Below are 57,671 nucleotides of genomic sequence, written 5' to 3'. Positions count from 1 at the left end.
GAGAGGAGGTTTCCAGATTAAGTAATTTACATAGAAATTCTTTAAAAAAATTGAATGTAATTGTTTTTGAGGGCTTAGGAAGATTTACTACTCAAAATGAATTAGAAATTATTTGTCCAAAAACGAAGAAAATTAAAAATAAAATAAGTTCAAAAAAGATTCTTATTTCAGTTGGAGGTAAACCAAAGAAATTAAATATACCTGGGGTAGATTTGGCATGGACTAGTGATGATATCTTTGAATTAGAAAAGTTTCCCAAATCAATATTAATAGTGGGAGGAGGTTATATTGCTTGTGAATTTGCTTCTATTTTCAGAAATTTAGGAACTGAAGTAAATCAATTAATTAGAGGTCAACATTTACTTAATGGTTTTGATGAGGATCTTTCTTCATGCCTAGAGAAATCATCCACTTTTAATGAAATCAATATAATCTCCAATACTCAATTAAAGTCTATCAAAAGAGTAAATGGAAATCTGGAATCTACCCTAGACTCGGGGGATAAACTCCTTACTAATAATATCCTTATTGCTACAGGAAGAGAACCAAATCTTTTGCCTTTAAATTTAGATTTTTTAAATCTAAAGATGGATGGCCAATATTTAGATGTGGATGAACTTAATCAAACAAGCAACGCAAATATTTTTGCAGTTGGCGATATCATAAATAAACCAAACTTAACTCCAGTAGCAATAGAACAAGGGAGAGTTTTTTCGGATAATTTTTTTAATGATCAAAAAAGAAAAGTAAATTATGAATATATCCCTAAGGCCGTTTTTACTATTCCAGAAATTTCAACAGTTGGCTTAAGTGAGAAAAGAGCTAAAGAGATTTATTCTGAAAAAAATATAAAAATTTTCAAATGCAAATTTACCCCTATGTCTAATACCTTTAATAAGAATAAATCAAAATGTATGTTGAAGATTGTCGTTCATAAGCTAACTGACAAAGTCCTAGGATGTCATATGTTTGGAGAAACATCGTCTGAGATTATTCAAATGGTATCAATTTCATTAAATGCAGGGATAACAAAAAAAGACTTTGATATTACTATGGCTTTGCACCCAACTATCTCAGAAGAATTTGTGACTATGTATGGATAAAATTATGAATTAGAAAATTTAAATTTTTCTTGAACAATCAGAAACATTATAAGTAACGCAAAGTAAATAAATAAACCTATCCTTAATTCAGAAAGGAAGTTAAATCCATTCAGGAAAAGTATCTTATCGAGAATGTAGAAAATATAAAGATTAAGCAAAATAAATCCTTCAATTCTTGTGATTGTCCCTTTGCTCCAGAAAATTGGTAAGCAAGCAAAGGTAGTTAAAACCATAAATGGTAAGTCAACTTTTATTAGACTTTGTTCAATTACTAAACCTTTAAATCCTGAAAAAATACTGCAACTTCCAAGGATTAGAAGTTGATTGAGCAAATTGCTTCCTATTACATTGCCAATCGCAAGATCTGTTTTGCCTTTAAATGCAGCAATTATTGAAGTTACTAATTCTGGTAAAGATGTCCCAGTTGCAACGATAGTTAAACCAATAAAAATTTCATTTACACCCAAAAGAGTAGCAAGCGTTCGAGAACCATTTACTAAAATATTTGAACCAAAGCTTAAAAGAAATATTCCCAGTATTAACTTTAGTAAAATATTTATCTTCCCTTTATAGTTATCTTTTAATTCTTCTATCTCTGGTTCAGCATCTTTTGTCTCCTCTCCTTTCTCATTGATGGTATTGATTTCCCATATTGTATTTAGGACTAGACAAAATATTAGAAATACCCCTGCTTGCAATGTTAATAAGCCTGTTGATGACATAGCCCAAACTGCACAAGAAATTGCCATTAAAAGAGGCACATCTCTTCTGACTATTCTGCTTTTTACCTTAAGAGGTGTTATCAATGAGCTTATGCCCAAAACAACTAGAACATTAAAAATATTGCTTCCAATTACATTGCTTGCCGCAAGCGAATCACTTCCTTTTAAAATTGAACTCAAACTTACCAACAACTCGGGAGCGCTTGTTCCAAGAGAAACAACTGTCAAACCAATTACTATTTGAGGTATTCCTAAAATTAAAGATAAAAATATGGCTCCTTGAATAAAGAACTCTCCTCCAGCAAAAAGTAGAACTACGCCTAAAACTATTTCTATTATTGGAAATAAAAAATAACTCATATTTAGGCTTTTATATAGATAATAAAAATTTTCATAATTGGTTAATAACTATCCTCGATTATCTATAATTTATTGTCAATTTTAATTTGCTGTTAAAATTGATTAAATACAAAAAATTTTGAAGACTTTAACCATAATAAAACCTGATGATTGGCATTTACATTTAAGAGAAGGTCTTGTATTAAAAAATATTATTCATTTTACTTCAGAATATTTTGGAAGAGCGATTGTCATGCCAAATACTAAAAGTCCCATAACATCAATCAATAGCGCTATCTCTTACAAGAAATCTATTGTTGAAGCGTTACCAGAAAGTTCTAAGTTTGAACCACTAATGACAATTTATCTTACAGATGAGACTGATAAAGGGGAACTAATAAATGGTTTTAAAAATAATGTCTTTTTCGCAGCAAAATTATATCCTGCTAATGCCACAACAAATTCCAGTCATGGAGTTAGGAAAATAGAAAATCTTTATAAGATCTTTGAATTAATGCAAGATTCTGGAATGCCTCTTTTAATTCATGGGGAAGTGACTGATTCTGAAGTAGATGTATTCGATAGAGAAGAAGTATTTATAGATAAAGAACTCTCTCAAATAACTAAAAGATTTCCAAAATTAAAAATCGTTTTAGAACATATAACTACCTCTTATGCAGTGAATTTTGTTCAAGAAAATAATATTGGAGCTACTATCACTCCGCATCATTTACATATAAATAGAAATGCAATGTTTTTTGGAGGCTTAAATAGCGATTTTTACTGCTTACCAGTTGCTAAGAGGGAAAATAATAGACTCGCTTTAAGGAAAGCTGCTACAAGTGGGGAAAAATCTTTTTTCTTGGGAACCGACTCTGCTCCACATCTTAGGAAGTGGAAGGCTTTTTGTGGATGTGCAGGTATTTTTAATTCGCCAGTAGCAATTGAGAGCTATTTAACGGTATTCGAAGAGGAGGATGCACTAGATAATTTTGAAAAGTTTGCAAGTTTGAATGGCCCTAATTTTTATAATTTGCCCCCGAATAAAGAAAAATTAAAATTAGTCTCTGGACCTAATAAAATTAAAGAATTTATTGATGTTGTTGAAGAAAAAAATATTATCGGACAAATAAAACCATTTCATGCAGGTGAAACTTTACAATGGCAAGTAGAAGGTTATGTAAATTAAAAAATTACATTTAATCTGACAATTAAAAGTGTAAATATTCCAATTTTTCTTGGTTAAATGGGTTACTTTCAGCTACGATTAGAAAGCGCAAATTCCTTTGGGAGTGTGGCGGAATTGGTAGACGCGCCGGACTTAAAATCCGTCGAGCGCTTTAGCTCGTGGGGGTTCAAGTCCCCCCACTCCCATTAATTAATAATTTATTTTTAGTTCTTACGATAGCTTCCAATAATTGTTATGTTTTAATTAAGAAATAATAAACCAAAATGGAAAATATTTTTAATAATTCATTCGCCACTTTAATTGCTTATATTGGAGTTATTTCTGTTTATCTACTGGTTGTTCCATTATTCCTATTTTACTGGATGAATAATAGATGGAATGTTATGGGCAAATTTGAAAGATTAGGAATTTATGGACTTGTATTTCTTTTTTTTCCAGGTTTGATTTTATTTTCTCCATTTTTAAATCTCAGATTAAAAGGAAATGGTAAAGGGTAAATAATTGACTAAAGGTAAAGTTGTACAAATAGGGATATTTATATCATTAATAGGATTAATTAGTTATAAATTTGCACCGCAAATTGGGATCGATAATTTTACAGCCAGTACTATTTCAAGTTGTATCTTAATTCTGATCGTTATTACCTGGGTGACATCTTATGTTTATAGAGTTGTAAATGGAAAGATGACTTTTATGGAACAAAGGAAGCGTTATAGAAAAGAGTATGAAAAAGTTGTTAATGATAAACTAGAAACTAAGTTCAACGCATTATCAAAGGAAGAACAGGAAAAACTAATGGAAGATTTGGAAAATAATCCATAAATTTTTTAGAAAAAAATTCTAAAATTTATGAAAGATAACAAAATGCAAATGACTAAAAATGAATCTTTATCAAAGGTAGATGAGAAGTTTATTGAGTTAAAAAATAATAAAAAATTAGCTTTGATGCCTTTCATAATGGCTGGGGATCCCAATATTGAAATAACCTCTGATATTTTATTGAAGTTAGAAGAAAATGGAGCGGACCTTATTGAATTGGGCATCCCATACAGTGATCCACTTGCCGACGGACCTATTATTCAAATTGCTGCCTCTCGTGCCTTAAAGTCAGGTACTACTCCAAGAAAAGTAATTACACTTTTAGAGTCTTTAAAAGGTAAATTAAATATTCCCGTTATACTTTTTTCTTACTTAAATCCTTTATTATGTTACGGCTTTGAAAAGTTTTGTGAGAATGCATCTAATGCTGGAATCTCTGGACTAATAATTCCTGACCTCCCTTTAGAGGAAGCTTATAAATTTTCTAAAATAGTTAGTAACCATTCTATGGACTTGATTTTATTAGTGGCTCCAACTACTCCTTTTGAGAGAATGAAGAAAATATCCAATCATACAAAAGGCTTTACTTATTTAGTAAGTGTTACAGGTGTCACTGGTGAGAGAAATAAAATGGAAAATAGAGTAGAAAATCTTATTGCGAAATTAAAAGAAGTGAATACTAATCCAATTGCTGTTGGCTTTGGGATATCCACCCCTGAACATGTTAAGAAAGTTCGTGAATGGGGAGCAGATGGAGTAATTATTGGAAGCGCATTTGTAAAACGAATTTCTAGTTCAATTGACAAAGATGTAGTTAATCATGTTGGTAACTTTTGCAAAGATATGCGTTTAGCTGCGGATCAAAAAAATGAATATGAGGAGAATGTGGATAAATAAAATTTACTTAATAGGGAGTTTATAAATTTAGCCTCAAATTTTATTTTTTATTCTTAAGTTTCTTGCGTAGGTAGTAATCTTATATTTTTTTGATTCTTTCCGATCTTAATTTCGAACTCATCACCTGCTTTTAAATCTAGAAGTGCTGTATATGCTTTCCCAATCAAAAGATTTCCGTTTCCTTGTACTTTAGCTATGTAACTTAGTTTTCTTCCCCCTTTACCTATCCCAGAAACTTTGCCTCCACCCATTTTCATTCCTTTAGCTTCAAGAAGAGCTTTGTAATAAGCGGTATAGTTCAATCTTGATTCTCCATTTCGTTTTGTGGAAACATATCCACAAGCACGACATTGCTCTTCTACACTTAACCCCTCAACTTCTTTGTATTTAGCAAGAAGATAGCTACCAGTGAGCATAATTAATTAAAAGAAAGTTCTTCTTAAATAAGATAGCAATTTGTGTGTAATATATGCAATTATTTAGTATGTATTTATTCTATTAGTTATCTTTGAAAATGGAAAAGTTTGTAGTTTTCGGAAAGTACTGTGAAGATGCAATTATTAAAAGGGAACCATTTCGAGAACAGCATCTCAATAGACTTAAAAACTTAAAAGATCGCAATATTTTAGTTACTTTAGGACCAACAAAATGTACTAAATATTTGTTTGGTATTTTTAATGCTAATGATGAAAACGAATTAAAAAATTTGATTGAGGAAGATATATATTGGAAAAAAGGTATATGGATTAATTATGAAATTTATCCCTGGGTAAAGGCTTTTTAAATATTATTTACGAATATTTTAGTAATTATTAACTATTAAATAAAATAAACTTAATTTCAAAGAATATATATATATATAATTTTTCCTTATTTTAAGGAATTAATTTAATATTTATGTATTATAAATTGAATTTTTTAGAGGGTTATTTTTTCATTAATCTCTTTTTAAAGAGAGAAGATGATTTTAAATGAAAAATTATATTTTAAGACGATAACTATACATTAGTATCTTGATTTATTTGGTTTACTAAGGAGTCGATATCTAATTGATTATATGGTGCGGATACGATTGTCTCTCGATAATCATTTTTGATATTGTTTAACCAATTTTGTTCAATCTTTATGAGTTTTTTTGCAATGTTGAACATACCTCCTTTTTTATATAATTCTTTGAATTTCTGAATAATTTCAGAGGTTCTACTCGATTTAATATTTAGTTCACACGCTAAATCTTTTTGATTAAATCCATGAGACTTCAACCAATCCTTAATAAAAGAGATCAGTTCTTTCTCTTCCTGTTGAGATAGTTTATCCATTTAATAAAAAGGGAACAATTTATTAAGCTTTCTTTCTGCTCTTGCTCTTATTGAAGGAGTCATATATTTGCTCCAAATACTTAGTACTGCCGTAAGAGCTACAAAATCATCACTAAAACCAACTAAGGGCATGAAATCAGGAAAAAGATCAAATGGCATAATTAAATAGGCTAGCGCCGCCATTAAGGAAACCCTTACTTGTGCTGGAGTATAAGGATCTATAGCCATCTCTAAAACTTCTATGGCAGGCTTAGCAATTGTTCTTCCTGCTTTAATAAGAATCTTGATAATGATATTTTCATCAATTGTTGAACTTTGCAAAACTTCAGCTTCATAAACTTTTTCTTGGTTTTTGTAATTCTCTTTCATCTCTATAAATGAAATTGTAATTGTTTTTAATTGATTTTTTTTTAGTTAATGCTATCAACTAATCCATTCTGTATCCCAGCCTTTCTTAGTTTTCTTAAGGCGCGTTGAACAACTTGTCGGCAATATTCCCTACTACAACTCATATATGTTGCTACTTCAGCTAAAGTTCTCCACTCATTTGAACCGTCTAAGCCAAATCTCAGGCTTACTATCTTTCTTTCTTTTTCAGTTAAATTTGCTTTGTCCAATAACTTCCAAGCAGAGGCTGTCCTTTCGTCTAATTCTGCTAACTCCATTGGGGGCGTTTGATCACTAGGAAGAATATCAACTAATTCAGAGGGGTCTGACTTTGATTTAACAGTACCTTGAAGACTAACAGTAATACTTCTTAATTCACAAGAAAGAAGTTCATCAATCTCCTCCTTAGTTATTTTCATTTCTTCAGCTAACTCAATACTAGTAGGTGCAATACCCTTAAGCTGCATGAGTTTTGACTTCGCGGATCTTAATTTTGTAAGTTTTTCATTAATGTTGACAGGTATTCTAATGGTTCTACTTTGAGTTGATAATGCTCTATTTAACCCTTGCCTAATCCACCAATAAGCATAGGTCGAGAATCTGTGCCCCCTAGAAGGATCATATTTCTCTACAGCCCTCGTGAGGCCTAATGTTCCCTCTTGAATTAAGTCGAGCAATTCAAGTCCTTTTCCTTGATATCTCTTGGCAAGGTTCACAACCAATCTTAGATTCGCTGTTATCATTTCATTTTTAGCTTTCTCACCGATCTTGATTTTTTTCTTTTCTGAATCAGAATATTCGCAAGCCGGACCTTTACCCCCAGCACTTTGACATCTATTAATAAGTACAACCATTTCTTGGACTTTTCTGCCCATAGTGAGTTCTTTTTCAGGAGTCAAAAGTTGATGACGACCTATTTCACCAAGAAAATCGCTTAATGAACTCACGATTTACCTCTTAATTAATATATTTAACTTAGGGTTTATTCTTGAATTATCCATACATGTAATAATTAATTAATAATTAATTAATAATTATTAATTAGTTTATTTAATAACTTTTTCTTTAAATTTATTAGTTAAATTTTCTTAAATTGTGATTTATTATTTATTTCTTTCTTGATTCTAAGACGGCAAGAACATCTCTCCAATCAACGTCTTTATGCATAAGGGCTACTTGAAGATGATAAATTAAATCAGCCGCTTCATTTGAGATTGATTTTTTGTCATTATCTTTGCAAGCCATTATAAATTCAGCAGATTCCTCTCCTATTTTTTTTAAAATAGTATTACTTCCCTTAGTAAATAAATAATTTGTGTAACTTTTCTCTGAAGGATTCACTGACCTTTTTTTTATCGTATTAAATAATTCTGAGCAAATATTTGAAAAAGGAGTTGTTTTTTTCTTTTTTTTATTATTTTGATTAATTTGGATTTGGTTGAAGAAACAACTTTTTTCACCAGTGTGACAAGCCCCTGAACCTTTTTGTTCAATCAAAAGAATTAGTGCATCATTATCACAATCGAATCTTATCTCTTTAAGTAATTGAGTACTTCCACTTGTGGCTCCCTTTCTCCAAATTTCGGATCTTGATCTACTCCAGTAATGGACGTTTTTGGTCTCAAGAGTTTTTGTCAATGATTCACTATTCATCCAAGCAAGCATAAGAATTGATCCGTCTAGCCAATCTTGTGCTATTGCTGGGATTAATCCATAATTATCAAAGCGTAGATCTTCTATCGAAAAATTTGTTGTATAAGTCATTATGTTCGGTATGTTGAATGCTACTCAATGTGTTTTATTAAAAATTATCCTAACAGTTAATTGATGTGTATTCATTCTTTTAAATTTTCATGCAGTAAAAGTTATGAAGATTTTCCTTGCTCTCATAGGCAATGGCGCCATGAAGGCCACTGTAGATTTGTGCATGGATATTCAAGATCATTTACCTTTTGTTTTACTTCAAAAAAATTAGATCAAAATGGATTTGTCGTTGATTTCTCAAGTCTAAAGCCTCTTGAAAATAAACTTAAGGAGCAATTTGACCATACTTTTTTGATAAATAAAGATGATCCCTTATTGAATTACTGGGAAAAATTACATGACTTAGGTGCTTTAGATTTGAGAATTATGGATAATGTGGGAATGGAATTTACTTCTGAATTGATTTGGAGATGGGCTAATGAATTCTTGCAGGATAAAGATAAAGGCAGAACATGTTGTTGGAAAACAGAATCAAAAGAAAATAAATTTAATAAATCAAGTTATGAGAAAATTCCTGAATGGTTCAAATCCTAGATTAAGGTTATTTCATTTAAAAATACTTGATTCTTTTAAATTCAGATCTTTAATCAACAATTATCTCTCCATTAGAGAGGTAAATATTAACCTCATGTTTATTACTGTAATTATTGTTAAGGATATTGTTTGAAATTTTCGTCTCAATTTGTTTTTGAATAACTCTTTTTAAAGGCCTTGCACCGTAGACATTGTCAAAACTATTTTTGACCAATTGGTCTATTGCTTCATCAGTGATTTTAAATTTTAAATTTTTTTTGATAAGTCTATTTTCTAAAATTTTGAGCTGGATTTTTGCAATTTCTTTTATATCATTTAACTCTAAATTTTTAAAAATCACTATTTCATCAAGTCTATTTAAAAACTCAGGCTTGAAAAATTTTTTAAGTTCAGAATCTACAATTTTTTTAATTTCATTTGTATCTTCTTTTCTAGCTGACAAATCATTTATTGATTGACTTCCTAAATTACTTGTGAGAACAATGATTGAATTTTTGAAATTAATTGTACGTCCCTGACCATCTGTAATGATTCCATCATCAAGAACCTGTAAAAGAATATCTAAGATATCTTTGTGTGCTTTTTCTATTTCATCTAGAAGTATTAATGAATAAGGATTTTTCCTTACAGCTTCAGTTAATTGACCTCCTGATTCGAAACCTAAATATCCAGGGGGCGCACCTATTATCTTACTAACTGAATGCTTTTCCATATATTCAGACATATCAAGTCTAGTAATTGAAGAGTTTGAGTCGAATATGATTTTTGCGGTTACTTTACTAAGCTCTGTTTTCCCAACCCCAGTTGGACCTAAAAAAAGGAAACTTGCTAGAGGCTTGCTAGGGTCGTTTAGACCTGTCCTTGATCTCTTTATAGAGTCTGCAACTGCACTAATTGCATTATCTTGACCAATAATTTTTTCTTTAAGGATTGACTCGAGGCTTAAAAGTTTATCTTTTTCTGATTGGTTTAAGTTTTGTACTGGAATTGAGGTCCACTTAGAGACAACTTCTGCAATATCATCAAAAGTTACCTCTTGCCTTAAAAGACTAGATTCTCCATTTTTTTGTGAATTAACTAAGGACTCACTTTTTTCTTCTAATTTTTTTTGTAAGGAATTTAAAGTTCCGAATTCCAATTCTGCTGCTTTGTTAAGATCAAAATTCCTTTTTGCTTGATCTATTTTTAATTGAATAGCTTCAATTTCTTCTTTTATGATGCTAATTTCATCAATTTCATCTTTTTCTTTTTTCCATTGAGCATTTAATTCGGCCTGTTTCTCTTTAAAAGAAATAAGTTCGATATTGATTTTTTTTAATCTTTCTATAGAAAAATCATCTGTCTCTCTTTTTAAAGATAATTTCTCCATCTCTAGTTGTAGAACTTTTCGATCAATTTCATCAATGTCTTCAGGTTTGGAAGTTATAACCATATTTAATCTTGACGCTGCTTCATCGATTAGGTCTATTGCCTTATCAGGAAGAAATCGATCATTAATATATCTTTCGCTGAGTGTGGCAGCAGCAACCAAAGCGTTATCAGAAATTCTTACACTATGATGAACTTCGTATCTTTCTCTTAATCCTCTTAATATTGAGACAGTATCATCAACTGAAGGAGCATCAATTTTTATTTTCTGAAATCTTCTTTCTAGAGCAGGATCTTTTTCTATATTTTGTTTGTGTTCATTTATTGTTGTAGCACCGATACATCTAAGTTCTCCTCTTGCAAGCATAGGTTTTAATAGGTTGCTTGCATCTAAGGATCCCCCACTGGCGCCTGCACCCACTACAGTATGAATTTCATCAATAAAAAGAATGATCTTGCCATCTGATTCTTTGACTTTTTTTAGAACATTTTTTATTCTTTCTTCAAACTCTCCTCGATATTTTGCTCCAGCCAAAAGCGAACCCATATCTAATGAAATTAGTTGCCTATTTTGTAGTAATGAGGGTACATCGCCGTTAATTATTCTTTGAGCCAGACCCTCAACTATGGCTGTTTTCCCAACTCCAGGATCTCCAATAAGAACCGGATTATTTTTTGTTCTTCTACTTAATATTTGAATTGTTCTTCTAATCTCTTCATCTCTACCAATAACGGGATCTAAAAATCCATCCCTTGCTGATTGGGTTAGATCAGTACTATATTTATCTAAAGAATCATTGGAATTATCAAATTCGTTTTGAACTGCTGGATCTGATCTCATTTTCTTTATAGTTTCAAAAAATTCTGGAATGCCCTTTTGATTTAAAATTTGAAATCCATATTTAACATCATAAGTTAAACCGTATAGTAAGTGTTCTGTTGATATCACTACATCATTTAAAGTATTTTTAAATTCATTTGCTCTTAGAAATATTTTATGAAGTGAATCACCAATATATAAATTATCTTGTCTCGTTTTCATTTTTGCTTTCGTATTTAATGAAAATATTATTTGCTTCTCTATCTCTAAAGTATTTACTTTGTTTTTTTCTAAAATCTTTTTTGTAACTTTGTCTTGTTTTATGAGAGCTAACAATAAATTATCAGAGTCTACGTTTTGTTGGTGATTTTTATAAGCTATTTCTTTGGCAAAAATAAAACAGTCCCAAGCTGAATTTGAAAATTCGCTTGGGACTATTTTCATTAATCAAAGTTTAGATATGACTACAAGAAGTATCAAGTAGAAAAGAATATTGAACTACAAGAAGATTTATTCAACAACTACTTTACCTACCATCCCCGCACCTCTATGAGGCTCGCAATAGAAGTCATAAGTTCCTGCAGTATTAAATGTTTCTTCCCAAGATTCTCCTGGAGCAAAAGCTAGATCTGGATGACTTAAGTCCTCATGTCCATCAAAAACAGCATTATGAGGGGCAAGTTTGTTATTAACGAATTTTACTGTATCACCAGTACTGATGTTTACTGTACTTGGTTCAAATGCAAGCATTCCAGCATCCGTTCCAAGTTTAATTTCAACAGTCTTAGCTGAAACTGATGAAATACCAAGACCTAGAGTTAAGACTATTGCGAATAATCCAGCGAAGATTGAACGTAACATAATAAAAATTTACTTTAATATATATATATATTACAAGGCTTTGGGAACCTTACTGCGAGAGTTTTAATTGATATTACAGCTTGGTAACTTTGATAACCTTAAAATATCGCTAATTGATTTGGCATAACTTTTAAGTTTGAACGTCTCAGGATTAGTGATGGGGTCATGATTAAAGTCATATTTTTTAATACTGTAGGTGTCCCATGGTGTTGCTTGGATGGGAAGAATTCTTAATAATATTTTCAGAATTTGTTTTGTAAGAGGTATCGCAAAATATCTTTTCATCTTATTCCTTTTTAGAAGTGTATTTATTGCTTCGTCAATTGAAATAAATTTCTGACCCAGGACAAATTTTCTAAATCCTTTATATTGCTTTTCTTTATAATTTTTAATTAGAAAGCCACAAATTTGAGCTATGTCATTGGCGTGTATAAAATGAAATTTGGAATCAAGTTTTAAAAATCTCGCTAACCAGAGCCATTTCCCAATTTCTTTTAATCCACTAGTTAAATAACTTACAGGATATTTACTTGTTCTGCCAAGAGTTCCTCCAAAAACTAAGGTAGGAAAAATAGCAAATGTTTTTTCAGAAAATGAGCTTTCTTTAAGTCTCATGAAACATTTATATTTTGTTTGTATGTATTCCGTTCCATAAATTAATGATTCCCTCATTAATTCTGTTTTTGTATCAAGAATGCTAGCCGTTGAGAAATAGATAATCTTTTCTAATTTCTTGATATCGAGCATTTCAAGTAATTCTTCAAAAGCTTTAATATTTACTTCATAGGCTCTTTGGGGATCGCCCCAAGCTGTAGCAGTATGTATTAGGTAATTGATTTCACTAATTTCTTTTTTATATCTGTTTGATTCTCTGATATCGCAAACTATTAACTTAACTTTTTTATTTTCTTGAATAGAAATTGGCAACTTACTTTTATCTCTTACCATGAGATAAAGCCTGAATTTTGTGTTTTTTAAAAACCAGTCAACTAAATATTGGCCAACACATCCATTAGCGCCTGTAATTAGTAAGTTTTTAAATGCCAAGATTTTGACTAGTAAGTGAGTTTTTTTCCATGTTCAAAAAATGTTTGAGCATTTTCTTCTGGAGTCCCAGGTAAAATTCCATGACCTAAATTAAGAATATATTTTCTATCCTTAATTTTATTGAAAGTATTATCAATCCTTTCTTTTATTGAATGTTTATTTCCAAATAAAATGCCAGGGTCAACATTACCTTGAATACCAATTTCATTAGGAATTCTTTTACAAGCCTCCTCAATATCTACTGTCCAGTCTAATGAAATTATATCTATCCCTGTTTTTGCCATTCTTTCTATTACTCCCGCACTGCCAGAAATGTAGAGAATAACAGGTGTGTCAGGGTAGTCTTTCTTTACAATCTCAACAACTTTTTTTTGATAAGGGCCAGCAAAGATATCATAATCTTGTGGGCTTAGTTGACCTGCCCATGAATCAAAAATTTGTACTACTTGTGCCCCAGATTTTATTTGATATTTAAGATATTCACCAATAGATTTTGCAAAATGATCAAGAAGTTTGTGAAGTAAATCTGGTTCTTTAAAAGCCATCGATTTTATTAAAGAATAATTTTTACTGCTTTTACCTTCAACTACATATGCTGCAAGAGTCCAAGGTGCGCCAACAAAACCTAAAACTGTTGCTTCATTATTCACATCTTTTTTTAATGAAGTAAGTACTTGCCCAACAAAGCTTAAACTCTCACCTGGATTTAATTCTTTTAAATTTTCTATCTGGCTAAGAGTTCTTATTGGTTCCTCAATTATTGGACCTTTACTTTCGATTATTTCAAAATTTATACCCATACCTGGAAGAGGTGTGAGAATATCTGAGAAAAGGATCACACCATCTGGTTTGAAAGCATGAAAAGGTTGCATTGATATCTCATAGGATAGTTCTGGATTTTCAGACCTCTCCCTAAAGCTAGGGTAACGCTCCCTTAAATCCCTATAGATCTTCATATATCTTCCTGCTTGCCTCATCATCCATACTGGAGGCCTAGTTACTTTTTCACCTAATGCGGCAGAAAGAAGTAGTGGTAAATTTTCACCCATTTTTTAATTCGATTTTTTTTTAATTAAAATTCCAACTTAAAAATCTTACAATGCAAAGCAGATCAAAAGTGTTATATGAACATTTATATGAAGCACTTAGTTAAATGAGCTTTCTTATTTCTTTTCTTGATGTTTGAAGATACTTACGCTTAATGGCGGTAAAGCGAGTTCTAAAGCATTTTGATAATCATGAATGTTGTAATTTATAGTTTCTTTGCCGCCCATATTCCCTTTATTACTGCCCCCGTATCTAGATCCATCTGAATTAAATATCTCTTTATAGAATCCTTCTAAAGGAACCCCTACTTTATATGAACCATGAGTATTAGGTGTAAAGTTCGCAACAATTACAAGCCACTCATTAGTATCGTTTTCTCTTCTCATAAAACTTATTACTGAATTAGATTTGTCATTACAATCAATCCATTGGAATCCATAAGGATCAAAGTCATTTTTCCATAACGCAGGTTCATTTTTATAAAGCGAATTCAGGTCGTCAACTAAGTTTCTGATACCTTTATGAGGTTCAAATTCTAGCAACTCCCATTGAAGATCATCCCAAACATTCCATTCTTGTCTTTGTCCAAATTCCATTCCCATAAATATCGTTTTTTTACCGGGATGGGTCCACATATAAGTTAGTAAAGCTCGAGTATTTGCATATTTCTTCCAATCATCGCCTGGCATTTTATGCAAAAGATGACTTTTCCCATGGACAACCTCATCGTGACTAAGAGCAAGCATGAAATTCTCTGTGTAGTTATATGTTATTGAGAAAGTCACACTATTTTGATGGAATTGTCTGAACCAAGGATCTATCTCAAAATAATCGAGCATATCGTGCATCCATCCCATATTCCATTTCAAATTAAACCCTAATCCTCCCATGTCTGTTGGTTTGGTAACCATTGGCCAAGTTGTTGATTCTTCAGCAATAGAAAGCGCACCAGGGAAATGTTGGAAAAGTACATGATTAGCCTGTTGAAGAAATTGAACGGCTTCTATATTTTCATTCCCGCCATTCTCATTAGGTATCCATTCTCCATCCGGGCGTAGATAGTCTCTGTATAGCATTGAAGCTACAGCATCTACTCGTATGCCATCAATATGAAATTCTTCAAACCAATAAATGAGGTTGGCAACTAGGAAATTTCTTACTTCGTTTCTGCTGTAATTAAAGATTAAAGTTCCCCATTCTTTATGTTCACCTATACGTGAATCCCCATGTTCATAAAGATGACAACCATCAAAAAATGCCAAACCATGCTTGTCTTTTGGAAAATGACCAGGCACCCAATCAAGAATTACACCTATGCCTTCTTTATGACATTTATTTACAAACTCCCTAAATTCATTTGGAGTTCCAAATCTACTTGTAGGTGCATACCAGCCTGTAACCTGGTATCCCCATGAGCCATCGAAAGGATGCTCAGATATTGGCATTAGTTCAATATGAGTAAATCCTCTCTCTTTTACATAAGGGATGAGTTTTTCGGTTAATTCTGGATAAGTTAATAATCTTGTTCCAGGTTTTAAATCTGCCGCAGGCACTGGTTCTCTATGCTTCCCATTGTCTTCAAGATATTTATTATCTGTTGATTCATGGAGCCAACTTCCTAAATGCATCTCATAAACTGAAATGGGCTTGTTAATTTGACTAGAGGAATCCCTATTTTTAATCCAAGAACTATCATTCCAATTAAAGTTTTTTAATTTTGAAACTATTGAACCATTTTGAGGCCTGATTTCATGAAGGAAACCATATGGATCAGCTTTTTCATAAATATGTCCTTCTTGTGTTCTTATTTCGTATTTGTATTTGTCTCCTTCTTTCATTATTGGCATGAATAGTTCCCAAATTCCGCCTAATCTTTTTTGCATTGGATGATGTCTTCCATCCCAAGAATTTATATCTCCAATTATCGAGATTGATTTTGCATTTGGAGCCCAAATGCAGAACATAACCCCCTTTTGATTCTTGATTTCAATGAGATGTGCTCCCATTTTTTCCCAAATATGATGATGATTACCTTCTGCAAAAAGATGCCTATCAACTTCTCCCATCCACTCTTCTCTATAAGACCAAGGGTCATATTGGGTATGAGTGATCCCTCCTCTTGAAATATTTATTTCGTAATTAGAATTTGGATTTTCTGGAAGGATTGCTTCAAAAAGCCATTTATGGTTTATGCTTGCGGCCTTATAGGTTTTATTTTTAAAATTTATTTTCACTTCATCTGCTTCTGGCATCCATACCCTTATTACCCATTGCTCTTCATAAAAATGAGGACCTAATATTTTTAATGGATTATCATTGCAACAATTTTCTAGGTTGATAGCTTCTGATTTAATCCAGTCTGCTTGATTTGTCTCTATCATGACTGGTAGATGTTAAGGATTAATAATATCAAATGATTAACCAAAAAATAATTATTTATTAAAAAAAGGGCTCATTTTCATAAATGCTTGATTAAGTGTAAAACTTAAAGTAATAATTCTATGATTTGCCGAAGGAGCTCCAATATTTTCATCACCAAATCCAGGATTAACTCCAATAGCAGGATAAGCTGCTGCAGATATAGATAATCGAAGCTTACTACCTTTGATTAAACAAATATTTGTTGGTTGCATTGTAATTTTATAAATGCATTCTTTACTTATTTGGGAGTTTTTAACCCTCAAGAATCCAGTTGAGAACTGATTTACCTTCTCATCATCTTTTTCAACTAGAGATAAAGCGAGGCAGATATCGAAGTTGGGCTGATCACTTTTTACAGGGATTTCTAATGTGGGAACCCCTTTGAAATATTGATCTTCTTCAAAATAATTGGTTTGAAAAACTCCTACATCCAGACGTTTGTCAATAATATTTCTATTAAAATTTCCTGGATTTGGACCCAAATGACCACCGTCAGATGGCGCAGGTCTCCATGGGTCATTAACAATTGTGAACCATCCCGATCCTTTTGATTTTATGGTCAGACTCCCATCTTCAGCATCTATATTTGCTATGCCATCGCTTTTGAGCCCAAAAATAAATTCAGGGCAAAATTTATTATCTAATTCGTCCCATTGATTTAATGAAATATTCCATATTTTATTCTCTTTTAAATTATTGTTAGAATTCAACTTTTTATCTAATTTTAAATGTTTATCAAAAAATTTTAATAAAGATCTTTGTGAGCCCTCCCACCAATTTAGGTGAGTCGCATTCCCAATAAGTATCTCTGGACTGCCGCCAGCTTCTTGCGACTTTTTATAAAGATCAAATGCCCCTTTTAAATGTGGATCCCAAAGTCCCCCAATAATTAACATAGGTTGTTTAATCCATGTTGAAATTGGCTTAAATTCTTCAAAGAGGCAACCATTATTTAAATTTCTAAGCCATAGCAAAACAAAGCTATTAGGATCATAATTTTTTAAAATATCAATTCCTTCCCTTAGATAACTTTTATTTTCTAGGGCTAACCTTATCTTTTCCCACTCAAATAAATTATTTTCTTTTTTCATTTTTAGTGCTGCAATTTGCAGTCCCCATGCAATATTGTTATGCCACCAATAGGCTCCTCCATCTGAGCACCAATGATCTTTAATATTTAACCCAGTCATTGCTGGAGATAAACAATCGGGGGGCTTTGAATTTGATTCACCTATTAGTTGAGTAAATCCTTGATATGAAAAACCATATAAGCCAAGTTTCCCATTACATTCTTTGAGAGACCTTACCCATTCATGTGTTTCTGAAGTATCGCCAGCTTCTTGCTTAAAACCATTAAAAAAACCTTCAGAAGAGCCCATCCCTCTAACATCTTGAATTATTACCATATACCCTTTAGATGCCCACCATTCAGGGTGAGAATAGGTAATCGTTGAAGCTATTTCCTTCCCATAAGGTTGTCTCATTAATAATGCAGGCCATGGCCCATTATCATTATTAGGTAACCAAATCCTTGATGTAAGTCTGACCCCATCTCTAAGTACTAGAGTCTTGTCAAAACATCTTGAACCATACATTAAGCTTTATATAATATCTGGACAGTGTAGTCCAATAACGTAAATAGAGAAAATCTCAGCATGAACGGGGGTCAACTTATTTTTTTTTGATACATACTCTATAACTTTATCTGAACTAGCCGAGATACCTTTTGAATTAAACTCTCTAAACTTATTACACATATTCATAGCTTCGCTTGGATTCTTTTTTACGCTTTCTAATAAGTTCGATTGGCTAAAAACAGGGTATAAAAAGTTGGTAAACAAAAAAAATAAAAATAAAAAAGGTTTCATTATTACTTACTTTTTTTTAATTCTACATTAAAAAATTTTTTTAACCAAGATTTCAAATAGATTTATAGATTTGATTGGCTCTTTTAATCCATTTTTTTAACAGAGTAAATGATATAGCTGTCTTGGTTTTAACTCTAAGGCTTCTTTCTAATCTTCTAATTCTGCGTTCTAATTCGTAAGGAGTAGATAGTGATAATGATTTGGGAGAACCAATACCGCAATGTAAAAGTAGATATGCTTGCGGTGGAGAAATTCCAATTTCTTTTTTGAAAATAGATATAGCTCTAATTTTTTTCAAATTATTTAATGTACATAGTGGAGATTTTCTTTGAATCTCATTTATATCTAAGTCTGAAAGATTACTTAGTTTTTCAAAGTTACTTATATTATTTTGAATAAAAAAAGATTTCTCATGTCTAAAGTTAGTTGGCAATAAATCTAAAAAGGTTCTGATTTCCATAATTTTAGAGACTAATTCATTTTGACATTTTTCTTGACTTCTCCAATTACTACTGGTTTACTTACACCATCTGCAATTTGTTCAAGTTTTCTTATCTTTATTTTTACATTTGCACCCGATCTACTACCTTTTCTAAGATTTTGTGATAATTGTTCTAGAGTTGGTTCAATAGACTCTTCTGGAAAGTCATCCTCTGCTTTAGTAATAATCAAATCGAACCCGTTGTCATAAACTATTGGTAAATATTTTGCATCTTCTATTACTACATTTTCAGTATAACTTTGTATAAATGCCCAACTGCTTAAAGAAAGTAATAATGAGAAAATGGTTGCACCTATTATTCGAAATTTCAAACCAAAATTAAATATAAAAGCTGCTACAGTGCAAATAAAGAGGAATATTCCAAATAATCCAAAAATTTTTGGAGTGTTCTCTAATAGTTCAAAAAAAGACATTTAGTGGCTTTGATCAAATTAATTTCTTATATTTTGTAAGCCTACTCTATTTTGGGTTCTAACTTGAAAAAATTTAGATCTCTAAATTTAAATAAAAAAATTCTATTATTATGTATGATTTTGCCTATAGGATTTTTAGGCACCTTTTTATTAAATAATTTTTTAAAAGATAACTATAATTCTAGGAAATCAGATCTTGAAGATAGTGTTGAGAATTTTTTAAATAAAAAGGTTTATTTAGGCGATTATTCCGGGATTAGATTTCTAGGGTTTTCTCTGGGGAATTCAAAAATTATTGATAAAAAAAATATAGATTCTGGAATTACAGCTAAGAATGTATATATAGGTATTATGCCTTTTAGATCTTTTTTAAAACAAAAATGGATATTAACAATAAGGCCTGATCAAACTGAAATTAATATAGATAGAGATTTTTTTAAAAGGGAAGAACCTTATAAAAAAGCTCGAAGTTCAAAAAAATCAAAATCAAAGTATGAATTGAATTTCAATTTAAAAAAATATTCAATTCTCAACCTTAAAAATTCAGGATTAAAAACAAAAGTAAAAGGTAATTTTATCTACAAGTCAATTAGTAGACAAATTATTGCAAATGTAAAATCTAATTTTGAGGGTAAAGGTTTTCTAAAGTTAAAATTCAATACAAAGTTAAATCAAGACTTTTTAAGGCTGGATTTATTTTCTAGGGGTTTAGATCTTGAGAACTCCGAATATGTTTTTGGGAACAGAAAAATTAGTTTTAAAGAAGGAAATTTTAAATCTAACTTTAAATTTAATAAATTATCAAATGAAACCTCTTGCAAAGGAAAATTCTCTTTTACTAATTTAAAAATAAAACCAGAAGCTTTATCAGAAAATATAACTTCAGATTCAACTAGATTTTTTTGTAAAGATAAGTATTTAATTGGAAATTCAGAAAACTTAAATTATGGAACTTTGACTTCAAATTTTAATCTAAATGTTCCGTTAAATAAAAGTTCTAATAATATTGATCTAAATGGAAGCATTGGATACATTGATAGTCTGAACCCAGATATTAAATTATCTGGAAATATTCCTTATTGGATTGATGGAAGAGGTATTAGTTTTGGTGAAATCAATTCTAGTTTTAAGATAAATAGAACTCAATTATCTAACTTAAATATTTTCCGAAAAAATGATATAAGGGGTTTCATTACTGCTAGAGGAGAATTTAAAGGAAAAATTAGTGATCCTGATATTTCGATAAACTTTAATGTTGATTATCCTCACTATAAAGGTATTCGTATTAGAGAAATATGGGAGGGAGATATTAAAAATGATAGAAATAAATTTCTGCTAAATATGAAAAACAGATATTCTCCAATCCCTTCATTTCTCTCAATTAAATTTGATTCTAAGCTTAAACTAGATAATGCAACTTTTATAAGAGTTTTTAATTCAAATAAAGGGAGTATAGAAATAGTCAAAGAGTATGATAATTATAATTGGAAAGCCGATAATTTTCCTCTTGATGAACTTGAATTATCTATAAGCCAAAATCAATTTGATAGAATTAACGGAATTATAAATGGTGCAGGATCAATATCTTCAGACCAGTCTTATCTTGATGGACGAATGGCTTGGAGTTTAGGTAAATATAGAAATATAAAGTTGGCAAATTCATTATTTGATTTCAGTTTCAAAAATAATTCTTTATATGTTAACTCATCATTGTATCCAATTGATGGGGGAATAATTGAATTCGAATATGACTCAAATAAAAATAATTTGATTAATACGGAATTCACCAATATAAGTACGAGTTGGACTATCTTGACCGTGCTTGATATTTTTAATTTTGATAATAAAAAAGTTATTCCAACAATAAAATCAAATATCCTTGATGATTTGGAAATAAATAAAGATAATAATTCGTTTAAAGAGAGGATCGACTATATAAATAATTTTGTTGAAAATAAAAATGATCAAGAGGAGAAATTTAACTTGAAAAAATATTTAAGTAAATTTAAAAGCAGATATAATGCAAAAGCAACTATTAACGGAGATAGGCCACTCAACTATAAATTAAATGCAAAATTAAATGGATATCTTGATTTCTCTAGAGATGATTACAAAAATGAAAAAGAGGAATTTTCTATTGATATGGAAGGGGGATTATTAAGAGGTAAAGGTTCTTTAAATATTAAAAAACTTCCATTAAGTTCTTTAAATATCTTTTTAAATCAACCAAAGGATTTTGTTGGAGGTTTGGATCTTAATTTATTTTATAATCTTGATACAAAATCTTTCTCAAGTTCAATTTATTCCAATAATTCATCAATAAACACTAAACAAGTAGTATTTGATAAAGGACTAATTGAATTTAATAATTCTACTTTTGATATTGATTTTTCCTTTCTAATAGATGACTCTAAAACTCCGATCATTCTTAAAGGTTCGATACCAATAAATACATCAGATAACCTAGATTTAAGATTGGTTGGGAATGAAAAATTTATTGATTTAATAGATATCTTTGCCACTGACTATTTTACTTATAAAGTTGGTGACTTAAATCTAAGAATGATAATAAAAGGTACTATAAATAAACCTATATTAAATGGATTTGTCGTGATTAAAGATTCTGAAATTGATTTTTACAATACTTTAATCAAAGATATTAATAGCTTGATAATTTTTGATTTTGAATCTTTAGAGATTAAGAATCTGCAAGCAAAGACAGAAGATTCTGGCAATATTTTTATAGACGGGTCTTTGCCTTTTTATAGTAAGAATGATTCCCGTAAGGAAGGGATTAAGTTAATAACAAATAAATTTACTATAAATACAGAAAGTTTCAATTTTTTAGTGGATTCAGATATTGATTTAAGTGGATCATTTGAAAATCCAATTTTAGGAGGTAACCTATCACTCAATAATGGATTTATTAATTTTAATAGAGCCAATCAAAATAATAAAATAGAAGATGATATTAATCTAAAAGAAGAAAAAAAAGATTGGCCAGAACTCTATTGGAATAGCAATGGGAATATTGAAATAATTTCAAATGAAACAATTTTGAATTCAGTTCTTTTAGGAGAAACTTTGCCTACTTATTTGGATAATTTGAGTTTTAATAATCTTAAATTAAAACTTGGACCAGAATTTAAACTTCAATATTCCGAGATAATTCAAGCTTATTTAGATACTAAATTAGACCTTAATATAAATGGAGCGGTAGGAAAAGATTTAAACGCTAGAGGTCTTATTTATCTTAAAAAAGGTCGAGCTAATCTATATACTACACCTTTTAAACTTGATAAAAATAAAGATAATTATATTTTATTTGCTTCAAGAAGTGGGGTGGTTCCATTCATTAATTTTTCTCTAGTTAGTAAAGTGCCAGATTCTATAATACCTATAAGTGAAAATAATCAGGATTCAAATGTTTCAGATGATCTTGATGCAAATGAGACTTCAAGTGGTTTTGGAGCATTTGGGATTGGCAATACAAGGCTTATTAAAATTGAAGCTTCTTACGAAGGATTTTTAGATCAATTATCTTTTGAAGATGAAAATAAAAGAATCCAACTAAGGAGTACCCCAAGTTATAACAGGTCACAAATAATTGGTTTAATTGGAGGTAATTCTGCAAATTTAATAAATAGAGCATTCATTTCTCAACTTAATAATGCCGATGCATTTAGTGAAAGGTTTCAGTTATCTTTATACCCAGCTTTAATAGAAAATAATGATTCTTTAAATAATATTTTTTCTAATGAGAATTTAGATATTGAAAATGATGAAGAATCATCTTCTAATGAAGAATTTTCTTCTCAAGCTTGGATAGCTGAGCTAGGAATTGACATTACAGATGCAGTAAATTTTGCCTTCCAAACTGTTCCAGGAAGAGATGACCTCCCGCCTACAGGGATTTTAACTTTTCAGGCTAATCCAAACTTAGAATTATTAGGTTCTTATGATTCTAATGGGGATTGGAAAGGTAGACTTCAATTATTTTTTAGATATTAATTCACAACGAAGTTAGTTTAAAGAATCGTTAATTTGAATTATTATTAAAATAACTAAAAAAAAATATGCCCAATATCTTTGAGGTTACTCAACCAGGAAATGATCTTTTAGAGAAAGCTGATCAAGTTCGACTAGCATCAATAAAAATAAGTCAGGCTGAAAATCATAATAGAATTGAAGCTTTAAATTTAATGGCTAATTCTCTAGAAAAAAATACTAAAGAAATTTTGGAGGCTAATTTTGAGGACTACAAAATAGCAGAAAATAAAGGTATTTCAAAGGCGTTACTCTCTAGATTAAAGTTATCAGACGAAAAATTAAATTCAGCAATTGAAGGAGTAAGAAAAGTTGGGCACTTAGCTGATCCCGTAAATCAAGTTCAAATAAAAAGAGAGCTTTCCAAGGGACTGATCTTAGAGAGGAAAACGGTTCCTATAGGAGTTATAGGGGTTATTTTTGAATCTAGACCTGATGCTGTTATGCAGATTAGTTCACTAGCAATAAGATCCGGTAATGGAGTAATTCTAAAGGGCGGTAGTGAAGCTAATTTAACAAATGCTGCAATAGTCAAAGCATTGCAAAAAGGTTTGTATGAATCAGGTCTTGATAAAAATGCAATATGCTTGCTCACAAGCAGAAAAGATAGTATGTCAATGTTAAATCTTGATAAGTATATTAATTTAATAATTCCTAGAGGAAGTAATGAATTGGTTAAATTTATTCAAGAAAACACAAGAATTCCCGTGCTAGGGCATGCTGATGGAATTTGTCATTTGTTCATAGATAATGAGGCAAATCTTGAGATGGCTTTATCGGTAGCTCTGGATAGTAAAATTCAATATCCAGCAGCATGTAATGCTATTGAAACTTTATTATTGCATAAAGATATTGCACAAGTTTTTCTTGAAAAGGCTGTACCTTTATTTGATTCTAATGACGTTAAATTATTAGGAGATAAAAGATCTCTTGAATTAGGATTAAAATATGAAGCCAGTCCAGAAGATTGGCAAACTGAATATTTAGATTTAATTTTATCGATAAAAATTGTTGATGATTTTGATGAGGCAATCACTCACATTCAGAAATTTAGTTCAAAACATACTGATGGAATAATTACTGAAAATTTAATTACTGCTAATAAATTTATGAATGTAGTTGATAGTGCAGGTGTTTTTCATAATTGCTCTACAAGGTTTGCAGATGGGTTTAGATATGGATTTGGAGCTGAAGTTGGGATATCTACTCAAACTCTTCCCCCAAGAGGACCCGTAGGTCTAGAGGGTTTGGTTACATATAAATATTTCCTAAAAGGAAAAGGGAATATAGTTGACGATTTTTCATCTGGAAAGGATATCTACACTCATAAGGATTTTTGATTTTTTTGAAGATGGAAACATTTTTAAAAATAGAGGATATTAAACTCTGGGCTAGAGTAGGTGTTCTTGATGAAGAAAGGCAATTAGGACAATTATTTAGTTTGGATATATATTTGTGGACTGATTTCGAAAAGTGTACTTTAAATGATGATTTAAAAGAAACAGTTAACTATTCAAAATTAGTTGAAATATTAAAAGATCAATCAAAGAAAATATATTGTTTCACAATCGAAAAATACTCGAACGCAATATTAGAAATTATTGATAAAGAATTTCAGCTTTCTAAAATTAAAATAATTTTGCAAAAATGTAATCCTCCAATTACTGGCTTTGATGGGAAGGTGTCAATAGTAAGAATTCTTGAGAAAAAGTGAAAGTCTTGGAAAAAAGAAATCCCATTATATTGATTCATGGTCTTTGGAATAATTCGAGTATTTTTTCTTCTATTACCTCAAAACTTGATGAAATTGGAATTGAATATTTTGCCCCAACTCTTAATCATTCATATGGAATGTCCTCAATTATTGATTTAACAAATATATTAAACGAATTAATTTTAGAGAAATACGGCTTAGAAAAAGAAATAGACATTTTAGGATTCTCTATGGGAGGAATAATTGGTAGGTATTGGCTTCAAAAATTCAAAGGATATAAAAGAACAAGAAGATTAATATCTATAGGTTCCCCTCACAAAGGAACATTAATGGCTCAATTAGTACCTAAATATCCTTTAAGAGGAATATCTGAAATGAAAATAAATAGTAAGTTTTTGAGAGAACTTGCGAAAAATGATTTTTTTCTTGATGATATCGAGTGTATAAATTTCTTTACTTATTGGGATCTAATGGTTTTCCCTGGCTGGTGGACAAATTTAAATATAGGAAAAAAAATATCAGTAAAAGTATATAAACATAGAAATCTCGTAAGAAATAAATCTGTGGTTGACAAAATAATCAATGAAATTATTATGTAGCTCTAGATAGTCCCAAGTGTCTTATTAAGGAATCTGTTCGTGGCTCTCTTCCCCTGAATAGTTTGAATATTTCTAATGGAGGTAAGCTTCCACCCAAGCTAAGGATTGTATCTTTAAATTTCTTCCCTATGAACCTTAAATCTTCAGAGTTATCTAGATCAGCTTCTTCGAACATAGAAAAAGCATCAGCACTAAGAACCTCAGCCCATTTATAGGAGTAATATCCTGCAGAATATCCCCCTGCAAATATATGACTAAAACAACAGAGAAATTGATCCTCTTGAATTGGTGCAATAACAGTAGTTTGTTTCGCAATTTCTCTTCTTATTTCATCTGCTGTTTTACCATCGTTCTTTTTAAAACTACTGTGTAATCTGAGGTCTGTAATTGCAAAATGCAATTGTCTAAGTGTAGCCATACCACAATTGAAAGTTCTATTCTTTACGAGCTTTTCAAAATTTTCATCGGATAATTTTTCTCCTGTTTTATAGTGCTTAGCAATATTCAAGAGTGTTTTTTTATGGAAGCACCAGTTTTCCATAAATTGACTTGGGAGTTCGACTGCATCCCATTCAACATTATTGATTCCAGCTGCTTGAGGAAGATTTACAGTGGTAAGCATGTGTTGAAGACCATGACCAAATTCATGGAACAGAGTCTGAACTTCTTCAAAACTCATCAAACTAGGTTTATCTTTTGATGGTGGTGTCTGATTACAAACAAGATAAGCTACCGGAAGGGTCTTTTTGCCAACATTATTTTTATTTAAGCATTCATCCATCCAGGCCCCTCCTCTCTTTGATTCTGGACGAGAATATGGATCTAGGTAAAAGGATGCTATTCTGTTATCTTCTTTATTGAGGATATTAAAAAATAAAACGTCATCATTCCACAAAGGTGCTTCATCGGTTGCCTCAACTACTTTAATTTCAAAGAGCTTTTCGCTTAATTTAAATAAACCTTTCAAAACATCATTTAGTGGGAACCAAGGTCTCAAAGACTCTTGATCTAAATTTAGCTTTTCCTTTCTAAGAATTTCAGACCAATAACTAATATCCCATGGCTCAATATTTTGCGATTTTGGAAACCCCATAGCTTTAGAAAACTTATCAAGCGTTTCTAATTCAATTTTTGCGGTTTTGAATGCTGGTTCTCTCAATTCTTCTAAAAGGTTTTCAACATTTTTAATTTCTTTCGCCATTTTCGTTGACAAACTTAGTTCTGCCCAACTTTTATAACCGAGAAGATTAGCCTGTTTAGTTCTAAGAGTTAATATCTTTTCAATAATTTGAGTATTATTTTTTTCTCCTTGGGAGGCCCTGCCAACGAATGCCTTATAAAGTTTTTCTCTAAGGTTACGGTCGTTGGCATATGTCATAAAAGAAGTATAAGTTGGAATATCTAGACTTAATTTCCAAGGCCCATTTTTAAGGTTAACGTCGCCGTCTTTCTTTAAGTGATTGTGAGCGGAAATTGCCATCAATTCAAGTACTCGTTCAGGAAGACCATCGATTTCAGATTTTTTATTTAATATTAAAAACCATTTATTAGTGGCATCAAGAACATTGTTACTAAAGTCTGCTGATAACTTTCCAAGTTTTTCTGAAATGTTATTGAATTCTTCTTGCTCATTTTTTTGTAGTGAAATGCCCCTATGTTGCATCTCAAGTATTTCTTTATCTAAAATTCTATTTTTGATTTGATCAAAATTATTTATCTCTTTAAGCTTGACTAGAGAAGTGTAAATTATTTTACTTTGTCCAAATTTGTTACTCAAACTAATAATCTCGGGAAGAAATTTTGAATAAATATCTCTAAGACTTTCAGAATTATTTACAGCATTTAGGTGACTTATTACTCCCCAACTCCATCTAAGAATTTCATTGACTTCATTTAGAGGATTTATTACTTTATCCCAATTTAAATCATTTTGAATTAAATAATTAGATAAATTTTTCTCTATGTTTTTAAAATCTTCGGCTATTTTTTCTAGCACTACTGGAAATTGTTGACTAATATTTTCTGGAGTGAATTTTTTAAAATCCGGTAATTCTCCGTATTGAAAAATTGAGGTTTCCATTTATTAAAGCTAATAATCTAACTAATGTATGAAATTATTCCCACTAATTTAGCTAACGTTAGCTGTTGACTGAGAGCATTTGTTGAAGATTCATATAAATTAATTGCAACTTTTGGCCAGAAACCTATTACTAAAGTAGGCAACAATAAACTGAAACCAATTGTCAATTCTCTGCCATTCATTTCTTTGACTGTTGCTAGTGCGGGAATTCTAGGCCCAAAAAATACTCTTCTACACATTGATAGTAGGTAAATTGGTGTTAGGACTAGACCGATGGCTGCTATAAGAATTGTGATTGATCTAAAGAGAGAGCTGAATCCCTCTTGGCTAGTAATTCCTAGAAATATAGTTATTTCGCTTATGAAACCGCTCATGCCTGGTAATGCTAGAGAAGCAAGTGAGCTTGCTAAGAAAAAAGCAAAAGTTATTGGCAAGACCTTGGCTAAACCACCCATATTGGGAATTGATAGAGTATTAGTTCTTTCATAGAATGATCCTGTAACGAAAAACATTGCGGCTGCAATAAGTCCGTGACTGATCATTTGGAGCATAGCTCCGCTTATCCCTAAAGCATCTACCGCTCCAATACCTAAGAGAACGAAACCCATATGACTCACTGAGCTACAAGCAATTCTCCTTTTGACATTATCTTGGGCGAATGCATTTAGGGCTCCGTAAATTATATTAATAATTCCAAGAATAATTAATGCTGGTGCTATTTGCAGATGTACTTCGGGTAATATTTGAACGTTAAATCTTAAGAGTGCGTAGCCTCCCATTTTTAAAAGTATTCCTGCAAGTAACATTGAAACTGGTGCATTAGCTTCTCCATGTGCATCTGGCAACCAAGTATGTAGTGGGAAAATAGGTAGTTTCACTCCAAAACCTACTAAAAATCCAAGATAAGATAGTAATGCTAGACTTCCCGTTACATGTTTATTGGTTAAGTCAGTAATATTTAAAGTGAAATTATCACCACTTAATGCAATTGCTAAACCACTTATTAGTATTAGTAAGGAAGCTAGAGCCGTATAAAGAATAAATTTTGTGGCTGCATATAATTTCTTTTTTCCTCCCCAAATAGCGATAAGAAGATAAACCGGAACCAACTCCAGTTCCCATGCTAAGAAAAATAATAGGAAGTCTTGAGAGAGGAAAACAAGTGCTTGCGCGGATGCTTGAACTAATAGAAGAGCAAAATATAAATTAGATTTTTTTTTAATTTTCCAACTTGTAGCAGCTGATAAAAATGTAATCAACCCACTTAAAGCAACTAGAGGAGCAGATAATCCATCTACACCTAGAGACCACTCTAAACCTATGGAGGGCAACCAAGTAGCTCTTTCTACAAGTTGCAAGGCGCTATTTGAAGTGTCAAATTTCTGTAAAAAAACGCTTATGATTAGCAAAAAATCTATAAATAAAAAACTTAATGAGATATTCCTCGGGAGTGTGTTATCTTCCCCTTCCTCAGAACTCAAGAAGGGCATTATTAATGCCCCAATTAAAGGTAATAAAACTATAGATGATAGCCAAGGAAAAGATTCTAAATTCATTTATGTAATGAATAATTTATTTATTCTAGTTGAAGTTGTACTAGCTTGAGACTATAACATTAAAAATACCTAAGTAAAACTACTTACCAGAGATAGTATTGAATAGGCTACCTGTTCTTTGGAGGTTTAAAAATGGAGCTCTACTTGCCACACCTAATTTCTCCCATGCTTTTACCATCGCTTGACTTACTATTTTGCCATTTTCCTTTTGACATAATGCTAAGATACTTGGTCCTGCACCACTAATCGCGCACCCCAAAGCACCTGCTTTTAATGCTGCATCTTTGACTTCCAGTCCCCCTTTAATAAGTTTCCATCGGTATGGTTCGTGTAATTTATCAAACATTCCCTCTTTTATTAATTCATCATTTCCTGCTTTTAAGCCATTTAATAATAAAGTAAGTGCCCCCATATTTGTTACCGCATCGGATATTGGTACATTCTTAGGCATTACTTTCCTCGCATCACTTGTGCTTAAACGAATCGCAGGTATTGCTACGACAGCTTTAATGGAATCGTGCCAATCACACCTTATGATCCTCCATCTTTGAGAAGAAGAACGGGCTGTCAAGCAAAGCCCCCCTAAGAGAGAGGGTACTACATTATCAGGATGACCTTCTATATCAATGGCAAGTTCTAGGAGCTTTTCTTTGCTGAGTGGTGAGTCCATTATCGCATTTGCTCCAATTAGTCCAGCGACTATCGCTGTAGCACTACTTCCTAGCCCTCGTGCAGGTGGAACGGCCAACTTAACTCTTGCTTCAAGTGCAAATGGTTCCATATTCGCGGCCTCCCATACTTTCTGAGCCGCTCTAAAAACTAAGTTTTCTGGCCCTCCTCTTAAATGATTACCATCGGTACTTTCCATTATCAAATCAAATCTATCTCCACCACCTTCAATTCTTGTAAAAATAAATTCATTATACAAATCTAAAGCTGCACCAAGACAGTCGAATCCAGGCCCTAAATTGGCAGTTGTGGAAGGTACTGTTACCCTTATTTTTTTTCCTACTTCAGGAATAGACATTTCTTGTCACTAAGTTTTTAAAAGCATTTTGGCTCTGCAGGCTGCGCTAAAAAGTCCAAACTCTTCATCTAAAATTACTTTCATAGGTATTGTTTTAAGAATATCTTTTAATCTTCCCTTGTCGAAAAATTGTTTCATAAATAAATCTGATTTAAATTTTTTGAAATGTTTTGATGCGGTTCCTCCGGAGATCCATAACCCGCCAAAGCACAATTCTTGAAGTGCAACATCTCCCAATAAAGATGCATAAGCTCCTAACCAAATCCTCTCAACTTCGATCATTAGCTTATCCCCTTCTTCAGAAAGATTGCAAATTTTTTGAGGAAGTTCTTTTCTTGCAGCATCAGAAATTTTAATTTCTTTTAAATATTTTTGTAAAGGATGGTTTTGGGCATCAGGTTTGCTTAGTCTCCATTCGGCAATTCTTGATAAACCAGTACCGCTAACAATTCTTTCACAAGATATCCTCTCAACTTTTAGGTGATTCTTAAGCCAAATTTTTAATTCCCATTCTAATTTTGACTTTGGCGAGTATTCAACATGACCACCTTCACTAGCTAAAACTTTTACCTTTCTTCCTGATATTAGGCCTCTTGCAATGCCCAAACCAGTACCCGCTCCAACAATGGCATGCAAATCATTATTAGCACTTTCAGAATGCCCCCCATTTTGGATAATATAATATTGATTTTTTTTTAAATAAGGTATTCCATAAATTTGCACTGCAAAATCATTTATCAGCTCGCAGCTTTTAATATTAAATTTGTTCTGTAATACATTTTCAGAAATATTCCATGACAAGTTTATTATTTTTGCATTGTTTTTAGATAAAGGACCAGCTACTGCGAAACAGGCAGAAGAAGGATGAGTAACATTTTTGCATTCATTTTTGAGAAAATCTTCCAGGATTAGTTCAAATGAATCCCAATCAGAGGATATATATTTCTTTTTTAATATTAAGCTGGGAGAATCATGATTTACATCTTTTTTGTAAATTCCCAATAGAACCTTCGTACCTCCTAGATCACATGCGAGAAAATTCATCTATTTAAAATCATTCTGTTCTCCCTTTTTTTTCTATTAATTCATCCATTAATTTGTATAGAGTAGGTAAATTGAAAATTCCTAAATTTGTTCCATCCAAAGCTCTTAAGGCGACTGAATCAATTTCTTCTTCTTTATCTCCAATAACTGCAATTAGAGGAATTCTACTCAGAGTTGCCTCCCTAATTTTATATCCTATTTTTTCATTTCTAATATCAACTTTTGATCGATACCCTTTGAAATTTATCAAATGATTTAATTCTAAACATTTTTCATTATTTCTATCTGTAATACTCAACAAAATTATTTGGTAAGGTGCAAGCCAGATTGGGAATTTAGCTTCGTATTGTTCAATTAAAATTCCAATAAATCTTTCAAAAGATCCTAAAATTGCTCTATGTAGCATTACTGGATTTCTTTTCTCATTATCAATATCTACATAAGTTGCATCCAATCTAATAGGCATTGAGAAATCAACCTGAATAGTTCCGCATTGCCAGACTCTATTAAGACAATCTTTTAACGAGAATTCTATTTTTGGACCATAAAAAGCACCTTCCCCTGGTTGGAGTTCCCATTTTAGTTTCTTATTATCGAGAGCTTTGGTAAGAGCCTCCTCTGATTTATCCCAAATCTCCTCACTACCTACCCTTTTTTCAGGACGGGTTGATAATTTGATAATGATTTCATCAAATCCAAAAGTTTTATAAACCTCGAAAACAAGATCTATAAAAGTTGATACCTCTTCTTGAATTTGCTCTTCTGTGCAGAATATGTGTGCATCATCTTGAGTAAAGTTTCTTACTCTCATTAAGCCGTGTAATGCACCAGAGGGTTCATTTCTGTGACAAGAACCAAATTCAGCAAGACGAATAGGTAAATCTTTATAACTTTTTAAACCTTGATTAAATACTTGAATATGGCATGGACAATTCATTGGTTTAATTGCATAAGTTCTATTTTCTGATGCAGTAGTGAACATATCGTCTCTAAATTTTTCCCAATGACCGGATTTTTCCCAAAGAGATTTATCAACAGCTTGTGGGGTTTTGATTTCTAAATAATCATTTTTTTTAAGTATTTCTCTAATGTATTTTTCGAGTACTTGGTAGATTTTCCATCCATTTGGATGCCAAAAAATCATTCCTGGAGATTCTTCTTGTATATGAAATAGTGAATGTTTTTTACCAAGTTTTCTATGATCCCTTTTTTCCGCCTCTTCAATTCTTTTTAAGTAGTCATTGAGTTGTTTTTCTTTTGCCCATGCAGTTCCATATATTCTCTGTAATGATTCATTCTCACTATTACCTCTCCAGTATGAACCTGATAATTTGAGTAATTTAAAGTGTCTCAAATGTCTAGTATTGGGTACGTGAGGCCCTCTACACATGTCGATATATTCTTCGTGTTTGTATAAATTGATGAGACCTTCTTCAGGAATTTCTTCAATTATTCGTAATTTAAAAGTCTCATCTCTTTCTTTAAAAGTTTTAATTGCCTCTTCTTTAGAAACTTGTAAAATTTCAACGTCATAGTTTGTTTTTATTAATTTATTAATTCTATTTTCGATTTTTATTAAATCTTCAGGAGTAAATCTATATTCAGAAAAAATATCGTAATAAAAACCATCTTCAATTACAGGCCCAATCGCCATTTTAATATTAGGGTAAATTTGTTTAACTGCATGACCAATAAGATGAGCAAAGGAATGTCTTATTATTTCAATTCCTTCTTTATCTTTTGATGTGATGATTACAACTCTAGAATCACTATTTATAGGAATAGTTGCATCAAGAAGAATATCATTTACTTTCCCAGCAATTGTTGCTTTAGCTAATCCAGCACCTATACTCTGGGCAATTTCTAGAATAGTTACAGATTTTTCGAAAACCTTTTTTGAGCCATCAGGTAAGGTAATTATTGGCATAATTTATTTCTCCATTTCGAAGAATCCCAATTTTGATTTAACTCTTTTTAAAGTCTGATTTGCTAAATCTTCAGCTTTTTCCTTCCCTTCATTAAGGATTTTATTTAATTGATAGGGATCATTAATTAATAATTTATATTTTTTTTGAATAGGTTCTAGTGATTCAATAAGTTTTTCTGTAATTAATTTTTTAAATGTCCCCCATCCAGTTTCTGAGAAATCATTTTCACATTGAGAAATTTCTTTGCCAGATAATATTGAATAAATCATCAAAAAATTTTTAGATTCTGGTCTCTCAGGGTTGTTAAATTCAATTCCAATAGAACTGTCACTTTTTGCTCTTTTTATTTTTTTCGTAATTATTTCAGGAGTATCTAATAAGTTAATACGACTGCCTTCATTAGGATCACTTTTGCTCATTTTTTTTGAACCATCAATTAAACTCATTATTTTTGATCCATTCTTCATGATTATTGGTTGAGGGATTTTTAAAATATTTTTATCCTTACTAAATCTGGCATTAATTCTTTGTTGTGCAATATCTCTGGCAAGTTCAAGATGTTGTTTTTGATCCTCACCTACTGGTACAAAGTCAGCTTCATATAGAAGAATGTCTGCAGCCATCAGGATAGGATAGTCAAACAATCCAATAGATACATTATTTCCCTGTTTTATGGATTTTTCTTTGAATTGAATCATTCTTTCCATCCAATTTATTGGGGTCATGCAATTTAATATCCAACAAAGTTCTGAATGTGCAGAAATCTGACTTTGGACAAAAATTGAGCATATATTGGGATCTATCCCACAAGCGAGGTACAAAGCTGCAGTAGAGATAGTGTTCTGAGATAATTCTTTGGGGTTATATGAAGCTGTGATTGCGTGCAAATCAACTACACATAGAAATGTTTCATATTGCTCTTGAAGCGTAACCCAATTATTTATTGCACCAAGCCAATTCCCAATATGTAAATCACCAGTTGGTTGAACTCCCGAAAGAATTCTTTTTTTATTTGTCATCCTCTTCTACTTCGCTAGATTGGATCTCTTCAGTTGATGTACTTTTAACAGGTCTTGCAAAAGGGTCAGGGGCTGTTTTTGACTTTTCTTCATAAGAATTTTGTGATTGTCTATTCGGAGAAGAGTTTTTATTATTTTTTGCATATTCTGTGATTGATTCAATCAATTTTTCGTCTTTGATCATTTCGCTAAGTGTTCTAATAGAGAAACCCAGAACTGCAACGGTAGATCTCAATTGAAAGGTATCTTGTATTGATTTAACAGCTTTCATTTCATTATCACTCAATCTTATACGGAATCCACCTCCATCTCTTCTGCCGCTCGATCTATCTCTGAAATTAGATCTTTCATTGTTAGAACGACCTCTGAAATTTTCTTGTCCAGGATTATTGCTGAAATTTGAATTAGACATCTTGATGTTTCTTAAATTATTTAAATAGTCTATTAAATTAGCATCTTGTTATGCAATAAGTCTTTGTTAAAAGCCTTAATTTTTTATCTTTTGATTAAAGACTTATGAAATTTTGCTTTTCTCATTCACAAATTGCATTAAAATAAAAATTAGAAAAATAAAGTATTTTGTTTGATATTAGTAAAGACAACCTTTTAAAGGATTTCATAAGGTTTCCAAAAAAAAATCTTATTATTATTGTTTTATTCTTAGGTTTTGGGGAATGGTTCGTCAGTGACTTAATTCATTTTGCAGGAGGCTCAATAGGATTTTTTGCGTTGTGTTTGGGGGGATATTTTTACTTGAAGAATGATAAGCCTAAATTTAATGAGCCAAATAATTTAGATGGTTGGATAAATCTATGTAATGAAGATTTAAATTTTTTTGAAGAACTTGAAGCAACAAATAAATTACAAAAACAGAATTCAAAAAGACAAAAAATACTTGAATCTACTCTTAATAGATGTGAAAAAGAAAAAATAAGTTGCATTGGACAAAAAGATGATCAAAGTTGTCAGTCTGTTTTGAAAAGTTATTTTAAAGCAGATAAGTTTGACTTTGATTTATACGAAAAACTGCCAAAATACAATTCTTCTCAAGTTATTCCAGAAGAAGCTTTGAAGAGTGATGCAATCTTGTATTTTATAAACTTGCCTTTGTCGGCAAATGATTTTTTGTGGCTGGAAAAGTTTCCTAAAAATATGCCAATCTGGTTGGTGGCTTTAACTTCCAACGAAATAGAAGCCAAAAATCAGATAGAAGACCTAAAGTCTCAAATTTCAAGTGACTTTATAAATAAAATTATTACTTTTGATGTGAATAAGAATGAGATAACAAATATACCTTTTTCGTTAAGGAAGTTTTTCATAAGTTCATCTAAAAATATTGAAAATACAAAAAAAAGACTCTTGAAAGAACTTCATGTTGTCTGGCAAGCTGAAATTGAAGGGATAAGAAGAATGCAGTTAAAAGGTATACAAAGAAAAAATCAAATTCTTGTCGCGACAACTGTTTTCTTATCTCCTATCCCATCAATTGATGTTATGGCAATGACAGTACTAAATTCATTAATGATTAAAGAAATTAAGTCTATATGGGGATGTAATTGGTCTCCTGAAATTTTAGATAAAGTATCTAAAGAGATTTTAAAGACTGCAATTGCTCAGGGAGTTATTGAATGGAGTGGACAGACTTTAATTGGCATAACAAAATTACATGGACCAAATTGGCTTGTTTTTGGAACATTTCAGGCTGCCAGTGCTGCTTATTTAACAAGAGTAGTATCAAGTTCTTTGGCTGATTTTATGGCAATAACAAAAGGTGTAGAAGAACCTGATTTGGATTTTATAAAGAAAAATTCTGAGAAAATTGTTGAAAAAGCTTTTGAAAAAGAAAAAATAAATTGGCAAGGATTTATTTCTGATCTTAGAAAACCACTTATGAAACTATCTTTTAGTTGATAATCCAAGGATGAAAGTTAAATATGAGAAAAAATATTCTTATTTTAAGTTTGTTACTTCTACTTTCTCTTGCTTCAGGCTCATGCAAGAGAATATCAAATAAAAATGAAAGTAAAGAGGTAATTCTGGCAAGTTTCACTGTTTTAGCAGACATAATTAGCAATGTTGCTAAAGATGATTTTATTGTTAGATCAATAACGAAACCTGGAGTTGAAGTTCATGGTTACCAACCAACTCCAAGCGATTTGGTAAATGCCTCTAGTGCTTTTGTTTTTATTGATAATGGATTTGGATTTGAATTATGGGCTAAAAAATTTGTTTCTAATTTAAAAGTTAAAAGAATTACTGTCGCGGAAGATTTAGATCCTATTTTTATCAGTGAAGATTTTTATAAAGGAAAACCCAATCCTCATGCCTGGATTTCTCCAAAAAGAGGGATCCTATACGTAGATATTCTGGTGGATTCTTTATCAGAATTGAGGCCATCCAAGAGAACATTTTTTGAAGAAAATGGAAAAATTTATAAAGATAAACTCTCTAAATTAGATAAAGAATTCTCTCTTTTTATTAATAACTTAAATAAAGATAGGAGGTATCTAGTAAGTTGTGAAGGTGCTTTTTCATATTTAACTAATGATTATGGATTAGAGGAAGTTTATTTGTGGCCAGTTAATGCTGAGAGTCAAATTACTCCAAAAAGAATGGCAAGAACAATCTCACTAATTAAAGAAAAAAATGTCCCATCTGTATTTTGCGAAAGTACTGTAAGTAACGAATCTCAAATGGTTGTTGCAAAGGAAACTGGGGCTAATTTTGGAGGAAATCTTTTTGTTGATTCATTATCTGATGATAGTGGTCCTGCTAGTTCCTATATAAAAATGCTTGAGCATAATTTGGATTTAATTAAAAAAGGGCTTTTTTGAATTATGGAATCAATCAATTATCAAAACTTTAGGATTGATGCAGAGAATATTTGCGTAGATTACAACGGTAAGGTGGCTTTGTATGATGCCAATTTAAGATTGAAACCTGGTCAGATTTGTGGGTTAGTAGGAATGAACGGGGCTGGTAAAACAACTTTTTTTAATGCTTTAACTGGCTTTGTAAATATTTCAAAGGGAAAAATTAGAATAAATGGAGAGTCTGTAAGATCAGCTCAAAAAGATCAGACAATTGCTTATGTTCCTCAGAATGAGGGAATTGATAGTCAATTTCCAATAAGTGTTTGGGATGTAGTGATGATGGGAAGATATGGTTCGATGAATATTTTTAGGTGTCCTAGAGAGTCTGATGTTCAGGCGGTTAAAGATGCTATTGAGAGAGTTGATCTTACTGATCATTTATCTACACCTATTGGAAACTTATCTGGAGGTCAGAGAAAACGAACTTTTTTAGCTAGAGCAATTGCGCAAAGAGCGTCAATATTACTTCTTGATGAGCCTTTTTCAGGTGTTGATATAAGAACTGAGAAACTTATCTCGGAATTATTTATTCAATTTAAAAATGAGGGGAAAACTATATTATTATCAACGCACGATATGATTCATGTCCGTGAATTTTGTGATTTGGTTATTTTAATAAATAAAACTGTTGTAGCTTATGGCGAGACCTCTGAAGTGTTTACCCCTGAAAATATTACAACCACTTTTGGAGGGATCTCACCTGATTTTTTGTTTGGACCTGAATCCTAAATTTTAGATTATATGGAGCTCTGTTCTTTTTTAACTTTAGATTCATTCATAACAGATCCTTTAACTCATAACTTTATGAGAAAAGCACTTCTTATGAGTTCATTAGTTGCAGCTGTTTGTGGTTTTCTATCAAGTTATTTGACTCTTAAAGGATGGGCTTTAATGGGAGATGCTGTGTCACATTCGGTAATGCCTGGTGTTGTGGTTGCTTATGCATTAGGTCTTCCTTTCTCTCTAGGGGCATTTATTTTCGGAGTTGGTTCTGTAGCCTTGATAGGGTTTATTAAGCAGAAATCTAGAGTTAAGGAAGATACTGTTATTGGGTTGGTATTTACTGGATTTTTCGCTCTTGGAATCGTATTAGTTTCTAAGATTAAAAGTAATATTGATCTGCACTCTATTCTTTTTGGTAGTCCATTAGGAATATCACTTTCAGACGTAAAACAAACTATATTCATTTCTTTATTGGTAGTAATCCTTTTATCAATTTTTAGAAAAGATTTAATGCTTTATTGTTTTGATCCTAGGCATGCAAAAACAGTTGGGATTAACGTATTTTTTCTTCATTATTTACTCCTCACATGCTTATCTTTGGCAGCCGTTGTGGGTTTGCAGTCTGTTGGAATTATTTTGGTAGTTGCAATGTTGATTACACCAGGAGCTACGGCATATTTACTTACGGATAAGTTTGATAATATGACAGTAATTTCAGTATTAAGTGCAATTATCTCAAGCCTGATAGGAATCTATGTTAGTTTTTGGTTTGATCTTGAAACAGGTGGATCAATTGTCTTGGCACAAACTTTTATATTTTTATTTGCTTTTTTATTCGCTCCAAGATACGGAATATTTAAGTTAAAGAAATTATTTGCTGAGTATAAATGATAGTCGTGGAAGAAACTTTAAATCAAAAGTGGAATTGGTGGCCATTATTCCCCTTATATCCTTATGGAAAAAAGAAAACAATTTTAAGAGAATTAATTCCTGATCAAATATGGTCTTTGGAACAAATACAGGGACTTTATTATGTTGCGGTTCCAATAAGAATGACGGTAATAAAGGTTGATAATGGATTGATGTTAATAAATCCACTGCCACCTACAAAAGAATTAATAAATGAGTTAGAAAAATTAATTGCGATTCACGGAAACGTAAAAACAATAATTCTTCCGTGTGCCTCTGGACTAGAACATAAAATCGGACTGCCAGCTCTTTCAAGAATTCTGAAAGATGCAGAAATTTGGCTTTGTCCTGGACAATGGAGTTTCCCTATAAATCTACCACTAGATTTTTTAGGAATTCCATCAAAAAGATCAAGAATACTGTTTGAGGAAGGTACTCCACATACAAACTCCTTTAAATGGTCTTCATTAGGCCCACTGAATTTAGGACTTGGAAGATATCAGGAGATAAGCTGTTTCCATTATCCTACGAAAACTCTTCATGTAACAGACGCAATAGTTGGAATAGATTCCACACCACCTGAGATATTTAATTTTGATCCAACTCCACTTCTTTTTCATTCTAGAGAGAGAGGAGATCAACCTTTGATTGACTCCATCGAACAAAGAAAAAAAGGATGGAAAAGGTTAGTCTTATTTTCATCTTTTTTGAAACCAGGTAAATTAAATATTCCACCTTTAAAAAAAATATTAAAGTATTCATTTAAAAAAGATCTTAGAAATTGGAGATCTCATTTCGGTATTTATCCCTTTTTATGGGACGAAGATTGGGAATCTTCTCTTGTTGAAATAATGGGTAAAGATACTCCTAAGATTCAAATTCCACCAGTTTTACAAAAATTAATTTTTCCGCGTTCAAAAGAAGTTTTACTTAAATGGTTAGAAAATATAAAGTCTCTTGAAGATATGGAATATTTAATTCCAGCTCATTTTACGGCTCCTATAAAATTTACAATAGAAGATTGTCAAAAATTAATTAACGAAATTAATTCCCAAAAGTGGGATAAACTTCCTGAGGATAATAAATTTTTGATGGGTTTATATAAAAAGTTGTTTGAACTAGGAATAATTCCTGAAGAAGTAAATCTTTAAAAACTATTATTATTCAATAGACATGTTTTCATCATTTTTAAGAGTTTGTTCCAGCTCTTTTCTCTGCTCCATTTGTCTTAAAAAATATCCTGTCATCATTGCAGAAGATAATAAATTAGCAATGTTGTCTTTTGAAGATGTTATTTTTACATCAAATTGATCTGAAGGAAGCATTCCAAGAAGACCTTGAACATTATGTCTAATAATTTCTTGAATATCTTCACTAGCTGATTTTGCTACTCTTTGCAAAACTTCTGGAGATTGTTTTTGTAAATATTGGATTAAATCATTCTCATCGTTTGGATAATTATTTTCAGTAGCAAGAAATTCTGGATTAAACATTTCTACAACTTCAAGATATAAAAACCTTACAACATCACGTACCCATTAATCTAAATTATTAAGGGCAGGGAACCGAATAGGTCCAATTTTATTAAACGGCCAATATCTAAAAATAGCTTTACCAATAACCTTTTTATAGGGTAAAAATCCCCAAATATGCGAGTCCATACTGTTATTCCTATTATCTCCCATCACCCATAATGACTCTTCTGGGACAATAAAAGGCCCTATAGAATAATTAATATTTTTGTCAAAATCGTAATTTTTTTGAGCGATATCATTTAAGTAAAGGTTACCATCTCTTACTTCTATCTTGTCTCCAGGTATTCCAATTACTCTTTTTATTAGAGCAGTATCTGCTTCATAACCAGCATTAATTAATTGTTCCGGAACGTTAAAAACAACTATTTTATTTTTTAATTTTGAAAGATTTGATTTGGATGTGATTTTGGGGGTTACTTTCTCAACAAGAATCTTATCTTGTATTTGAAGAGTTGGAAGCATTGAACCGGATGGGATCCATCTTGGCTCTATAACCTGCCATCGTATAATTAAAGCTATAGATATCCAGATTAAAAGATTTTTTAAATCCTTTAGTATTGAATTTCTTTTTTCTTGAGTTGTAGACATGTTTTATTTAATTCAGTTATAAAGAAAATCCCAAAGCATTTATATAAATTATGACATCATCTATTGAATGCAAAAATTTTCTTAGAAGTTTACAACTTTTGAATCTTCTTATAAAAATAGGAGTTCAAAATTTAATATTATGTCCTGGTAGTAGATCAGCACCTTTAGCAATAGCTGCTGGAGAATTAAATAAATTAGGACTGGTGAATATTTTTAATTCAATAGATGAGAGATCTGCGGGATTCCACTCTCTTGGGATTTCTGCTGCATCAGGTAATCTTTCTTTAGTTATTACTACTTCTGGGACCGCCGTATGTAACTTATTGCCAGCAGCAGTTGAGGCAGACCGATCTTGTAAAGGTATTATATTTCTTACTGCCGATAGACCCTTAAGATTAAAAGATTGTGGCGCTAATCAAACAGTAAATCAAGAAGATTTTTTGAGTTCAGTATGCAGAAGGGTTTTAAGTACAAATCTAAATGGACTTCATGAAACACAGGAAAATGAAATCTTTAATTTAGTTCGAATTACTGAGAAACAAATATCAACTTTCCCAGGTCCTATTCATTTAAATATTCCTATTGATAAGCCTTTAGGTATTTCATTTTTGAATAAAAAAAATGTTTTAGAGGTTTTTGAGAGAATTTATTTAAAGAAAAAATATATATTTCAGGAAGTTGAAATAAAGTCGGATAAAAACAAATTCTTAGAAATTTTAAAAAGTTTAAATTTAGATGAATCTGGCATTATTTTGGTAGGTCCCTATCAAGGTTCCATAAATGATTTAACTTATTTCAATAAATCTTTAGAACGATTACAAGAAATTACTGGTTGGCCAGTATTTGCTGATCCTGTTTCAGGCGTTTATTCTGATTTGAGAGGATTAGTTGTGAATTGGGAATTAATCTTAAGAAAAAATAGCAATTCTATAAATTGTCATCAACTTTTGAGGCTTGGCCCTATGTCATCCTCAATTGATTTGAAGAGGTTTTTAATAAACTTCGAAGGGATACAAATTCTTATAAAAGAAAAAAACTATAGAAAATTGGACCCTATAAAAAAATCATTTGAATATGATTTTGGGCTATCAAATTTCATTAATCTATTGTTAAAAGAATTATCAATTAACGAAAAAAACAAAAAGTCTCTTACTCCGATGGCTCTAGAGTTAATAAAGGAAGGCGAGAAGATTAAAAAAATCATAAAAGAGAAAATTACTCAAGATACTCAAATTACTGAGTATATGCTTGCAAATCTTGTCCCAAAACTTTGGCCAGCTGAAAATCCTATAATGCTCTCCGCGAGTAGCCCGATTAGAGATTGGCTTACATTTTCTGAGAATGGTACTTTAACAAGAAATTGTTTCAGCTTTAGGGGAGCTTCTGGCATAGACGGTACTTTATCTCTTGCATTAGGTATTTCTAGAATTAAAAATCCTCTGCTTCTTGTGACTGGAGATTTGGCTTTTATTTATGATATAAACGGCTGGCTGATTGAAAATTCAATCAACATGAACTTAACAATTCTTCTGATAAATAATAATGGCGGAAATATATTTAATCGTATTTATAAAGAAAATTTAAAAGAAGATGAATTAAAAAAACTTTTTCTTATGCCAAAAGAAATAAACTGGCCAAAACTCGCAGAGGGTTATCAAGTAAAATTTAAAAATGTGACAAATATTAAAAAATTACGGGAGGCATTCGAATGGAGCATTTCTATTCGTAAATCTGTAATAATTAAAGTTGATATTGATCCTGAAAATGAAATTAATGAAAAAAATGCTCTGCTAGAAAAAATAATTAGTATTTAAATTTTATTTTTTTCTATCTTTGAATAATTAAAAATCATGAAAATCTTACCTGGGGAAACAACTTTAAATTGGTCACAATATAAATCTTTCGAGGATATATTGTTTCATAAATCAGATGAGGGAATTGCGAGAATCGCAATTAATCGACCTGAAAAAAGGAATGCCTTTAGACCACAAACTGTAGATGAACTTATAAGTGCATTTAATGTCGTGAGAAATGATGAAACTATTGGGGTAGTTCTTTTTACAGGGGCGGGTCCTGATAAGAAAGGTATTTATTCTTTTTGCTCTGGAGGTGATCAGAGTGTCAGAGGTGATAATGGATATGAAAATGATGAGGGAAAGCAGAGGTTAAATGTACTTGAACTTCAAAGATTAATAAGAAGTTTGCCTAAAGTGGTTATCGCCTTAGTCCCTGGGTTTGCAATCGGAGGAGGCCAGGTACTACATTTAATTTGTGATCTTAGTATCGCCTCTGAAAATGCAATATTTGGTCAAACTGGTCCCAGAGTTGGTAGCTTTGATGCGGGATTTGGAGCTAGTTATCTCGCTAGACTTGTTGGTCAAAGAAAAGCAAAAGAAATTTGGTTTTTATGTAGAAAATATAATTCTAAGGAAGCTTTAGAGATGGGCTTGATAAATGCAATAACAAAGATTGAAGAATTAGAAGCTGAGGGTGTAATCTGGGCAAGAGAGATTTTACGAAATAGTCCAACTGCTATTCGTATTCTTAAAGCTTCATTCAATGCCGAAAATGATGGAATTGCGGGTATTCAAGAATTATCTGGATACACAACTAAATTATTTTATTCGACTAAAGAAGCTCAAGAAGGTAGAGATGCCTTTCTTGAAAAACGTCCACCCGATTTCTCTGATTATAAGTGGACTCCCTAGGGGACTTTTAATAGAACTTTTAAAATAACTATCAATGAGAATTCTTCTTGCCGCTGCCGAATGTGCTCCAATGATCAAAGTAGGAGGTATGGGAGATGTAGTTGGTTCGTTACCTCCATCTTTGATTAAACTTGGCCACAATGTAAGGGTTATAATTCCAGGCTATGGGAAATTATGGAGTCTTTTGGAGGTATCGAATGAACCAGTCTTCAGAACAAATACTATGGGGACTGATTTTGCTGTGTATGAAGCAAAACATCCAATACATAATTATGTTATTTACCTAGTTGGTCATCCAACATTTGATGCTGACCAAATATATGGAGGTGAGAATGAGGATTGGCGTTTTACATTTTTTGCTAGTGCTACTGCAGAATTTGCTTGGAATTGTTGGAAACCTCAAGTTCTTCATTGCCATGATTGGCACACTGGAATGATTCCAGTATGGATGCATCAGGACCCTGAAATTAGTACTGTTTTCACAATTCATAATTTAAAATATCAAGGCCCCTGGAGATGGAAACTTGAGAAAATGACTTGGTGTCCTTGGTATATGCATGGAGACCATACAATGGCTGCAGCAATGTTGTACGCAGATAGAGTAAATGCTGTTTCTCCAACTTATGCTGATGAAATTAAAACCCATGAATACGGAGAAAGTCTTGAGGGATTACTTAATTACATATCAGGGAAATTACGGGGTATCCTTAATGGTATAGATCTTGATGAATGGGATCCAGCAAAAGATCCAGTCTTGCCTGCAAAATTTAGTCTTAAGAATTTAGAAAATAGGAAAGAAAATAAGAAAATTCTTCAGAGAGAAATGGGGCTAGAAGTTAATACTAAAAAATATCTTTTAGGTATGGTTAGTAGGTTGGTTGATCAGAAAGGAGTTGACTTACTTTTACAAGTTTCAAGAAGACTTTTATCATATACAGATTCGCAAATAGCTGTTTTAGGGACTGGAGATAGAGATTTAGAGTCGGGATTATGGCAATTGGCATTAGATTACCCAGGAAGATTTTCAGTATTCCTTACATATGATGATTCTTTATCAAGGCTTATATATGGTGGTTCTGATGCATTCTTAATGCCAAGTAGATTTGAACCTTGTGGTATTAGTCAACTCCTTGCTATGAGGTATGGCTCTATTCCAATAGTTAGGCGAGTTGGAGGTTTAGTAGATACAGTTTTGCCTCATGACCCAGAAAATAATATTGGTACAGGTTTTTGCTTTGATCGCTTTGAACCTATAGATTTTTACACTTCTTTGGTAAGGTCTTGGGAGGCCTTCAGGCACAAAGATAGTTGGGAATTATTACAAAAAAGAGCTATGAGCCAAGAGTTTAGTTGGCAAAGATCAGCTCTTGAATACGAAATTATGTATAAAGATGTTTGCGGAATAAAGGAACCATCGCCAGATGCTGCTGAAGTTGAAAAGTTCTCTTACGGACAATCAGCCGATCCATCTTTAAAAAAAAGTATGAATTGATTTTTTAATGGAACTTTCTTTATCAGAATTAAACGATGTTTTGGGCGATATTAAAAATCTGGGTGATGTTAAAAATGATTTTTTAAATTTTAAGAATATAAGTATTGATAGTAGAACCATATTAAAAAATGATCTTTTTATAGCTATCAAAGGTAAAAATTTTGACGGACATAGTTTTCTTCAAGAAGTTTTAAAAAAAGGAGTTAAATCTGTAGTAATTAAAGAAGGGATGCAGACATTACTTCCAGTTGACTATCCTTTTTGGGTTGTAAAAGATACTTTAGAGGCGTTTCAAAAATTAACATTGCTCAAAAGGAAAAAACTAAATATTCCTGTAGTAGCAATAACTGGTTCAGTTGGTAAAACAACAACAAAAGAGATGATTGGCGAAGTTTTAAAGAACCTTGGAAAAATTAAACTATCCCATTTAAATTTCAATAATGAGATTGGGGTTGGTCTTACTATCCTTGCAACAGATATAGAAGATAAGGTTTTGGTCCTTGAGATGGGTATGAGAGGGGTTGGAGAGATCGAAAATTTGTCTAAATATAGTGAACCCGATATCGCAGTTATTACTAATATTGGGACGGCCCATATTGGATTATTAGGCTCTAAAGAAAATATTACTTATGCGAAGAGTGAAATTACTAAGTTTTTAAATCCAAATGGAGTTGTAATAATCCCTGCAGATGATTTTTTCCTAGAGGAAACTTTAAAAAGATACTGGAAAGGTAGATTAATAAAAATAGAATTATTAAATATAGAAAAGCCTCATAAAAATTTTAAGAAAAATAATAATTTGCAAGGATTTTATAATCCATCGAAAAAAACAATTTTAATAGAAGAAAATACCTTTGAGATCTCATTTGACGGCTTTCATAATGCTTTAAATTTTTTATTTGCTTATGCAGTTGCAAAAGAGCTAAAGATTGATTTTGCAAGTTTTAATAAGTTTAATTTCGCAAGTTTAGAAGGAAGGAATAAAATTCTTAAATCAGTTAAAACAACAATATATGATGAGTCATACAATGCCTCTCCAGAATCAGTAAAAGCATGTATTGAAAACCTCCTAGAAAAGCCAAGGAATCATTTTTTTATATTTGGCAGTATGCAAGAATTAGGAATATATTCTGAAAAATATCATACAGAAATATTTAACTTGATAAATAATTCAGATATAGAGAAATGCCTATTTATTTGCGATAAAAAAAATGCAAGATTTTATACTTCTTATCTAAAAAAGAAGAAAAAATTTTTAGTTTTTCACAACATTAAAGATATCCCAAAAGAGATTAACAAATTCACAAAAAAAGGTGATTCAATACTTATAAAAGGGAGCAGATGTTGGCAGCTTGAAAAAATTATTAAATTAATTCATTAAATCAAGGTTTCTTTTTCTTCCAATTGTCTATATTTACTTGTTTAGTTCTTGATATCGCTAATGAATTATCCTTCGAGTCTTTTGTAATAACTGAACCAGCTCCCGTTGTTACTGATTCCCCAAGATTAATAGGCGCGACAAAAACCGTATTTGCTCCAATACTAGAATTTTTGCCAATTTTTGTTTGATATTTTTTTTGACCATCAAAATTTGCAGTAATAGTTCCTGCTCCAATATTTGTAGATCTTCCAATAATAGAATCGCCAATATAACTTAGATGGTTTACTTTAGTTTCTTCCTCTAGTTCACTATTTTTTATCTCAACAAAATTACCAATTTTGCTATGAGAGGATATTTTAGATTTAGGCCTTATGTGACTATAAGGACCAATTTTTATATGATCCATTATCTGAGAATCATAAACAGTGGCATTTGAGATCTCACAATGTAATCCCACATTAGAATTTTCAATAAAACTATTTGGCCCAATAATGCAATTATTAAAAATTTTGGTTCTTCCTCTTATGTGAGTATTAGCCTCTATGATTACATCTTTGCCAATCTCGGCTTCTTCACTAATTGAACAACTCGCTTTATTTATAAAAGTTACGCCATTCAGCATATGCTTTTCTTTAATTGCATTCTGAATAATTTCTTCGCATTGTGAGAGTTGTATTCTATTATTAATCCCTTGTAGTTCTCCATTATCATCTACCTCTAGGCTCAAGGAATTTTTTAGCAAAGCAACTGTATCAGTTAAATAGACTTCTTTCTGGTTATTATTACTCTTGAGATTACCTATTATTTTTGACAAGCTTTCCCAGTTAAAACAATAAATACCTGCGTTTATTAATGAATTTAGTCGCTCTTGATTATTACAATCTTTTTCTTCAACAATTCTCTCTATAAAATCCCCATTTAAAAAAACTCTGCCATACCCAATAGGATTTATTTTATTAGTTGTTATTAAAGAAACATCTGCATTTTTTGAATCATGGAAATTTAAAAGCTTTTTTAAAGTCTTTGACTTGATGAGCGGCACATCTCCATTTAGCACCAAAAGTTTACCTTTATTTTTTTTTACTTCTCGACAGAGTACCTGAATAGCATGACCAGTTCCTGATTGCGGATCTTGAATAATAAAATCGATTTTTTTATTGTTTGGGATTGACTCTCGTACTTCTTTTGATTTATGTCCAGTAATTACAAAAATTTGATCAGGATTTAACTCTATACATGAATCAATTACTCTCTGCAAAAGAGTTTTCCCGGAAATTCTATGTAAGACCTTTGGCAAGGAGCTTTCCATCCTAGTGCCCTTACCTGCAGCCAATATCGCAACACTTAACATATTTTTTGAAATACATATATCTAAATTTAACTCCTAAAGGCCGACTTCGTCATTCCCCACTTTTCTCTCCATTTCTTTGTTGATAAAAGATTTGAGAATAATTGTTCATCTAATCTTTTCTTAATAATATCTTCTCTACTTGAGTTTAAATTTTGATCTCGATATGGAACACTAGCTTTAGTTAGGAGATGTTCCTCTTCCATTAGAGATAACTTTTGGAAATTTAATAAAGGTTTCAACTTGGCTTTATCAAATTTTGCTATCGCTACGGTTCCCTGACTCCAAAAATTTCTTAAATTAGAATCTGATTTAATAGTAAAAATTTCTAAACCAAGATTTCTTAATGTCTTTCTTACTGCGGCTGAAGAAGAATAAGTTATTAAATAACCCTGAGGATTAAGTTTTTGTGTCACCTTTGATAAAAATTCAATTGTCCAAACTTGTGGACATTTTTGAGGAGAAAAGCCATCTAAATAAATTAGATCGAATTTATAATCTGCAGGAATCTTATTAATTTTTTCTCTTGCATCACCCCACAAAATTCTACATTTGAAAAATTGATCCTCATAGAAATTATTTCGGTACAATGATTCAAATATTGTTTTAACTTTTGGAGTCCATAATTTCTTGAAAGATTTATTTGTTAGCGCATATTCAAGAGGCTTATTATCTATCTCCAAGGCATACCAATTTAAATACGATTTTTGTTTTATTAATTCGTTGAATAAAGAAGCGGAATTATACCCTAAACCAAAACATATATCCAAAACATTAATCGACTTACCTTTGAATCTTTGCAACTCAGAAGGGGCTGTAAACTTTATTTTTGTTTCATCAAGTGCTCCTAATAGGCTATGGAAATTCTCTTGAAAAAGGACACTTCTTAAAGAGTAACTGCCATCTTTTGTTAAAACTTCTATTAATTCAGACAAAGAATTTTTTGAGTTAGTTAGTTAGTTTGGCAAGGTCCTCCCAAAAAGTAGGATAAGAAACGTTAGATGCATTTGCTCTTATTATCTTTGAGTTGCCTTTTGCGAGGAGTGAGGCGATAGCAAGACTCATTGATACTCGATGATCAGTCTCACTGTCTACCTCCGCAGCATTAAATTTTGATTGTCCATTAATAATTAAGCCATCCTCTCTTTCTGATATTTCTGCACCGAATTTTCGCAACTGTCTCGTCATGACTTTTAATCGGTCAGTTTCCTTAACTCTTAATTCCTGTGCATCCTTAATTTCAGAAACTCCATCACAAAAACAAGCCGCCACAGTAAGGATAGGGATTTCATCTATAAGTTTAGGAAGTACATCTCCTTCGATAGTAAATGACCTTAAGTTATTTGCAGTCTTTACTTTGATAGATCCAATAGGTTCTCCTGCAATTGTTGACTTATCTAAAACCTCATAATTACAGCCCATTGAATCCATTACATTTAATATTCCTGTTCTAGTAGGATTTAATCCAATATTTTCAATTAATACCTCTGAATTTGGAACAATAGATGCAGCAATCATCCAGAAGGATGCAGAGCTTATATCTCCAGGGATTAATACTCTCTGACCAATTAAGTCGGTCCCTGACTTGATTACTACATTTCTTCCAAATTCCCCTCTAATACTTATATCTGCTCCAAATGCTTTCAACATTCTTTCAGTATGATCCCTTGAAGATACTGGCTCAATAACTGAAGTGTTTCCAGAAGCTTTGAGTCCTGCTAATAATATCGCGGATTTTACCTGAGCACTAGCTACTGGAGTTCCTAGCACACATCCTTTAAGTTTGTTGCCACTAATTGAGATTGGAGCTTTGTTCCCGCATTCTCTACCAAAAATTTTGCCGCCCATCAAAGATAATGGTTTTCCCACTCTCCTCATTGGCCTTTCATTGAGAGAACCATCCCCTGTTAAGATAAAATTTTTACCATCTTGACCGGCTAGTAACCCCATTAGTAACCTCATGGTGGTTCCCGAATTTCCACAATTGAGAATTTCTTTTGGCTCTTTTAATCCATCAAGACCCAAGCCTAAAATAGTAAAAGGCTCATCTTTTTTTATTTTTGGAATATTTACTCCTAATTTTCTAAGACAATCAGCAGTTGAAAGTGGATCTTCAGAATGTAAAAAACCCTCAATAGTAGTTTCGCCCTGAGCAATACTCCCGATTATTAAGGCTCTATGTGAGATGGACTTGTCTCCAGGTACTTTTATTTTTCCTTTTAAATTACCTCCACCTTTTATTGTGCGGATATTATTCATTTTTAAATTAATACTCGATAAATTTTTATAAATACAAATTAGATATATATTATCAATAAGTTTGTTTTTAAAAAAAAATATTCAAAGTAAGTAACTGTTTTCTATAATAAGTTCAGAAAGGTATTTGACCATTAATCTTACTTATTATCACGTTGCAAATGAAGTTCCAGAAATAAGCCCCGATGTTGCAGTGGTAATAGATGTTCTTAGAGCTACAACCACAATTTCTTGGGCTTTAAAAAATGGAGCTGATTCAATACAAGTTTTTGCAGATTTAGATTTGTTGAAAAAATCTGCAATGAACTGGAATGCTGATGAGAAACTAATGCTTGGAGAGAGAGGTGGAAAGAAAATTGAAGGCTTTGACTTAGGCAATTCTCCTTTATCGGTAACAAAAAAAGTTGTAAAGGGTAAAAGACTATTTATGAGCACGACAAATGGAACTAAATCGTTGCAAAAAGTTCAAGATGCAAATCATTTATTTGCTATGGGACTTCCAAATAGAAGAGCAGTTGCTGAAAAAATAATTTCACTTAAAAGTGAAAATGTTTTAATACTTGGTAGTGGTTGGGAAGGCTCTTATTCACTTGAGGATTCTTTAGCTGCTGGTGCTTTGGCTTCATATTTGAAAGCAAAATATGATTATGAAGTCAATATTCTTAACGACGAATTACAGGCTGCTTTAGCACTTTGGGAATTTTGGAAAAATGATATTTTAAAATGTTTAAAAACTGCAACCCATGGCAAAAGATTGACAAGTCTAGGAGATTATGAGGAAGATTTTAAATGTTGTTCGAAACTTGATTGCTTAGAGATTGTTCCTGCTCAAGTAGAAAGAGGAGTGATTCGTGCCTCATGATTTACGAATTGGTTCACTAGGAGTAAAGCCTTGACTGATTTTTTGGTAGCTGCATTGCAAATTACAAGTACTTCAAATGTTGAACGAAATTTTGCTGAAGCAGAAGAACAGATCGAATTAGCCGCTAGAAGAGGTGCTGAGTTAATAGGATTGCCCGAAAATTTTGCTTTTTTAGGTGAAGATGATGAAAAACTTAGATTAGCTTCTGAATTGTCGATGAAGTGCACAAATTTCCTCAAAACAATGTCACAAAGATATCAAGTATTTCTTTTGGGGGGAGGCTATCCTGTTCCTGCTGGTGGAGACAGTCACACTTTTAATAGGTCAGCACTATTTGGAAAAGATGGACAGATTTTGGCAAAATACGACAAAATTCACTTATTTGATGTTGATTTGCCGGATGGTAACTTATATAAGGAATCATCTACTATTTTATCGGGCGAGGAATATCCTCCTATCGTAGATGTACCAGGTTTGTGTAGGGTAGGATTATCTATTTGTTATGATGTGAGGTTCCCTGAACTTTATAGATATTTGTCTTCGAATGGTGCTGAGCTAATTATGATTCCCGCAGCTTTTACAGCTTTTACTGGAAAAGATCACTGGCAAATCCTATTACAAGCAAGAGCGATTGAGAATACAGCATATGTTGTAGCTCCAGCTCAAACTGGAATTCATTATGGAAGAAGACAAAGCCATGGCCATGCAATGGTAATTGATCCATGGGGAACTGTTTTATCTGATGCTGGAAAAACACAGGGTGCTGCAATAGCACCGGCTGATAAAGAAAGAGTAAAGAAAATTAGGGAGCAGATGCCGAGCCTAAAACATAGAAAAAACAAATTGTTCTCAAACTAATGTCAAAGTTTTTTTGTAATAAACTTTCTCGTTATATTGCCATTTTTTTATTTTTAAATTTTTTTATCCCGCCTTTAAGATCATCAAGTTCTTTAGCGGCATGGGTTTTAAAAAGTAATGGTATTTTAGAATTAAGAACTAAAACAAATTCAAATTTAAAAGCATACTTTCAGAAGGCTAATCAAATATATGGTGATAGATTCTGGGTGGATTTCCATGGAGAATTAAAAAATCCGAGGATCATAAAAGGTAATGGTCCAATAAAAGAAATTAGGTTAGGCAAACCAAATAAGGGCAAAACAAGACTAGTAATTGAATTTAAGGGAGAACCTTATTTAACTCCTTTGACTTGGAAGATGGTTGGCTTAAACAAAAATATATGGAGAATTAAATTATTTACACCAAAATATTCATTTAAAGAGATTGGTGAAGGTTCAGTTGAAAAGAGAAAAGGCAATATTAAAACAAACCAAGACTCAAGTTATATGAATAAAAGTGCTAATGATTACTTGCGATTGCCAAACGTAAAACAAAATAAATTCACGGTAGTTATTGATCCAGGTCATGGAGGACCCGATCCAGGGGCAATAGGTATTGGTGGGATAAGGGAAACTGATGTAGTACTTGAGGTTTCCAAGCTAGTTGAAAATTTACTGTCTGACAAAGGTGTAAAAGTAAGGTTAACAAGAAAAAATGAGGTAGATTTGGATTTACCTCCAAGAGTTTCCTACGCTAACAAAACTGATGCTGATATCTTTGTAAGTATTCATGCAAATGCCTCAAGAGGGAAAAGAAGAGATATTAATGGCTTAGAAACCTTTTACTTTAGAGGCTGGAGGGGTAGATTACTCGCTAAAAGAATTCAGAAACAAATTCTAAGAGTTTCCCCTGGTAGTCCTGATCGAGGGGTTAAACAAGGTAGATTTTACGTAATTAAAAATACTAGGATGCCTGCAGTTCTTGTGGAAATTGGCTTTTTAACAGGAAGATTAGATGCAAGAAGATTAGAAAAAACTGCACATCGTAAAAGGATAGCTTATGCAATTACAAAAGGAATCCTCGAATATCTGTCTAAAGTAGGGTGAAAATTAAAGTAGGTATATTTGATAGTGGGATAGGTGGTTTTACTATCCTTAATTCTTTACTAAAAACTCGAAACGATGTTGAGGTTTTTTACTTGGCGGACACAAAAAGAATCCCTTTTGGAAATAAAAATTTTAAGGAAATAAGATTCATTGCAAAAGAGATTTGTACTTTTTTTGAAGGCAAGAATTTGGATGCACTTTTAATAGCATGTAATACCACAAATGCATGTGCTCTTGATATTATAGAAACTAATCTAGGGATCCCTTGTTTTGAACTTATAAACTCAGTATCAGAAATAGTTAGTAAACAAATAATTGGTGTCTTAGCAACACAAACAACTGTCAGGTCATCATATTATAAAAACGCTTTAAGTTATAAAAATGAGAATTTAAAGATATTTCAACAAGAATGTCCAGAATTTGTATCAGAAATTGAAAAAGAAAAACTAAATATTAAAAAGTTAAATTACCTTTCGGATTTGTATTTAAGACCACTATTGGATAATAATATTGAAGAATTAATACTTGGATGTAGTCATTATCCTTTGATTTATGACTTTTTAAGAAAAAAATTAGACACCAATATAAAAATTATTGATCCATCAGAAGCGTTAATAAAAAAATTTAATGAATCTTTTTTTATTACAAAGACTGACCGCTATGAAAGTCTTTCTTACGAAAATGTGCAATTTTTTGTTACTTCAAAAAAAGATGAATTTTTCAAAAAAGTAAAAATTTGGCTTGAAATTAATAAAGAAATTAGATTGGTTAACCTCCGAAGCAATGTTTGATTCTTTAATATATGTATGAGGTCAATCATGAACACAGTAACAGAACTACTACAACCAGTTGAAAATGATCTTGATGATCTTATTCTTGAACTGAAAAATTTAATAGGAGCTGGTCATCCAATTCTTCAAGCAGCAGCTGAGCACTTATTTAGTGCAGGAGGGAAAAGACTTAGACCAGGTATCGTGTTGTTAATTTCAAAAGCTATATCCCATAATTTTACTCTAATAGATAAACATAAAAAGCTTGCTGAAATAACTGAAATGATTCATACAGCATCATTAGTCCACGATGATGTTGTTGATGAGGCTTCTACAAGAAGAGGGGTTGATACTGTACATAGCAGATTTAATACTAGAGTCGCTGTATTGGCAGGAGACTTTCTATTTGCTCAAGCAAGTTGGCACCTGGCAAATCTTGAAAATGTAAATGTAGTTAAATTACTTAGTAGAGTGATAATGGATTTAGCTGAAGGAGAAATTAAACAAAATTTAAATAGATTCGATTCAGCTCAATCTTTTTCCAAATACATAAATAAAAGTTACTGTAAAACTGCATCTTTAATAGCTAATAGTTGTAAAGCAGCTGGAGTTTTAAGTAATCTCAACGACGAAAAATTAAACTTACTTTATGAGTTTGGTAAAAATGTTGGTCTAGCTTTTCAAGTCGTAGATGACATCCTTGATTTTACAGGAAATGATAAACAACTTGGAAAACCCGCCGTAAGTGATCTTGCGAGTGGATATCTTACTGCACCAGTTTTATATGCATTAGAAGAGAATAAGAAATTGTCTGTTCTCATTAATCGAGAACTTGCTGAAAAAGATGATTTAGATAATGCTCTAAGTATCATAATGAATTCTAAAGCCATTGAAAATTCCAGAAAACTAGCAGAGGAATTTGCCATGCTTTCTAAAGAAGCAATAGTCTGGCTTCCTGATTCAGAGTACAAAAGGGCGTTAATGGCCCTCCCTGAATTTGTTCTTGGCCGCCTTTATTAGATTTTTAATAATAAATTTATCAGCTAAATTATTATTAAAATTTTTGAAAACAATAAATTTTTCGTTTAGGTTTATTAAAAATAGATTCATTTAATGGCATTAGATAAAAAAAATTCAATAAATAATATTCTAGACGAAAGGCGAATTTTTCCTCCTTCAAAAGAATTCGCAGAAAGCTCAAATATTAGATCTCAAAAAGAATTACTTAGTTTAAAAAAACAAGCCTCAGATAATCCAATTAAATTTTGGGAATCTTTCGCAAATTCCGAAATAGATTGGTTTGAACCATTTCAAAGTGTATTAGATAGTGATAATGCTCCCTTTTTTAAGTGGTTTAAAGAAGGAAAACTCAATATTACATATAACTGCTTAGATAGACACATAAAGAAAGGACGTGGAGAAAAAACTGCACTTATATGGGAAGGAGAACCTGGCGATAGCAAAAAATATACTTATGAGGAACTCCTAAAAGAGGTATGTAAAGCTGCTAATGCACTTAAAGAAATTGGAGTAAAAAAAGGGGATTTGGTATGTATTTATATGCCAATGATTCCTGAGGCGATGTTTGCGATGTTAGCTTGTGCAAGAATTGGCGCGCCCCATTCAGTTGTCTTTGGGGGATTTTCTTCGGAAGCTTTAAAGGATAGATTAATTGATGGAAATGCTAAATATATTATTACCGCAGATGGTGGATTTAGAAAAGATAAGGTTATTGAGCTTAAGAAGGCAGTTGACGCGGCAATTCAAAGTGGAGCAGATAAAATTGTTGAAAAAGTAGTAGTTGTTCAAAGGACTAAAAAAAATATTTCAATGGTAAATAAGAGGGATTTTTGGTGGCATGAGTTATTGAAAGATCAAAAAAGTTGGTGTGAACCCGAAATTATGAATAGCGAAGATAGACTTTTTATTCTTTATACCTCAGGATCAACTGGAAAACCTAAAGGAGTTGTACACACTACAGGAGGTTATAATCTTTGGACTCATTTGACATTTAAATGGATTTTTGATTTAAAAGATGATGATATTTATTGGTGTACAGCGGATGTTGGTTGGATTACAGGCCATAGTTATATCGTTTATGGGCCATTATCAAATGGCGCTACAACCTTAATGTTTGAGGGTGTTCCAAGGCCATCTAATTTAGGAGCTTTTTGGGAAATTGTTCAGAAATACAAGGTTTCAATTTTTTATACTGCTCCAACAGCAATAAGAACATTTATGAAAGCTGGACGTGAAATCCCTGATAAATATAATCTTGAAAGTCTTAGACTTTTAGGCACAGTTGGAGAACCTATTAATCCTGAAGCATGGATTTGGTACAAAGATGTTATTGGTAAAAATAAATGCCCCATAGTAGATACCTGGTGGCAAACTGAAACTGGGGGTGTGATGATAAGCCCTTTGCCTGGAGTCGTTGCGACAAAGCCAGGTTCAGCTACTTATCCCTTACCTGGAATTGAAGTTGAAGTTGTCGATAAGAATGGAGAAAAGGTAAAGGAAAACGAGGGCGGCTATTTGATTATTAAGAAGCCTTGGCCAGGAATGATGAGAACTATTCATGGAAACTCAAAGAGATACTTAGAGAGTTATTGGGAATATATTTCTTTTAAAGGAGAAAAGAATGTTTATTTCGCTGGGGATGGAGCACGTATTGATGAAGATGGATATATATGGATTATGGGGAGAGTTGATGATGTTATAAGTGTTTCAGGTCATCGGCTAGGAACGATGGAAATAGAATCTGCTTTGGTAAGCCATAAATTAGTTGCAGAAGCTGCTGTTGTTGGTAGAAGAGATGATCTAAAAGGTGAGGTTATAGTCGCTTTCGTATCTTTAGAGAAGAATGTGAATAGTTCTGCAGAATTATTAGAGGAATTAAAGAAGCATGTAGTTAATGAAATTGGAATTATTGCTAAGCCTGAAAAAATAATAATTTCTGACTCTCTTCCCAAAACACGAAGTGGAAAAATTATGAGGAGAATTTTGAGATCATTGGCGGCTGGAGAAAAAATAAGTGGGGATATAAGTACTCTTGAAGATAGTTCTGTTTTAGAAAAGTTGAAAGAAACATCCTAATCTAATTCATCAATTAAACTAGAAATTTTTTTAATAGTGTTTCTTTTGAAACTATCATCAGCCCAATCTCCTAAAAAATTTCCTCTTAGTCCAGCACTCGCAATAATAGTGTGTGTTCCATTTAACATTATCCCCTTTGAATTATCTTCTTTTCTTGATTTAAGGCAAGAAAATAATTTATCTGTTTGATCTAATTCGTCTGAATTGAATTTTATAAGGAAATTATTTTTTTGATTATAAGTTTTTTCAATTATTCTTAAAGTTCTTTCTGGACTTGGGCTGAATTCACTGTTGAATTCTAATCTTTGAGCAATCTGTTTTAAAAATGGAATTGATTTGTTAGCACTAAAGTTATTGAAACTAATTGATATGAATCTTTCGCAATTTCTTCCACCATCAGGAGAAATTAAATGAAGTTTACATCCAAGACTATGACCAATTCTTATTGATGGAATTGATACTCCTATTCTTTTAGATATGGATATTCGGCAATTCTTAAAATCCTTCCATGCTTTAATAGAAAGTTGTTGGTGATCAAATTGAGGAGTGTACTTGTATGCATGTACTGCGTAATTTTTATTTATTAAGCTCTCTATAAATCTTCTATAGGTTAAATCTGGTTTAGATGCTAAGTAACTTCCACCAATGAATTCTATAATTTTCTTAGGTTTTGATGGCCAATAACAAAAATTGTTAAATTGATATTTTGTAAAAGTCATTTTTTATGATTTTTTTTATCTAAGAAATTTTTAA

General features: G+C 31.7%; 53 protein-coding genes and 1 tRNA gene (1 of these 54 only partly in view). 27 read left to right on the top strand and 27 right to left on the bottom strand.

Going from position 1 to position 57,671, the window contains the following annotated elements:
• Positions 1-1,103: the 3' portion of a glutathione-disulfide reductase gene (gorA, locus tag EU92_RS05250; RefSeq protein WP_032513854.1), read on the top strand. 262 nt of this gene lie to the left of the window's left edge; the window shows 1,103 of its 1,365 coding nt (coding positions 263-1,365); the start codon falls outside the window, past its left edge; the stop codon is at positions 1,101-1,103.
• Positions 1,104-1,105: 2 nt separating this feature from the next.
• Here the strand turns inward: gorA and EU92_RS05255 are convergent, their stop codons facing one another.
• Complete coding sequence (locus tag EU92_RS05255) at positions 1,106-2,185, bottom strand: calcium/sodium antiporter (protein WP_032513853.1); 1,080 nt, start codon at positions 2,183-2,185, stop codon at positions 1,106-1,108.
• Between the two features lie 118 nt (positions 2,186-2,303).
• Here EU92_RS05255 and pyrC point away from each other — a divergent pair, with 118 nt between their 5' ends.
• The 5 genes from pyrC to trpA all read left to right on the top strand — a co-directional run bounded on the left by pyrC (position 2,304) and on the right by trpA (position 5,069).
• On the top strand, positions 2,304-3,353 hold the full coding sequence (gene pyrC / locus EU92_RS05260; protein ID WP_080726902.1) for a dihydroorotase: 1,050 nt from the start codon (positions 2,304-2,306) through the stop codon (positions 3,351-3,353).
• 99 nt (positions 3,354-3,452) lie between these two features.
• Positions 3,453-3,538: transfer RNA gene (locus EU92_RS05265), tRNA-Leu, on the top strand.
• Positions 3,539-3,616: 78 nt separating this feature from the next.
• The gene (locus EU92_RS05270; RefSeq protein WP_032513850.1) at positions 3,617-3,850 is read left to right on the top strand and encodes an NAD(P)H-quinone oxidoreductase subunit L; all 234 of its coding nucleotides are present in this window, start codon (positions 3,617-3,619) and stop codon (positions 3,848-3,850) included.
• Between the two features lie 4 nt (positions 3,851-3,854).
• Entirely contained in the window at positions 3,855-4,175 is a 321-nt protein-coding gene (locus tag EU92_RS05275; RefSeq protein WP_032513849.1) for a DUF3007 family protein, read from the top strand.
• Positions 4,176-4,202: 27 nt separating this feature from the next.
• Positions 4,203-5,069: a tryptophan synthase subunit alpha gene (trpA, locus tag EU92_RS05280; RefSeq protein WP_032513848.1), complete on the top strand. Its 867-nt coding sequence runs from the start codon at positions 4,203-4,205 to the stop codon at positions 5,067-5,069.
• 53 nt (positions 5,070-5,122) lie between these two features.
• Here the strand turns inward: trpA and EU92_RS05285 are convergent, their stop codons facing one another.
• A complete protein-coding gene (locus EU92_RS05285) occupies positions 5,123-5,485 on the bottom strand; it encodes an AbrB family transcriptional regulator (RefSeq protein WP_032513847.1) in 363 nt (120 codons plus the stop codon).
• 98 nt (positions 5,486-5,583) lie between these two features.
• Between EU92_RS05285 and EU92_RS0108915 the strand changes: the two genes are divergently transcribed.
• Entirely contained in the window at positions 5,584-5,853 is a 270-nt protein-coding gene (locus tag EU92_RS0108915; RefSeq protein WP_032513846.1) for a YciI family protein, read from the top strand.
• 214 nt (positions 5,854-6,067) lie between these two features.
• Here EU92_RS0108915 and EU92_RS05290 read toward each other — a convergent pair whose 3' ends face one another.
• The 4 genes from EU92_RS05290 to hisIE all read right to left on the bottom strand — a co-directional run bounded on the left by EU92_RS05290 (position 6,068) and on the right by hisIE (position 8,539).
• Positions 6,068-6,388 carry a hypothetical protein gene (locus EU92_RS05290; RefSeq protein WP_032513845.1) on the bottom strand — a complete coding sequence of 107 codons (321 nt, stop codon included), beginning with the start codon at positions 6,386-6,388 and terminating at the stop codon, positions 6,068-6,070.
• Positions 6,389-6,757: a YkvA family protein gene (locus tag EU92_RS05295; protein ID WP_032513842.1), complete on the bottom strand. Its 369-nt coding sequence runs from the start codon at positions 6,755-6,757 to the stop codon at positions 6,389-6,391. It lies immediately after the preceding gene.
• Between the two features lie 41 nt (positions 6,758-6,798).
• Positions 6,799-7,722 carry a sigma-70 family RNA polymerase sigma factor gene (locus tag EU92_RS05300; protein WP_032513841.1) on the bottom strand — a complete coding sequence of 308 codons (924 nt, stop codon included), beginning with the start codon at positions 7,720-7,722 and terminating at the stop codon, positions 6,799-6,801.
• Positions 7,723-7,882: 160 nt separating this feature from the next.
• The gene (gene hisIE / locus EU92_RS05305) at positions 7,883-8,539 is read right to left on the bottom strand and encodes a bifunctional phosphoribosyl-AMP cyclohydrolase/phosphoribosyl-ATP diphosphatase HisIE (protein ID WP_032513840.1); all 657 of its coding nucleotides are present in this window, start codon (positions 8,537-8,539) and stop codon (positions 7,883-7,885) included.
• Between the two features lie 63 nt (positions 8,540-8,602).
• Here hisIE and EU92_RS05310 point away from each other — a divergent pair, with 63 nt between their 5' ends.
• Positions 8,603-9,073 (top strand): 6-carboxytetrahydropterin synthase, encoded by a 471-nt coding sequence (locus tag EU92_RS05310; RefSeq protein ID WP_032513839.1) that lies wholly within the window; start codon positions 8,603-8,605, stop codon positions 9,071-9,073.
• A 49-nt stretch (positions 9,074-9,122) separates the two neighbouring features.
• Here the strand turns inward: EU92_RS05310 and EU92_RS05315 are convergent, their stop codons facing one another.
• The 8 genes from EU92_RS05315 to EU92_RS05355 all read right to left on the bottom strand — a co-directional run bounded on the left by EU92_RS05315 (position 9,123) and on the right by EU92_RS05355 (position 19,420).
• Entirely contained in the window at positions 9,123-11,705 is a 2,583-nt protein-coding gene (locus EU92_RS05315; RefSeq protein ID WP_032513838.1) for an ATP-dependent Clp protease ATP-binding subunit, read from the bottom strand.
• 66 nt (positions 11,706-11,771) lie between these two features.
• A complete protein-coding gene (petE, locus tag EU92_RS05320; protein ID WP_032513837.1) occupies positions 11,772-12,122 on the bottom strand; it encodes a plastocyanin in 351 nt (116 codons plus the stop codon).
• Between the two features lie 63 nt (positions 12,123-12,185).
• Positions 12,186-13,169 (bottom strand): NAD-dependent epimerase/dehydratase family protein, encoded by a 984-nt coding sequence (locus tag EU92_RS05325; RefSeq protein ID WP_032513836.1) that lies wholly within the window; start codon positions 13,167-13,169, stop codon positions 12,186-12,188.
• An 8-nt stretch (positions 13,170-13,177) separates the two neighbouring features.
• Positions 13,178-14,218 (bottom strand): uroporphyrinogen decarboxylase, encoded by a 1,041-nt coding sequence (gene hemE, locus EU92_RS05330; protein ID WP_032513835.1) that lies wholly within the window; start codon positions 14,216-14,218, stop codon positions 13,178-13,180.
• 114 nt (positions 14,219-14,332) lie between these two features.
• Positions 14,333-16,597: a 1,4-alpha-glucan branching protein GlgB gene (glgB, locus tag EU92_RS05335; RefSeq protein ID WP_032513833.1), complete on the bottom strand. Its 2,265-nt coding sequence runs from the start codon at positions 16,595-16,597 to the stop codon at positions 14,333-14,335.
• Between the two features lie 51 nt (positions 16,598-16,648).
• Positions 16,649-18,232: a CocE/NonD family hydrolase gene (locus tag EU92_RS05340; protein ID WP_032513832.1), complete on the bottom strand. Its 1,584-nt coding sequence runs from the start codon at positions 18,230-18,232 to the stop codon at positions 16,649-16,651.
• Positions 18,233-18,557: 325 nt separating this feature from the next.
• Entirely contained in the window at positions 18,558-18,965 is a 408-nt protein-coding gene (locus EU92_RS05350) for a DUF4332 domain-containing protein (RefSeq protein WP_032513830.1), read from the bottom strand.
• 11 nt (positions 18,966-18,976) lie between these two features.
• A complete protein-coding gene (locus EU92_RS05355; protein WP_032513829.1) occupies positions 18,977-19,420 on the bottom strand; it encodes a DUF2518 family protein in 444 nt (147 codons plus the stop codon).
• 114 nt (positions 19,421-19,534) lie between these two features.
• Between EU92_RS05355 and EU92_RS05360 the strand changes: the two genes are divergently transcribed.
• From EU92_RS05360 to EU92_RS05375, 4 genes are all read left to right on the top strand, one after another.
• Positions 19,535-23,431: a translocation/assembly module TamB domain-containing protein gene (locus EU92_RS05360; RefSeq protein WP_032513970.1), complete on the top strand. Its 3,897-nt coding sequence runs from the start codon at positions 19,535-19,537 to the stop codon at positions 23,429-23,431.
• Positions 23,432-23,496: 65 nt separating this feature from the next.
• Positions 23,497-24,807, top strand: coding sequence for a glutamate-5-semialdehyde dehydrogenase (locus EU92_RS05365; RefSeq protein ID WP_032513828.1), 1,311 nt, complete (start codon positions 23,497-23,499; stop codon positions 24,805-24,807).
• Positions 24,808-24,818: 11 nt separating this feature from the next.
• Complete coding sequence (gene folB, locus EU92_RS05370) at positions 24,819-25,181, top strand: dihydroneopterin aldolase (RefSeq protein ID WP_032513827.1); 363 nt, start codon at positions 24,819-24,821, stop codon at positions 25,179-25,181.
• A 5-nt stretch (positions 25,182-25,186) separates the two neighbouring features.
• Positions 25,187-25,780: an esterase/lipase family protein gene (locus EU92_RS05375; protein ID WP_032513969.1), complete on the top strand. Its 594-nt coding sequence runs from the start codon at positions 25,187-25,189 to the stop codon at positions 25,778-25,780.
• Here the strand turns inward: EU92_RS05375 and EU92_RS05380 are convergent.
• The 7 genes from EU92_RS05380 to EU92_RS05410 form a co-directional block, all read right to left on the bottom strand.
• Positions 25,773-27,860 carry a M3 family metallopeptidase gene (locus tag EU92_RS05380; RefSeq protein WP_032513826.1) on the bottom strand — a complete coding sequence of 696 codons (2,088 nt, stop codon included), beginning with the start codon at positions 27,858-27,860 and terminating at the stop codon, positions 25,773-25,775. The two genes, EU92_RS05375 and EU92_RS05380, sit on opposite strands and share 8 nt — an antisense overlap.
• 17 nt (positions 27,861-27,877) lie before the next feature.
• Positions 27,878-29,416, bottom strand: a complete 1,539-nt coding sequence (locus EU92_RS05385; protein ID WP_032513825.1) for an NAD(P)H-quinone oxidoreductase subunit 4 — start codon at positions 29,414-29,416, stop codon at positions 27,878-27,880.
• 79 nt (positions 29,417-29,495) lie between these two features.
• On the bottom strand, positions 29,496-30,443 hold the full coding sequence (thrB, locus tag EU92_RS05390) for a homoserine kinase (protein WP_032513824.1): 948 nt from the start codon (positions 30,441-30,443) through the stop codon (positions 29,496-29,498).
• Positions 30,444-30,452: 9 nt separating this feature from the next.
• A complete protein-coding gene (locus EU92_RS05395; RefSeq protein WP_032513620.1) occupies positions 30,453-31,487 on the bottom strand; it encodes a glucokinase in 1,035 nt (344 codons plus the stop codon).
• 10 nt (positions 31,488-31,497) lie between these two features.
• On the bottom strand, positions 31,498-33,414 hold the full coding sequence (gene thrS / locus EU92_RS05400; RefSeq protein ID WP_032513621.1) for a threonine--tRNA ligase: 1,917 nt from the start codon (positions 33,412-33,414) through the stop codon (positions 31,498-31,500).
• A 3-nt stretch (positions 33,415-33,417) separates the two neighbouring features.
• On the bottom strand, positions 33,418-34,434 hold the full coding sequence (gene trpS, locus EU92_RS05405) for a tryptophan--tRNA ligase (RefSeq protein WP_032513622.1): 1,017 nt from the start codon (positions 34,432-34,434) through the stop codon (positions 33,418-33,420).
• Positions 34,424-34,846, bottom strand: coding sequence for a hypothetical protein (locus tag EU92_RS05410; protein WP_032513623.1), 423 nt, complete (start codon positions 34,844-34,846; stop codon positions 34,424-34,426). Before EU92_RS05410 ends, trpS begins: the two co-directional genes overlap by 11 nt.
• A 167-nt stretch (positions 34,847-35,013) precedes the next feature.
• Between EU92_RS05410 and EU92_RS05415 the strand changes: the two genes are divergently transcribed.
• From EU92_RS05415 to EU92_RS05435, 5 genes are read left to right on the top strand one after another with little or no spacing between them, the layout of a single operon-like run.
• The gene (locus EU92_RS05415) at positions 35,014-36,345 is read left to right on the top strand and encodes a YcjF family protein (protein ID WP_032513624.1); all 1,332 of its coding nucleotides are present in this window, start codon (positions 35,014-35,016) and stop codon (positions 36,343-36,345) included.
• 23 nt (positions 36,346-36,368) lie between these two features.
• Entirely contained in the window at positions 36,369-37,268 is a 900-nt protein-coding gene (locus EU92_RS05420; protein WP_032523544.1) for a metal ABC transporter substrate-binding protein, read from the top strand.
• Between the two features lie 3 nt (positions 37,269-37,271).
• Positions 37,272-38,036, top strand: coding sequence for a metal ABC transporter ATP-binding protein (locus EU92_RS05425; protein ID WP_032513626.1), 765 nt, complete (start codon positions 37,272-37,274; stop codon positions 38,034-38,036).
• A 12-nt stretch (positions 38,037-38,048) separates the two neighbouring features.
• Positions 38,049-38,921, top strand: coding sequence for a metal ABC transporter permease (locus EU92_RS05430; protein WP_032513627.1), 873 nt, complete (start codon positions 38,049-38,051; stop codon positions 38,919-38,921).
• Positions 38,918-40,090, top strand: coding sequence for a DUF4336 domain-containing protein (locus EU92_RS05435; protein WP_032513628.1), 1,173 nt, complete (start codon positions 38,918-38,920; stop codon positions 40,088-40,090). The genes EU92_RS05430 and EU92_RS05435 overlap by 4 nt, the downstream gene beginning before the upstream one ends.
• Positions 40,091-40,099: 9 nt before the next feature.
• On the opposite strand, the gene EU92_RS05440 is transcribed toward EU92_RS05435, so the two are convergent.
• Together EU92_RS05440 and lepB are read right to left on the bottom strand one after the other, a co-directional pair.
• On the bottom strand, positions 40,100-40,432 hold the full coding sequence (locus tag EU92_RS05440; protein ID WP_032513629.1) for a DUF760 domain-containing protein: 333 nt from the start codon (positions 40,430-40,432) through the stop codon (positions 40,100-40,102).
• Positions 40,433-40,477: 45 nt separating this feature from the next.
• Complete coding sequence (gene lepB, locus EU92_RS05445) at positions 40,478-41,062, bottom strand: signal peptidase I (protein WP_032513631.1); 585 nt, start codon at positions 41,060-41,062, stop codon at positions 40,478-40,480.
• A 50-nt stretch (positions 41,063-41,112) separates the two neighbouring features.
• On the opposite strand from lepB, the gene menD reads away from it, so the two are divergent.
• From menD to EU92_RS05465, 4 genes are read left to right on the top strand one after another with little or no spacing between them, the layout of a single operon-like run.
• Positions 41,113-42,876, top strand: coding sequence for a 2-succinyl-5-enolpyruvyl-6-hydroxy-3-cyclohexene-1-carboxylic-acid synthase (menD, locus tag EU92_RS05450; protein WP_032513632.1), 1,764 nt, complete (start codon positions 41,113-41,115; stop codon positions 42,874-42,876).
• A 36-nt stretch (positions 42,877-42,912) separates the two neighbouring features.
• The gene (gene menB, locus EU92_RS05455) at positions 42,913-43,770 is read left to right on the top strand and encodes a 1,4-dihydroxy-2-naphthoyl-CoA synthase (protein ID WP_032513633.1); all 858 of its coding nucleotides are present in this window, start codon (positions 42,913-42,915) and stop codon (positions 43,768-43,770) included.
• 34 nt (positions 43,771-43,804) lie between these two features.
• Positions 43,805-45,262 (top strand): glycogen synthase GlgA, encoded by a 1,458-nt coding sequence (gene glgA / locus EU92_RS05460; protein WP_032513634.1) that lies wholly within the window; start codon positions 43,805-43,807, stop codon positions 45,260-45,262.
• 7 nt (positions 45,263-45,269) lie between these two features.
• Positions 45,270-46,643, top strand: coding sequence for a UDP-N-acetylmuramoyl-tripeptide--D-alanyl-D-alanine ligase (locus EU92_RS05465; protein ID WP_032523542.1), 1,374 nt, complete (start codon positions 45,270-45,272; stop codon positions 46,641-46,643).
• A 1-nt stretch (position 46,644) separates the two neighbouring features.
• On the opposite strand, the gene glmU is transcribed toward EU92_RS05465, so the two are convergent.
• The 3 genes from glmU to aroA are packed head-to-tail and all read right to left on the bottom strand — an operon-like array spanning position 46,645 to position 50,250.
• Positions 46,645-47,994: a bifunctional UDP-N-acetylglucosamine diphosphorylase/glucosamine-1-phosphate N-acetyltransferase GlmU gene (glmU, locus tag EU92_RS05470; protein WP_032513636.1), complete on the bottom strand. Its 1,350-nt coding sequence runs from the start codon at positions 47,992-47,994 to the stop codon at positions 46,645-46,647.
• Positions 47,995-48,020: 26 nt separating this feature from the next.
• Positions 48,021-48,926 (bottom strand): tRNA (5-methylaminomethyl-2-thiouridine)(34)-methyltransferase MnmD, encoded by a 906-nt coding sequence (locus EU92_RS05475; RefSeq protein ID WP_032513637.1) that lies wholly within the window; start codon positions 48,924-48,926, stop codon positions 48,021-48,023.
• Positions 48,927-48,939: 13 nt separating this feature from the next.
• Entirely contained in the window at positions 48,940-50,250 is a 1,311-nt protein-coding gene (aroA, locus tag EU92_RS05480) for a 3-phosphoshikimate 1-carboxyvinyltransferase (RefSeq protein WP_032513638.1), read from the bottom strand.
• Positions 50,251-50,380: 130 nt separating this feature from the next.
• Between aroA and EU92_RS05485 the strand changes: the two genes are divergently transcribed.
• The 6 genes from EU92_RS05485 (at position 50,381) to acs (ending at position 56,918) form a co-directional block, all read left to right on the top strand.
• On the top strand, positions 50,381-51,109 hold the full coding sequence (locus EU92_RS05485) for a 2-phosphosulfolactate phosphatase family protein (protein WP_032513709.1): 729 nt from the start codon (positions 50,381-50,383) through the stop codon (positions 51,107-51,109).
• Positions 51,110-51,139: 30 nt separating this feature from the next.
• Positions 51,140-51,967 carry a carbon-nitrogen hydrolase family protein gene (locus tag EU92_RS05490; RefSeq protein WP_032513640.1) on the top strand — a complete coding sequence of 276 codons (828 nt, stop codon included), beginning with the start codon at positions 51,140-51,142 and terminating at the stop codon, positions 51,965-51,967.
• Positions 51,967-53,052 carry an N-acetylmuramoyl-L-alanine amidase gene (locus EU92_RS05495; RefSeq protein ID WP_032513642.1) on the top strand — a complete coding sequence of 362 codons (1,086 nt, stop codon included), beginning with the start codon at positions 51,967-51,969 and terminating at the stop codon, positions 53,050-53,052. Before EU92_RS05490 ends, EU92_RS05495 begins: the two co-directional genes overlap by 1 nt.
• Positions 53,049-53,843, top strand: coding sequence for a glutamate racemase (gene murI, locus EU92_RS05500; protein WP_032513643.1), 795 nt, complete (start codon positions 53,049-53,051; stop codon positions 53,841-53,843). The genes EU92_RS05495 and murI overlap by 4 nt, the downstream gene beginning before the upstream one ends.
• Before the next feature lie 27 nt (positions 53,844-53,870).
• Positions 53,871-54,842, top strand: a complete 972-nt coding sequence (gene sds / locus EU92_RS05505; protein ID WP_032513644.1) for a solanesyl diphosphate synthase — start codon at positions 53,871-53,873, stop codon at positions 54,840-54,842.
• Positions 54,843-54,935: 93 nt separating this feature from the next.
• Positions 54,936-56,918, top strand: a complete 1,983-nt coding sequence (gene acs, locus EU92_RS05510) for an acetate--CoA ligase (protein ID WP_032513645.1) — start codon at positions 54,936-54,938, stop codon at positions 56,916-56,918.
• On the opposite strand, the gene EU92_RS05515 is transcribed toward acs, so the two are convergent.
• Positions 56,915-57,637, bottom strand: coding sequence for a DUF1350 family protein (locus EU92_RS05515; protein WP_032513646.1), 723 nt, complete (start codon positions 57,635-57,637; stop codon positions 56,915-56,917). The genes acs and EU92_RS05515 overlap by 4 nt on opposite strands.
• Between the last annotated feature and the right edge of the window lie 34 nt (positions 57,638-57,671).

It is taken from the genome of Prochlorococcus marinus str. MIT 9107, assembly GCF_000759855.1.
GTDB lineage: Bacteria > Cyanobacteriota > Cyanobacteriia > PCC-6307 > Cyanobiaceae > Prochlorococcus_A > Prochlorococcus_A marinus_N.
Note: the sequence above shows the minus strand (reverse complement) of the source record. Positions and strands in the feature narration are given on the sequence as shown.

Coding starts and splice junctions, on each gene's coding strand:
- EU92_RS05255 (WP_032513853.1), bottom strand. CDS start 2,185: ATGAGTTATTTTTTATTTCCAATAATAGAAATAGTTTTAGGCGTAGTT.
- EU92_RS05270 (WP_032513850.1), top strand. CDS start 3,617: ATGGAAAATATTTTTAATAATTCATTCGCCACTTTAATTGCTTATATT.
- trpA (WP_032513848.1), top strand. CDS start 4,203: ATGAAAGATAACAAAATGCAAATGACTAAAAATGAATCTTTATCAAAG.
- EU92_RS05285 (WP_032513847.1), bottom strand. CDS start 5,485: ATGCTCACTGGTAGCTATCTTCTTGCTAAATACAAAGAAGTTGAGGGG.
- EU92_RS0108915 (WP_032513846.1), top strand. CDS start 5,584: ATGGAAAAGTTTGTAGTTTTCGGAAAGTACTGTGAAGATGCAATTATT.
- EU92_RS05290 (WP_032513845.1), bottom strand. CDS start 6,388: ATGGATAAACTATCTCAACAGGAAGAGAAAGAACTGATCTCTTTTATT.
- EU92_RS05295 (WP_032513842.1), bottom strand. CDS start 6,757: ATGAAAGAGAATTACAAAAACCAAGAAAAAGTTTATGAAGCTGAAGTT.
- hisIE (WP_032513840.1), bottom strand. CDS start 8,539: ATGACTTATACAACAAATTTTTCGATAGAAGATCTACGCTTTGATAAT.
- EU92_RS05310 (WP_032513839.1), top strand. CDS start 8,603: ATGTGTATTCATTCTTTTAAATTTTCATGCAGTAAAAGTTATGAAGAT.
- EU92_RS05315 (WP_032513838.1), bottom strand. CDS start 11,705: ATGAAAATAGTCCCAAGCGAATTTTCAAATTCAGCTTGGGACTGTTTT.
- petE (WP_032513837.1), bottom strand. CDS start 12,122: ATGTTACGTTCAATCTTCGCTGGATTATTCGCAATAGTCTTAACTCTA.
- hemE (WP_032513835.1), bottom strand. CDS start 14,218: ATGGGTGAAAATTTACCACTACTTCTTTCTGCCGCATTAGGTGAAAAA.
- glgB (WP_032513833.1), bottom strand. CDS start 16,597: ATGATAGAGACAAATCAAGCAGACTGGATTAAATCAGAAGCTATCAAC.
- EU92_RS05340 (WP_032513832.1), bottom strand. CDS start 18,232: ATGTATGGTTCAAGATGTTTTGACAAGACTCTAGTACTTAGAGATGGG.
- EU92_RS05350 (WP_032513830.1), bottom strand. CDS start 18,965: ATGGAAATCAGAACCTTTTTAGATTTATTGCCAACTAACTTTAGACAT.
- EU92_RS05355 (WP_032513829.1), bottom strand. CDS start 19,420: ATGTCTTTTTTTGAACTATTAGAGAACACTCCAAAAATTTTTGGATTA.
- EU92_RS05360 (WP_032513970.1), top strand. CDS start 19,535: ATGATTTTGCCTATAGGATTTTTAGGCACCTTTTTATTAAATAATTTT.
- EU92_RS05365 (WP_032513828.1), top strand. CDS start 23,497: ATGCCCAATATCTTTGAGGTTACTCAACCAGGAAATGATCTTTTAGAG.
- folB (WP_032513827.1), top strand. CDS start 24,819: ATGGAAACATTTTTAAAAATAGAGGATATTAAACTCTGGGCTAGAGTA.
- EU92_RS05380 (WP_032513826.1), bottom strand. CDS start 27,860: ATGGAAACCTCAATTTTTCAATACGGAGAATTACCGGATTTTAAAAAA.
- EU92_RS05385 (WP_032513825.1), bottom strand. CDS start 29,416: ATGAATTTAGAATCTTTTCCTTGGCTATCATCTATAGTTTTATTACCT.
- thrB (WP_032513824.1), bottom strand. CDS start 30,443: ATGTCTATTCCTGAAGTAGGAAAAAAAATAAGGGTAACAGTACCTTCC.
- EU92_RS05395 (WP_032513620.1), bottom strand. CDS start 31,487: ATGAATTTTCTCGCATGTGATCTAGGAGGTACGAAGGTTCTATTGGGA.
- thrS (WP_032513621.1), bottom strand. CDS start 33,414: ATGCCAATAATTACCTTACCTGATGGCTCAAAAAAGGTTTTCGAAAAA.
- trpS (WP_032513622.1), bottom strand. CDS start 34,434: ATGACAAATAAAAAAAGAATTCTTTCGGGAGTTCAACCAACTGGTGAT.
- EU92_RS05410 (WP_032513623.1), bottom strand. CDS start 34,846: ATGTCTAATTCAAATTTCAGCAATAATCCTGGACAAGAAAATTTCAGA.
- EU92_RS05420 (WP_032523544.1), top strand. CDS start 36,369: ATGAGAAAAAATATTCTTATTTTAAGTTTGTTACTTCTACTTTCTCTT.
- EU92_RS05425 (WP_032513626.1), top strand. CDS start 37,272: ATGGAATCAATCAATTATCAAAACTTTAGGATTGATGCAGAGAATATT.
- EU92_RS05430 (WP_032513627.1), top strand. CDS start 38,049: ATGGAGCTCTGTTCTTTTTTAACTTTAGATTCATTCATAACAGATCCT.
- EU92_RS05435 (WP_032513628.1), top strand. CDS start 38,918: ATGATAGTCGTGGAAGAAACTTTAAATCAAAAGTGGAATTGGTGGCCA.
- EU92_RS05440 (WP_032513629.1), bottom strand. CDS start 40,432: ATGTTTAATCCAGAATTTCTTGCTACTGAAAATAATTATCCAAACGAT.
- lepB (WP_032513631.1), bottom strand. CDS start 41,062: ATGTCTACAACTCAAGAAAAAAGAAATTCAATACTAAAGGATTTAAAA.
- menD (WP_032513632.1), top strand. CDS start 41,113: ATGACATCATCTATTGAATGCAAAAATTTTCTTAGAAGTTTACAACTT.
- menB (WP_032513633.1), top strand. CDS start 42,913: ATGAAAATCTTACCTGGGGAAACAACTTTAAATTGGTCACAATATAAA.
- glgA (WP_032513634.1), top strand. CDS start 43,805: ATGAGAATTCTTCTTGCCGCTGCCGAATGTGCTCCAATGATCAAAGTA.
- EU92_RS05465 (WP_032523542.1), top strand. CDS start 45,270: ATGGAACTTTCTTTATCAGAATTAAACGATGTTTTGGGCGATATTAAA.
- glmU (WP_032513636.1), bottom strand. CDS start 47,994: ATGTTAAGTGTTGCGATATTGGCTGCAGGTAAGGGCACTAGGATGGAA.
- aroA (WP_032513638.1), bottom strand. CDS start 50,250: ATGAATAATATCCGCACAATAAAAGGTGGAGGTAATTTAAAAGGAAAA.
- EU92_RS05495 (WP_032513642.1), top strand. CDS start 51,967: ATGTCAAAGTTTTTTTGTAATAAACTTTCTCGTTATATTGCCATTTTT.
- sds (WP_032513644.1), top strand. CDS start 53,871: ATGAACACAGTAACAGAACTACTACAACCAGTTGAAAATGATCTTGAT.
- acs (WP_032513645.1), top strand. CDS start 54,936: ATGGCATTAGATAAAAAAAATTCAATAAATAATATTCTAGACGAAAGG.
- EU92_RS05515 (WP_032513646.1), bottom strand. CDS start 57,637: ATGACTTTTACAAAATATCAATTTAACAATTTTTGTTATTGGCCATCA.